52 protein-coding genes (1 of these 52 only partly in view) are annotated in these 57,671 nt (G+C 54.4%); 24 read left to right on the forward strand and 28 right to left on the reverse strand.

Going from position 1 to position 57,671, the window contains the following annotated elements; all coding sequences use genetic code 11:
* The 7 genes from C5Y83_RS17960 to C5Y83_RS17990 form a co-directional block, all read right to left on the reverse strand.
* Positions 1–342: the 5' portion of a DUF1559 domain-containing protein gene (locus C5Y83_RS17960; protein WP_105331137.1), read on the reverse strand. Its footprint begins 441 nt before the window's first position; 342 of the gene's 783 nt are visible here — the first part of the coding sequence; the start codon lies at positions 340–342; its stop codon lies off the left edge, out of view.
* A gap of 3 nt (positions 343–345) precedes the next feature.
* Complete coding sequence (locus tag C5Y83_RS17965) at positions 346–1,128, reverse strand: DUF1559 domain-containing protein (RefSeq protein WP_105331138.1); 783 nt, start codon at positions 1,126–1,128, stop codon at positions 346–348.
* 3 nt (positions 1,129–1,131) lie between these two features.
* Positions 1,132–1,914, reverse strand: a complete 783-nt coding sequence (locus C5Y83_RS17970) for a DUF1559 domain-containing protein (RefSeq protein WP_105331139.1) — start codon at positions 1,912–1,914, stop codon at positions 1,132–1,134.
* Positions 1,911–2,603 (reverse strand): DUF1559 domain-containing protein, encoded by a 693-nt coding sequence (locus tag C5Y83_RS17975; RefSeq protein ID WP_105331140.1) that lies wholly within the window; start codon positions 2,601–2,603, stop codon positions 1,911–1,913. The genes C5Y83_RS17970 and C5Y83_RS17975 overlap by 4 nt, the downstream gene beginning before the upstream one ends.
* Positions 2,600–3,376: a DUF1559 domain-containing protein gene (locus C5Y83_RS17980; protein ID WP_105331141.1), complete on the reverse strand. Its 777-nt coding sequence runs from the start codon at positions 3,374–3,376 to the stop codon at positions 2,600–2,602. The genes C5Y83_RS17975 and C5Y83_RS17980 overlap by 4 nt, the downstream gene beginning before the upstream one ends.
* Before the next feature lie 134 nt (positions 3,377–3,510).
* The gene (locus tag C5Y83_RS17985) at positions 3,511–4,239 is read right to left on the reverse strand and encodes a DUF1559 domain-containing protein (RefSeq protein WP_105331142.1); all 729 of its coding nucleotides are present in this window, start codon (positions 4,237–4,239) and stop codon (positions 3,511–3,513) included.
* An 85-nt stretch (positions 4,240–4,324) separates the two neighbouring features.
* On the reverse strand, positions 4,325–5,029 hold the full coding sequence (locus C5Y83_RS17990; RefSeq protein ID WP_105331143.1) for a DUF1559 domain-containing protein: 705 nt from the start codon (positions 5,027–5,029) through the stop codon (positions 4,325–4,327).
* 769 nt (positions 5,030–5,798) lie between these two features.
* Between C5Y83_RS17990 and C5Y83_RS17995 the strand changes: the two genes are divergently transcribed.
* The gene (locus tag C5Y83_RS17995) at positions 5,799–6,431 is read left to right on the forward strand and encodes an RNA polymerase sigma factor (protein WP_105331144.1); all 633 of its coding nucleotides are present in this window, start codon (positions 5,799–5,801) and stop codon (positions 6,429–6,431) included.
* The gene (locus C5Y83_RS18000) at positions 6,431–7,132 is read left to right on the forward strand and encodes a hypothetical protein (RefSeq protein ID WP_105331145.1); all 702 of its coding nucleotides are present in this window, start codon (positions 6,431–6,433) and stop codon (positions 7,130–7,132) included. Before C5Y83_RS17995 ends, C5Y83_RS18000 begins: the two co-directional genes overlap by 1 nt.
* A 22-nt stretch (positions 7,133–7,154) precedes the next feature.
* On the opposite strand, the gene C5Y83_RS18005 is transcribed toward C5Y83_RS18000, so the two are convergent.
* The 4 genes from C5Y83_RS18005 to C5Y83_RS18020 all read right to left on the reverse strand — a co-directional run bounded on the left by C5Y83_RS18005 (position 7,155) and on the right by C5Y83_RS18020 (position 9,882).
* Positions 7,155–7,547: a hypothetical protein gene (locus tag C5Y83_RS18005; protein ID WP_105331146.1), complete on the reverse strand. Its 393-nt coding sequence runs from the start codon at positions 7,545–7,547 to the stop codon at positions 7,155–7,157.
* Between the two features lie 188 nt (positions 7,548–7,735).
* Positions 7,736–7,990: a hypothetical protein gene (locus C5Y83_RS18010; RefSeq protein ID WP_105331147.1), complete on the reverse strand. Its 255-nt coding sequence runs from the start codon at positions 7,988–7,990 to the stop codon at positions 7,736–7,738.
* 217 nt (positions 7,991–8,207) lie between these two features.
* Positions 8,208–9,239 (reverse strand): hypothetical protein, encoded by a 1,032-nt coding sequence (locus C5Y83_RS18015; protein WP_105331148.1) that lies wholly within the window; start codon positions 9,237–9,239, stop codon positions 8,208–8,210.
* The gene (locus C5Y83_RS18020) at positions 9,223–9,882 is read right to left on the reverse strand and encodes an RNA polymerase sigma factor (protein ID WP_233207274.1); all 660 of its coding nucleotides are present in this window, start codon (positions 9,880–9,882) and stop codon (positions 9,223–9,225) included. Before C5Y83_RS18020 ends, C5Y83_RS18015 begins: the two co-directional genes overlap by 17 nt.
* Positions 9,883–10,123: 241 nt before the next feature.
* On the opposite strand from C5Y83_RS18020, the gene C5Y83_RS18030 reads away from it, so the two are divergent.
* The 5 genes from C5Y83_RS18030 (at position 10,124) to C5Y83_RS18050 (ending at position 15,367) form a co-directional block, all read left to right on the forward strand.
* Positions 10,124–11,995 (forward strand): permease, encoded by a 1,872-nt coding sequence (locus C5Y83_RS18030; RefSeq protein ID WP_199195069.1) that lies wholly within the window; start codon positions 10,124–10,126, stop codon positions 11,993–11,995.
* 42 nt (positions 11,996–12,037) lie between these two features.
* The gene (locus tag C5Y83_RS18035; RefSeq protein WP_105331151.1) at positions 12,038–12,721 is read left to right on the forward strand and encodes a class I SAM-dependent methyltransferase; all 684 of its coding nucleotides are present in this window, start codon (positions 12,038–12,040) and stop codon (positions 12,719–12,721) included.
* A 193-nt stretch (positions 12,722–12,914) separates the two neighbouring features.
* On the forward strand, positions 12,915–14,129 hold the full coding sequence (locus C5Y83_RS18040; protein ID WP_105331152.1) for a GNAT family N-acetyltransferase: 1,215 nt from the start codon (positions 12,915–12,917) through the stop codon (positions 14,127–14,129).
* A 95-nt stretch (positions 14,130–14,224) separates the two neighbouring features.
* On the forward strand, positions 14,225–14,524 hold the full coding sequence (locus C5Y83_RS18045) for a hypothetical protein (RefSeq protein ID WP_105331153.1): 300 nt from the start codon (positions 14,225–14,227) through the stop codon (positions 14,522–14,524).
* A gap of 81 nt (positions 14,525–14,605) precedes the next feature.
* Positions 14,606–15,367, forward strand: coding sequence for a VIT1/CCC1 transporter family protein (locus C5Y83_RS18050; RefSeq protein WP_105331154.1), 762 nt, complete (start codon positions 14,606–14,608; stop codon positions 15,365–15,367).
* Between the two features lie 28 nt (positions 15,368–15,395).
* Here the strand turns inward: C5Y83_RS18050 and C5Y83_RS18055 are convergent, their stop codons facing one another.
* Entirely contained in the window at positions 15,396–16,682 is a 1,287-nt protein-coding gene (locus C5Y83_RS18055; RefSeq protein WP_105331155.1) for a Gfo/Idh/MocA family protein, read from the reverse strand.
* A 261-nt stretch (positions 16,683–16,943) separates the two neighbouring features.
* On the opposite strand from C5Y83_RS18055, the gene C5Y83_RS18060 reads away from it, so the two are divergent.
* The 6 genes from C5Y83_RS18060 (at position 16,944) to C5Y83_RS18085 (ending at position 20,772) form a co-directional block, all read left to right on the forward strand.
* Entirely contained in the window at positions 16,944–17,378 is a 435-nt protein-coding gene (locus C5Y83_RS18060) for a universal stress protein (RefSeq protein ID WP_105331156.1), read from the forward strand.
* A 43-nt stretch (positions 17,379–17,421) separates the two neighbouring features.
* Positions 17,422–17,865, forward strand: a complete 444-nt coding sequence (locus C5Y83_RS18065) for a hemerythrin domain-containing protein (protein ID WP_105331157.1) — start codon at positions 17,422–17,424, stop codon at positions 17,863–17,865.
* 86 nt (positions 17,866–17,951) lie between these two features.
* Positions 17,952–18,389 (forward strand): universal stress protein, encoded by a 438-nt coding sequence (locus C5Y83_RS18070; protein WP_158262403.1) that lies wholly within the window; start codon positions 17,952–17,954, stop codon positions 18,387–18,389.
* A gap of 691 nt (positions 18,390–19,080) precedes the next feature.
* Entirely contained in the window at positions 19,081–19,746 is a 666-nt protein-coding gene (locus C5Y83_RS18075) for a hypothetical protein (RefSeq protein ID WP_105331159.1), read from the forward strand.
* Positions 19,747–19,877: 131 nt separating this feature from the next.
* On the forward strand, positions 19,878–20,099 hold the full coding sequence (locus C5Y83_RS18080) for a hypothetical protein (protein WP_105331160.1): 222 nt from the start codon (positions 19,878–19,880) through the stop codon (positions 20,097–20,099).
* 73 nt (positions 20,100–20,172) lie between these two features.
* Positions 20,173–20,772 carry a hypothetical protein gene (locus C5Y83_RS18085; RefSeq protein WP_105331161.1) on the forward strand — a complete coding sequence of 200 codons (600 nt, stop codon included), beginning with the start codon at positions 20,173–20,175 and terminating at the stop codon, positions 20,770–20,772.
* An 86-nt stretch (positions 20,773–20,858) separates the two neighbouring features.
* Here C5Y83_RS18085 and C5Y83_RS18090 read toward each other — a convergent pair whose 3' ends face one another.
* From C5Y83_RS18090 to sucC, 5 genes are all read right to left on the reverse strand, one after another.
* Entirely contained in the window at positions 20,859–21,071 is a 213-nt protein-coding gene (locus tag C5Y83_RS18090; protein WP_146117821.1) for a hypothetical protein, read from the reverse strand.
* A 155-nt stretch (positions 21,072–21,226) separates the two neighbouring features.
* Positions 21,227–22,996: a phosphoenolpyruvate--protein phosphotransferase gene (gene ptsP, locus C5Y83_RS18095; protein WP_105331163.1), complete on the reverse strand. Its 1,770-nt coding sequence runs from the start codon at positions 22,994–22,996 to the stop codon at positions 21,227–21,229.
* Between the two features lie 588 nt (positions 22,997–23,584).
* Positions 23,585–23,767, reverse strand: coding sequence for a hypothetical protein (locus C5Y83_RS18100; RefSeq protein WP_105331164.1), 183 nt, complete (start codon positions 23,765–23,767; stop codon positions 23,585–23,587).
* 101 nt (positions 23,768–23,868) lie between these two features.
* Complete coding sequence (gene sucD, locus C5Y83_RS18105) at positions 23,869–24,747, reverse strand: succinate--CoA ligase subunit alpha (protein WP_105331165.1); 879 nt, start codon at positions 24,745–24,747, stop codon at positions 23,869–23,871.
* Between the two features lie 51 nt (positions 24,748–24,798).
* Positions 24,799–25,983 (reverse strand): ADP-forming succinate--CoA ligase subunit beta, encoded by a 1,185-nt coding sequence (gene sucC, locus C5Y83_RS18110; RefSeq protein ID WP_105331166.1) that lies wholly within the window; start codon positions 25,981–25,983, stop codon positions 24,799–24,801.
* Positions 25,984–26,372: 389 nt separating this feature from the next.
* Between sucC and C5Y83_RS18115 the strand changes: the two genes are divergently transcribed.
* The gene (locus C5Y83_RS18115) at positions 26,373–27,170 is read left to right on the forward strand and encodes a cyanophycinase (RefSeq protein ID WP_158262404.1); all 798 of its coding nucleotides are present in this window, start codon (positions 26,373–26,375) and stop codon (positions 27,168–27,170) included.
* A 99-nt stretch (positions 27,171–27,269) separates the two neighbouring features.
* Here C5Y83_RS18115 and C5Y83_RS18120 read toward each other — a convergent pair whose 3' ends face one another.
* Positions 27,270–28,655: a sigma-54-dependent transcriptional regulator gene (locus tag C5Y83_RS18120; RefSeq protein WP_105331168.1), complete on the reverse strand. Its 1,386-nt coding sequence runs from the start codon at positions 28,653–28,655 to the stop codon at positions 27,270–27,272.
* Between the two features lie 493 nt (positions 28,656–29,148).
* Between C5Y83_RS18120 and C5Y83_RS18125 the strand changes: the two genes are divergently transcribed.
* Both C5Y83_RS18125 and C5Y83_RS18130 read left to right on the forward strand, forming a co-directional pair.
* Entirely contained in the window at positions 29,149–29,781 is a 633-nt protein-coding gene (locus C5Y83_RS18125; RefSeq protein ID WP_105331169.1) for a response regulator, read from the forward strand.
* A 170-nt stretch (positions 29,782–29,951) separates the two neighbouring features.
* Positions 29,952–31,142 (forward strand): FG-GAP repeat domain-containing protein, encoded by a 1,191-nt coding sequence (locus C5Y83_RS18130; protein ID WP_158262405.1) that lies wholly within the window; start codon positions 29,952–29,954, stop codon positions 31,140–31,142.
* An 11-nt stretch (positions 31,143–31,153) separates the two neighbouring features.
* Here C5Y83_RS18130 and C5Y83_RS18135 read toward each other — a convergent pair whose 3' ends face one another.
* From C5Y83_RS18135 to C5Y83_RS18145, 3 genes are read right to left on the reverse strand one after another with little or no spacing between them, the layout of a single operon-like run.
* Positions 31,154–34,249, reverse strand: coding sequence for a hypothetical protein (locus C5Y83_RS18135; RefSeq protein WP_105331171.1), 3,096 nt, complete (start codon positions 34,247–34,249; stop codon positions 31,154–31,156).
* Between the two features lie 15 nt (positions 34,250–34,264).
* Positions 34,265–34,780, reverse strand: coding sequence for a KdsC family phosphatase (locus C5Y83_RS18140; protein ID WP_105331172.1), 516 nt, complete (start codon positions 34,778–34,780; stop codon positions 34,265–34,267).
* A complete protein-coding gene (locus C5Y83_RS18145; protein ID WP_105331173.1) occupies positions 34,781–35,869 on the reverse strand; it encodes an SIS domain-containing protein in 1,089 nt (362 codons plus the stop codon).
* Positions 35,870–36,256: 387 nt separating this feature from the next.
* Between C5Y83_RS18145 and C5Y83_RS18150 the strand changes: the two genes are divergently transcribed.
* From C5Y83_RS18150 to C5Y83_RS18160, 3 genes are all read left to right on the forward strand, one after another.
* Positions 36,257–38,188: a protein kinase domain-containing protein gene (locus tag C5Y83_RS18150; RefSeq protein WP_105331174.1), complete on the forward strand. Its 1,932-nt coding sequence runs from the start codon at positions 36,257–36,259 to the stop codon at positions 38,186–38,188.
* A 254-nt stretch (positions 38,189–38,442) separates the two neighbouring features.
* Positions 38,443–39,594, forward strand: a complete 1,152-nt coding sequence (locus tag C5Y83_RS18155) for a GNAT family N-acetyltransferase (protein WP_105331175.1) — start codon at positions 38,443–38,445, stop codon at positions 39,592–39,594.
* Between the two features lie 59 nt (positions 39,595–39,653).
* Entirely contained in the window at positions 39,654–40,031 is a 378-nt protein-coding gene (locus tag C5Y83_RS18160; RefSeq protein WP_105331176.1) for a hypothetical protein, read from the forward strand.
* 241 nt (positions 40,032–40,272) lie between these two features.
* On the opposite strand, the gene C5Y83_RS18165 is transcribed toward C5Y83_RS18160, so the two are convergent.
* Positions 40,273–41,544, reverse strand: a complete 1,272-nt coding sequence (locus C5Y83_RS18165) for a DUF1501 domain-containing protein (RefSeq protein ID WP_105331177.1) — start codon at positions 41,542–41,544, stop codon at positions 40,273–40,275.
* An 82-nt stretch (positions 41,545–41,626) separates the two neighbouring features.
* Positions 41,627–43,312, reverse strand: a complete 1,686-nt coding sequence (locus C5Y83_RS18170; protein ID WP_105331902.1) for a DUF1549 and DUF1553 domain-containing protein — start codon at positions 43,310–43,312, stop codon at positions 41,627–41,629.
* A gap of 1,048 nt (positions 43,313–44,360) precedes the next feature.
* Between C5Y83_RS18170 and C5Y83_RS18175 the strand changes: the two genes are divergently transcribed.
* From C5Y83_RS18175 to C5Y83_RS18195, 5 genes are all read left to right on the forward strand, one after another.
* Complete coding sequence (locus C5Y83_RS18175; RefSeq protein WP_105331903.1) at positions 44,361–44,939, forward strand: RNA polymerase sigma factor; 579 nt, start codon at positions 44,361–44,363, stop codon at positions 44,937–44,939.
* A 55-nt stretch (positions 44,940–44,994) separates the two neighbouring features.
* Positions 44,995–45,507 (forward strand): zf-HC2 domain-containing protein, encoded by a 513-nt coding sequence (locus C5Y83_RS18180; RefSeq protein WP_105331178.1) that lies wholly within the window; start codon positions 44,995–44,997, stop codon positions 45,505–45,507.
* Positions 45,497–46,675 carry a hypothetical protein gene (locus tag C5Y83_RS18185; RefSeq protein ID WP_105331179.1) on the forward strand — a complete coding sequence of 393 codons (1,179 nt, stop codon included), beginning with the start codon at positions 45,497–45,499 and terminating at the stop codon, positions 46,673–46,675. Before C5Y83_RS18180 ends, C5Y83_RS18185 begins: the two co-directional genes overlap by 11 nt.
* Positions 46,676–46,815: 140 nt before the next feature.
* Complete coding sequence (locus C5Y83_RS18190) at positions 46,816–47,277, forward strand: GNAT family N-acetyltransferase (protein WP_105331180.1); 462 nt, start codon at positions 46,816–46,818, stop codon at positions 47,275–47,277.
* Between the two features lie 83 nt (positions 47,278–47,360).
* Positions 47,361–48,476, forward strand: a complete 1,116-nt coding sequence (locus tag C5Y83_RS18195; protein ID WP_105331181.1) for an alpha/beta hydrolase family protein — start codon at positions 47,361–47,363, stop codon at positions 48,474–48,476.
* 33 nt (positions 48,477–48,509) lie between these two features.
* On the opposite strand, the gene C5Y83_RS18200 is transcribed toward C5Y83_RS18195, so the two are convergent.
* The 5 genes from C5Y83_RS18200 to C5Y83_RS18220 all read right to left on the reverse strand — a co-directional run bounded on the left by C5Y83_RS18200 (position 48,510) and on the right by C5Y83_RS18220 (position 57,465).
* Positions 48,510–50,237: a mechanosensitive ion channel family protein gene (locus tag C5Y83_RS18200; protein WP_105331182.1), complete on the reverse strand. Its 1,728-nt coding sequence runs from the start codon at positions 50,235–50,237 to the stop codon at positions 48,510–48,512.
* A 230-nt stretch (positions 50,238–50,467) separates the two neighbouring features.
* Entirely contained in the window at positions 50,468–51,223 is a 756-nt protein-coding gene (locus C5Y83_RS18205) for a hypothetical protein (RefSeq protein ID WP_105331183.1), read from the reverse strand.
* A 156-nt stretch (positions 51,224–51,379) separates the two neighbouring features.
* The gene (locus C5Y83_RS18210; protein ID WP_105331184.1) at positions 51,380–55,690 is read right to left on the reverse strand and encodes a discoidin domain-containing protein; all 4,311 of its coding nucleotides are present in this window, start codon (positions 55,688–55,690) and stop codon (positions 51,380–51,382) included.
* Between the two features lie 200 nt (positions 55,691–55,890).
* A complete protein-coding gene (locus C5Y83_RS18215) occupies positions 55,891–56,301 on the reverse strand; it encodes a YidH family protein (RefSeq protein ID WP_199195070.1) in 411 nt (136 codons plus the stop codon).
* Between the two features lie 12 nt (positions 56,302–56,313).
* Positions 56,314–57,465: a fatty acid desaturase family protein gene (locus tag C5Y83_RS18220; RefSeq protein WP_105331185.1), complete on the reverse strand. Its 1,152-nt coding sequence runs from the start codon at positions 57,463–57,465 to the stop codon at positions 56,314–56,316.
* Positions 57,466–57,671 lie beyond the last annotated feature (206 nt).

The raw sequence follows: 57,671 nt of genomic DNA on the forward strand, positions 1-57,671 counted from the left end.
GGTGTCTTCCTGCTCCAGGTAGGGCAGGATCAAGACACGCCACGAATAAAGTGGCTGGCCCTGTTCATCGGTCACATAGGCTGGCGGGAACGCACCGTGCACGTCGTGGTAATTGTGAAGTGCCAGTCCGACCTGCTTCAAGTGATTGCTAAAATTCAATACCGTATAGTCTCCACGCGACTGGCGAACATTGGGCAACATTAATGCGATCAAGACTGCGATAATCGCGGCGATGACCAAGTACTCCACCAAGGTCAGCTTCCACCATGGCTTATCGGGAGTGGTGGCAGACGCGACTTCTTTGCACTCGGTCTGCGGACTGTCGTAAGGGTTAACTTCCATCGCTCACCGAACCTTTCCGATGCGACCATCGTCGCAGAAAGCCGCCGGTACTAGGTTATGTTCTACTTCTTCTTGGCCACGAAAAACGACTCCGTTGGCCATTAGCAGGAGCACAGTATCAGGCGAGTCGTCGTCAGGCGTCCAACCGGCGGACGCCGCTATGAAGTCGAGTGGATCGATATCGGTGGGCGCCGTCCACACGACAAACTTTTCTGGATGGCTAACCACCATCGCACTGGCCTCGGCGCCATCGGGGATTTCGCTCAGCGTACGTGCGTTGTCCGGCCGAAGAACCGTCTTGCCGTGTTTTTTATCGACCAATGCCAAATAGCTCGTCTCCCCAATGACTTCCTTGCCAGGTGCCCATGGATTGGCATAACACTCCGGCATTTCTTGAACGAGCGGCAAGTTCGCTTTGCTATCCCAGGCCTGGGAAAGATCGAATCGGTCGAACAGATCTTTTTCATCCAGGTAGGGCAACACGAGGACACGCCAAGAGTAAAGCGGCTGACCCGTGTCGTCGGTGACATACGTCGGAGGTAACGTCCCATGCTCGTCGCAATAATAATGGAGAGCCACGCCGATCGCCTTCAGGCGCATTACCGACCGGAAAGTTGGGGCTCTTCGGGGATGCGACGTCGTTGCCGGGATTAAAAGACCAATCAAAATGAGAATAATGAAGCCAACTACCAAGCAATCGACAACGGTCGGCTTCCACCTTGGCTTATCGGGGGCTACCGGTTCCTGAGTTTCGGTGCGTGGACTGTCGAAGGGGTTGGTTTCCATTGCCTACGGCTCCTTCTCGGGATCGACGTTTGAGTAGGCCCAATCCGTGACTCGCCCCCAATCACGACTTTCAATTCGCTTCACGCTGCCATCCCCAAAGAGCAGATAAACGCCACTCTCGACAGGTCCTGGCCAGTCGAAATCTTTCTGTTGAGCCAATTCACGCGGGCTCACATCGCTTGGCTCGGACCATGTGCAGGAAAGATTCGGATGATCGATTGCCAACACCCATTGGCCAAGTTGGTCATGATAGTCGCCGAGCAAACGCCCCTGATCGGGAAGAAGCAACGTGCGTCCGTCCGTCTCATCAACCAGGGCCAATAATCGAGTTTGACCACCGGTTGCCGTCTCGGGATCTTCATGGTTGCGATAAGCCTGGGGCGTGCGTTCGATCAACGTTTGGTTGTGCCCCTCGTTCCAGGCCTTGTCGAGTTCAAACTCGGAGTAAAGTTGTTCTTCACCGACGTAGGGAAGAATGAGCACTCGCCAAGAATAAAGCCGCTTGCCGTGCTCGTCGGTAACGTAGGCCGGGGGCAATTCGCCATAGATGTCGTGATAGTTATGCAACGCCAGACCGATCTGGCGTAAGCAGTTGTTATTCGACATTCGCGAGGCTTGCATTTCGCGGGCCGACTGAACCGCAGGCAGCAACACGGCGATCAAGATCGTAATAATTCCAATAACGACTATCGCTTCGACCAAACGGTTTGGCTGTTGTTTCTTCATGACGGGCTCTTGCGACTCGGCATGAGGACTATCGAACGGATTCAAATCGCTGCCTATCACTTGGGTACCTTTCCATCGTTGGCGTACAGAAGTGGCAGCAGTTTTGTTCGCGTCGGGTTCTCGATTTCACTTGTACTGGTATCGCAGGTCACCAAGGCTACCCAGGGTGTAATTGACTCGTCGGTTGGTAAGTTATCGAGGAACTGTTCAGGCGAAACATCTTGCGGTTGCGACCAAATGACCGGGTGTGAGCGATCTTCCACAACGATTGCGGTGGCTGCTAACCCATCGTCTGCAGCGATATCGGCCAACGCTTGACTGGTTTCACGCAATATGGCCGTACGTCGTTCGTCGGTCGAGACCAATGCCACGAACGCAGTCTCCCCTTGCGAATAGTCAAGATGCCAACAGATGTAGCAAGTGGGGATTTTGCTGGAGAGTGAAAGGTTCGCCGGAGAATCCCAGGCCTGGTCCAGATCAAACTCTTCGTACAGATTATGTTGTTCCAAGTAAGGTAATAACAAAACCCGCCAAGAATAAAGTGAATTCCGTTCCGCATCACTGACAACAGCCGGCGGGAGCGTACCGTGCTCCGCCTCATAGTAACTCAACGCCAAGCCAATCCTCTTCAAATCCATCATGACCTGCATTCGCCGAGATTGTGTTCGCGGCGTATCGAGGTTCGGCATGAACACCACCAGGAGTGCGAGTCCGAGCAAAACCGTCAGGCAACCGATGGTTACTTTCATCGCGGCGGCACCTTTCCATCGTTGGCATACATCGCAGCTGGCAGAACGGTACGCAGGTCGTCAGTCAGTCCTTGAACCGATCCGTCTCCGTAAGCAATCGCGACTTCATGTTCGTAGTCGCCTGGTCGGAAGCGGCGTAAAAACTTGGCCGGGTCGGTGTCGTTGGGTTCCGTCCAGAAGATTGGGGCGTTGAAGTTGGCAATCAGCATTGCCGTATTACTGGTTCCGTCGCCAATCGTATCGAAGGTTCGTCCTGCGGTACGTTTGATCATCGTCCGCGAGCCTGACTCGTCGACGAGTGCTTGATAAGGCGTTCGTCCGGCATCGTTTTCATGGTAAGGCGAGTGAAAGCAGTCCGGCATTTGGCGGACCAAGAGTAAATTGTTCGGCGAATCCCAAGGCTCACTTAGATCGAACTGCTTGTGCAGGGCCCCTTCGCCGATCATTGGCAGAATTAGTACCCGCCACGAATAGAGCGGCTTTCCGTCGGTGTCGGCGACGTAGGCCGGCGGAAACTGCCCGTGCGTGTCGTAATAGTTATGCAGGCCAAGGGCAATGACTTTGAGCTGGTTTCGGTTATGGTGCAGGACCGCCTCGGGACGTGGGTTTCTGATAAAAGACCACAAACAAAATAATAGGAAGAGGCCTACCGCTCCGATCAGCACTAGGGTGAAGATGCCATCGCGCCGGTAGTGTGGATTGGGCCCGCTGGTAAGCGCCGAATCGCTGGCGTCATTGTGCGGACTATCAAACGGGTTCGGCGTATCGACCATGAGCCCACCGATTTTGCGAAGAGAAGCGTACTGAGAAGTACCATTTATTCTCTTCGATTGGGGGGAAGCGTGCAATCAATTGGCAGGAAACGCCGGCGCGTGGAATCAAGTTAGCAGCTTGAATCTCGCCGACGCTACATCGTTCGGCCCTCGAAGCTGATCGTTTGGCCATCGTTACGCACGGCCAGATTCTCAAGATCTTTTGGCGCGATCTTCGAAATGCGAACCATGCCTGCATGAACCAAGGCGACGTAAAGCGGCTTTTGATCCGTTACCTGAGAAGAGTAACGCTTCAAGAAATCCTCTAGCGAGAGATCTCTAGGTTCGCTCCAGGGGACTGGGTTTTCCAGGTCCGCGATCAGCAACAAGGTGTTTTCTCGACCATCTTTGCATTCGCGAATATCCAATTGCTGATCGGCGGGAAACATCGTGTTCGGACCGACGACCACCACAAACGGAGTCTTTCCATCGCTGCAATCACACTGCGGAGATCGAAAAGCCTCAGGCGTTTCGTCCGCAAAACGCAGGTTGTCTGGGCTGTCCCATGGCTGCTGGCGATCGTATTGCTTGAACAAATCGCTTTCGTCGATGTAGCTAATCATCGCCCGCCACGAGCAGAACGGCTTCCCTTCCTCATCCTGAAACGCCGCCTGCGGGAACATTTGATGGGTATCGTGGTAGTTATGCATTCCTATCGCGATCACCTTCATCCGGTTGATTGTGATCTGTTCTTGAGCCGCATCCCACATCGGTTTGCCAACAAAAACCCCAAATAACAGCGAACCGACCAATGCTAAGCCAACAACGGCCAGCACAATAAAAAGCGGAAATGGCTTTTTGGCGGGCGAGTTCGTGTCGTTCATGGTTCTTTGAGTCGGCAAATATGAGAGCGGCTAACGGAAGAGCCAAATCATACCCACCGCCCGATCGCCGCGAAAGTATTTGCAGCTACCAAGCGGTCAAGCCGCCGCCGAGCTGCAAAACCTCTGCAAGCAGGTGACGATTCTCGTTGGTGAATTGCCAAGTACGACCGTTGGCCAGACCAACATTCAGATAGGGTGAATCGTCGCTATCCGAGGACTGCCAGGCCAAAACGTCTTCGGGTGATAGATCAACCGGCTGGGACCAAATCACCGGCTGAGCAAGGTTCTCGACAATCAGTGCCTCGCTGGCCAGTTCCTCCGGCAACGTTGATTCGCCAAAAACGCCACAACGACTCGGCAACTTTTCTTCGAGCACGATGCCTACGAACGATGTCATACCTGGCTCGGCATCTTTTAGAAATGGGTCGAAGTAGGGTGTCGGAGTTTTCTGAGACCACGCCACGTTCGCCGGACTATCCCACGGTTGCGATTGATCGTACTCGGCGTAGATTGCATGATGTCCCAACTGCGGCAGGATCAATACTCGCCAGGACGTGAGTGGCTGACCCTTTTCGTCTCTGGTGTACGCAGGAGGCAACGTACCGAACTCGTCGTTGTAGGCTCGAAGGGCTTGTACGATGTTGGTCATTCGCTTGCGCCGAATGCTTTCAGGGGAAATTTTTTCCGGCGGTCGCGCACAGCAGACATCGGGAAGTGTGACGTAGTCGCGACATCCAAATGCCAACACGGAGACGAAAACGGCAATCAATACCGGTATGACAAATCGCATCACAGGTTCGTCCTTCACAGATCTGCGTGCATGCACGCGAAAATTATCCAAGTCGGTCGACCTCACTGATCCCGACCGACTTGGTAAATGCCTTGAACGTTTTTGGTGAATGTTGATCGTGATGTCGGTTGCCAAACGAGCCGCGTTCTTGCCAATCGCCCTCACAACCGTCAAAGCCGGCGCAAGCGTGCCGACTGCGACAAGAAATCTAATTGGCAAAGCAATGCCAATCAAATCAATACACTCGAAGCCCGATAACTATTACACCTAGGCAAGATGGGGATCTTCCTGGGTGGTTAAGGTTTGCGAACGATCCGAGTGAACAAGACGCATGTTCACGAACGATAGTTCAGTTGAAAGTCCGACTCTCTTACCAAAGTAAACCGCACGACGAGATTCCAGGGAAAGCTTCTCCCTTGGACCGGGATCAAGTTCTGGTGATCCTTTCTTGTCTGACCGGTGGCTCTTGGTAAGAGAGACGGACTTTCAGCGTTTCTTGATTCTTGTTTTTCCTAGAAATGTTTTGACTACGGATTCTCCAGGATAGGCACCGTTTCGAGTGAACACGTTGCCAACAGCGAATCTAAGCGCTTCCGTTAGTTTGCAGTGATCCGTTGATTACGACGCTGGTTGGTTAATTTACGTGTCGCGCTCGGCCGGAAACCTAGGGATTGCTTCACTTTAGGGCGAAAGTATCTCTTCTTGCCGAAGGGCGCTATAATGAAAGGAACCGGTCAATCCCTCCCGAAATTGCCCTCCGGCAGCTTGTATGGCTTCTGAAAACAACGCATCTCACGCCCCAGGTGCCGATCAGGCGACCGATGGGGAGATTCTCGCGGCCGTTTTGGCTGGCGATGCGGATCAGTATGCCGTAATCGTTCGGCGTTACCGTCGGGCTTTGCAGAACCTGGCGTTCAGTTACTTGGGAGATTCTCAGTTGGCGGAGGACGCCGTTCAGGAAGCCTTTCTGAACAGCTTCCGGTGGCTTCACACCTACGACTCGCGATACAGTTTTCGAACTTGGTTGTGGCGAATCTTGCTGAATGTGTGTCACCGAATACGGGAGAAAGCCAAGCGTCAGCCGGTGACTACAACCACGCTGACCGCTGGGGCAGCTCCTTCCTCACCGTCGCTATTGGAAAGCGAAGTCCCCTGCGAGGCCCTTTCGCGACTGATCAGCGGCGAGCGGAAAGAAAGCGTACTCAAACTGCTCGACCGATTGAGCCCGATTCAAGCGGAAGCGATCCGGCTTCGCTTCTTTGGCGAAATGAAGTTTCAGGAGATCGCCGACGCCCAAGGCATTGGCTTGCCTGCCGCCAAGGCTCGCGTTCGCAATGGATTGTTGCAGATGGCCAAACTCATTCAGAATACCTGCCAGGAACTGGCCGAGGACCACGCCTGATGATCCAGTCCCATCACCTTCCGACATGTGACGACGTGTTCGACGTGCTGACGCGAGGCCCATTTCCAACCGGTCAGCACGAAACCGATTTCCCTGTGGAACGCCATCTGACGGTGTGTCACAGTTGTCGCGAACTAGCAGAAGCATTGCGGCCAGTGACGGCAGTGCTAGCCGAGGGGCAGCAATCAGCTGGCGAGCAAGAAACACAGCTCCCTGTCTTTTTGTCAGAAGAACAAGCAAAGTGTCGCTGTTGCGTGACCGACCAAACTGAGGTGAAAACCACCGACCCCATTCGCGAACTGCGCGTGCCACTGATCGGCTTGGCACTCAGCTTGATGATCGTGCTAGCGGTAAGCGGAAGCTGGTTTTCCGGTGAGCGACGTCCAACGAGCGGCGCGATGCTGCCGACGGGTTCGCTGATGGCGGATTCGCCGGCGCCGGGAGCCAACGTACTGGAAGCTGGCTTTGGCTTGGCGAACTGCTCGCTGCTGGCAGTCGACAACTTTCAAAAGGGGACGACGAACGCCACCCAGCAACTAGCGGAATCGGCGACTCAGAAATTCTCAGCCGTACATTGCTGTAGCCAATGTCATCATGCCGGCAAACCATCGCAGACCGCGAGTAGCAAATCGCTGGGCCCGAAGAAGGGGCTTCAGGTAACGGCGTTGGTAACTCGCTGTAGCGTCTGCCACACCGATTAGAACGATCAAACGTCGCGATTCTCTACTGTGACGCCTTTTGTCGCTGAGCGACGAAGCCAAGCACACTGACGCTAATTAGCAGCGTAGTGACACTGCCCAGGACGAGTGCTCCTCTTAGTGGCAACGTCATCCAGCTGAAGATCAGCCAGCATCCCAGAAATGCGGCGGCACTCAGATCGATGGCAATCGCCCCGCCAAGACCTAAGCCAGATCGCTCGTTTGCGCTCCGCCTGCACTCGTAAACTAGGGCGATTGCAATTCCAATGACGACGGCCCCGAGCAAGCGTGGGTAGAAAGTCGTTTCTGTCGCCGGGAGCCCAAGCAAATCGATAAATGACTTCGGGAAAACCGCGAGTACAGCACCTAAAACGAAGCTGATTAGCGCATCGAAAATCAGCACAGAGGAGCGATTCACCAAGGTCTCCTCACAAGAGGGACAGAGAATTTAGGCGACTTCCAAGGTTGACGGTAGTTCAACCAAATCGATCGTCGTAACTTCTTTCATCTTACGGGCGAATTGCGTTTAATCCAGCTTCGGCACCGACTCGGACAGAGAATTGGAGCGCAGAGGTTCAATCCTACTTCAAATGAGTTAGGACTGCTTTACGGCGCCGATCGATAAGCCGGCGCTGGTTTCATGCGGCGGGCCAAGTAGCCGTAGGCAGTGCCACCCAGAACACCTAAGACCGATCCGACCAACAACCCGCCTGATTGCCAAACCAAATTGCTTCCCAGCAGGATCGAAACCGCAGAGCCTGCGGCAAGCCCAACGCCAGCCCCGATGTAAAAACCGAGCTGGATGGCTTCTTTGATTGCGGTGGTTGGGTTTGAAATGCTAGTTGAAGAAATATCGTTCACGAAGAAAGATCAGCCTAATCAACAAAGTCTGTTCCAAGGGGGGTTCGAATAATCGTCTCCGAAATCTAGCAGTTCGGATAGTGGGGATCAAACCAGAAACCGCTACTCCATGATTATTTCTTGCCAAGAAAAAGAAAAACACCGAGTCCTTTTTGGTGGACCACGGTGCTTCGATTGAAATCGTTTCAACGATTATTCGCTTTGTCCAGCGAGATACCTAAGGAACGAGTTTCTGTTGGGGCAGTTGAATCGGATGCGCCATCCCGTTGGCGACAACCGCGTCGTCCTCGTTCAGGCCCGCTGCGAGCTGGCCTTCGTCGTTCAAAAAGTACTGCCGCAGCGAATCGGGGATCTCTTCCACGGCCATGTACTCGACATGCCCATCGTCGAACAAGATATTGGCTCGTCCATCAGCATGGGCTTGAGGGACGATCTTGTCCCCTTCCAGTAAGACGACATCTGACGAGACGGGGAAGTTGGCTCGCCCCTTCATCACGGGAGCCAACAACTTACCGTTCACCAAGCTACCCATGTTGTAGTTGAATACCTCACTGAGGCTTTGCTGTAGCTTCTCGACCTCTTCCCGGGGAGCATTTTGGAGTTGTTGGACGGTAGGAATTGACTGCGTGGCAAGTTCATCCTTCCTCGCAGCACAGCGGACGGTTTGGGTGTGGTTGATGAGCCCGGCATCCATCAGCTTCGGAGCGAAAACACCTGCTCTGGACATCGGGCCGTCCATCGAAATCGCTGGGTAGCGGTGTTCTGGGCTGTTGCCCGCGAATTGCTGCAAAGCCAGACTGACCTGATGCAGGTTGTTTTCACACTGCAGCCGGGTTGCCAGTAAACGCGAACTCGCCAATGCGGGAAAGAAGATCGCTACGGCCGCGACACACGCACCTAGAGCGACCAGCATGTCCATCATGGTAAAGGAGTTGCGACCTCCGCCGATCGATTCAAACGCTTCTCGCTGCCGGGACTGCGGGGCGTTCTCGTCGGCGGGTGCCGAAGTATCGAGAACTTCGGCGTAAAGATCGGGATTATCGAGAATGGCACAAGTTCGTGAGGCGAGTCCGGCTGGCGGAGCGGCCTCGTCCAGGCCATCGGAAAGCAAATCGAGGTGGGATCGAAGTTGGTCTAATTGTTCCGCGGCGCGAGGGTCGTCGGCAATATGCTGCTCGACCAAATCTCGCTCGTTTTCATCCAGGGCTCCCATGAGGAAGCCTACCCAGTGCTCACGCGTCATCGTCATCAGTGGTATAAACTTGATTCCAGGCTTCGGTAAGTTTCTGCACAGCGGTGTGCAGGCGGCTTTTAACCGTTCCGACCGGAATCCCCAAGATGTCTGCCGCTTCGCGGTACTTCAGACCTTGGTAGTAAACCAACACAATTGCGGTTTTCAACGATTCCGGGAGTTCTTGAACGGCATCACGCATCACGCGTTGTCGTTCCAGATCGTCCATCTGCGACATTGGCCCAGCTTCGGAGCTCACAAGCAAGTCGACCAGCGAACCAGTCTCTTGATTCTCGCTCGAGCTGCCGGCTCGATCCAAACTGACCATCTTATGGCGTTTGGTCTTGCGCTGTGCATCGATCGCTTGATTCGTTGCAATCGTGTACAGCCAAGGCCGGAAACGACGTCCTTGCTCGAAAGTATCGCACTTCAGATGCACTTGTAAAAATGCGGCCTGAAATACGTCCTCCGCCATTTCAGGATCGCCCAGGTAACGACGCAAGTAGTTGTACAACTCACGTTCGTAACGTTGGACCAACTTGGCGAAGTACTCTCGATTACCGGAGTCCCTATACGCCAACAGCAAGTCCTCATCGGACTTGGGTTGAACGAGCGAAGGATCCGAGTAACTCGACGTCATTTCAAGTGTGGCAGTTGTCATTTTCTACGAAGTATCCCAGCAATGGTTCGAAATCCGTTTCCTGTTGGGAGCAATCTTTTCCAAATTCCTCGTTTTCGAGGGTGGAACAAGATGCTTCGACCATCGCCGCGATCCGTATTCTATCACGCTTGCACTCTCGGTCAGAGACGAACGTGAGGAGATGGTCGAGAATTGACAGCCCCATGACAGGCTCCTAAACTCGATCTACCCATTATGCAACGCCCGTGCCGAAAGCAAGAAAATGAATGAAACCAAATACAAATGGGCCGTTGCAGGCGACGTTAACGCCTTCTTTGGCTTGATGTTAGATAACATTGCCGATCTTCTGCTAACTATTGGCTTGCTAGCAGCGGTCTTTAACTTTCCTACAACGTTCGCCATCGGACACATGGTCCCGGGGACGGCTTTAGGTGTGCTCGTAGGCGACCTAATCTTCTTCTGGATGGCGCTCCGCCTGGCGAAGAGGACTGGTCGTAACGACGTAACTGCCATGCCTTTAGGGCTAGATACGCCCAGCACATTCGGCATGGTATTCTTCGTCTTGGGACCAGCGTTCAGCTATGGTGTCCAAGAATTACAGATGACAGCAGAAGAGTCTGCTATCCGTACGTGGCACATTGGCATTTGGTCCATTGTGATGTCCGGAATTTTCAAAACTGCTTGCGCCTTCGGTTCTAGCTGGATTCGTAAGATCATCCCTCGCGCTGGCTTGCTAGGATCGCTAGCAGCGATTGCTCTTGTCTTGATTAGCTTCCTCCCGTTCGTCGAGGCGCTCCATTTCCCAATCGTCGGGATGACGGCTCTTTCGATTATTTTGGTGACCTTGGTTGCCCATATCGGTTTGCCTTGGAAAATCCCTGGGGCGCTCGCTGCGTTGATCGTTTCTGGAACGATTTACTACGTGATGTACGGTTTAGGAATCTTAGGTGCCACGCCGGAAGCAATGGACTTCAATCCGAATGATGCGTTGCTGCCGACCGATTGGTTGGCCGTATTCCGCTTCGAGTGGCTGAACTGGGCGACGTTCCAAGACGCCGCGGTCTACCTGCCGATTGTGATCCCGTTTGCGTTGGCAACCGTGATCGGCGGGATCGATTGTGTCGAAAGTGCGGCGGCGGCTGGCGATGAATACGACACCAACCGGATCATCGGGGCTGAAGCAATCGCCACGTTGGTGGCCGGTTTCTGCGGCGGCGTGATCCAGACGACGCCCTACATCGGACATCCCGCGTATAAGACGATGGGAGGCCGTGCAGCATACACATTGGCAACCGCACTGTTCGTCGGTGGTGCTGGCGTGCTGGGTTACTTCGGTTTTCTGTACTGGGCGATTCCCAAACCGACCGTGTTTCCAATCCTGGTTTTCATCGGACTCGAGATTACAGCTCAAAGCTTTAAGGCAACGCCGATTCGGCATTACCCAGCGGTTTCGATCGCGTGCATTCCCGCCCTCGCCGCGCTGGTGCTAATCTTCACCGGCGATCTTCAAGGTCAATACACCGGGCTTTTCTTTCAGATGAAGCACCAAGCTACTGTGCAAGTTGACAACGAATTGGTCGAGCATCGTAAAGAACTTGCTGCGTTAGCCGAGGCTGGCCATATCGATGAAGAAGCTTTGATAAAACTAAACGAGCGGCTTGATAAGCTGGACGAAGGTTCCCAAGCCCTCGGTGCCAGTGTCGATCAATTGCAGAAGTACACGCAAGGTGATATTCAAAGTCCGCCCGACGAAGAGGGTCACACCCACCCCAACGGAACGGCCGTGAAGTTGCAAACGTTACAGATGTTGGCTGGCGGATTTATTGTCACCAGCATGCTGTGGGCGGCGATCTTGGCGTACATCATCGATCGCCGATTGTACGTCGCGGCGGCGTTCAGCCTGGCTTGTGCCGCCCTAAGCGTCTTTGGGGTTATTCACTCACCTTATCCCAGTGGTAAGCTGGTATTGGGTTGGAGCGCACCTCCCGACATGCCGGTCGCCTCGGCGGGGCAGGGGCCTATCTTCATGATGTGGGCCTACATCTGCATGGCCATCGTCCTGGTTATCTGTGGTGCCTGGCAAGCCTCGAACCCCGATGCCCTCGCCGATGAGTCCGCCCAGAGCGAGACCTAAGCGAGTCACACCTCACCTAAGTTGCCCGAAAGAGATTATCTGATGATCGAGCGCATTCTCGAACCCGAAGTCATGGACACGCCAGAGGAAGCGATGGACTACGACGACATGGACCATCATGCCGTCAATAAGTTGTTCGTCGACGACTTAATTGCGTTCCTCGGTGTCGAGCCCGATCACGAGGCCGAGATGATTGATATTCTTGACCTGGGCACTGGTACGGCTCGCATTCCCATCATCTTGGCAGATCGCATCCCACAATGCCGCATCATGGGTGCGGATGCGTCGATCGCCATGTTGGATGTTGCACGGATCAATATCGACATCGCCGGCATGCTCGATCGGATTCAATTAATGAAAGTCGATGCTAAGCAGATCGCCCACGAAGACGGCTTTTTCTCCGGCGTGATGTCGAACAGCATTGTCCATCACATTCCCGAACCACTCTCGGTGCTGCAAGAGAGTGTTCGCATGGTTGAAGCAGGAGGGTGGCTCTTCTTCCGCGATCTTTTGCGGCCTGATTCGGTCGAGCAGCTTAACGAGCTCGTCGAAACCTATTGTGGTCAAGAGATCGAATCGTCGAAAAAGATGTTCGCCGAGTCGCTGCACGCAGCCCTTTCACTGGACGAAATTCAGCAGTTGGTGGTCTCGCTGGGATTCCCCGCAGAGTCGGTACGGCAAACGTCCGATCGCCATTGGACGTGGGCAGCCCGGAAGGCGACATAATCGCTACATCCGACAAGCTGGACGGTCATCGATAAAATCTTGCGCTTCTTAGGAGCGAGAAGGCTCGCGAAACGATTTGCCACTACTACGATGCATTTAGTAGTGCGTGGTTTCAGCGATCATCGTTAGTGGGTACCAGCGGGAAGTCCCAGATGGTCGACATGCGCCTTTCCCATGAAATGAACCCTCGAAAATGGCCACCGATTGCCCGTCCAGCAATGCCTTATTTGCTACGGACAAAGTTTCTTCGTTCCAGGCAGCCGATTGGTGTGTCGAGCAAGTCACCGATCTGAATACCTCGGATTCCCTCTGGTCCGAGTGGGAACAACTCGCCGGTTCGCGGTTGTTTCTCGGTCCTCGTTGGTTGATGCCGTGGTGGCGTGCCTATCGCGCTCCAGGTAGCCAACTATTGGTACTCACGGTACGTAACTTCCAAGGGGAACTGGTCGGTCTTGCGCCTTGGTTTTTGCAGCGAACTTGGTTGAGTGGCCAACAGATTCAATCGCTCGGCTGCGGACGCGCTTGCAGCGATTACATGTCGATCCTGGCCAAGCCGCAAACGGAAGAAGCCGTGCTAACCGCGATCGCGGACTTTGTGCATCATCAGCTTCCGCAGGTCGATCATATCGTGCTGGAAGGGATCGAAGCGGATAACCTAACGATCCGCCGCTTCGCACAGATCATGGCCACGCAGTACGGATACCAAGCGAATGATCTGGAATGTCTCGATTGCTTTCGACTGGCACTGCCCAGCGATTGGGAAACATGGATCATGCAGCTTTCACGGTCGCGACGTCGCCGCGTGCGACAGTTGTGGCGTGATCAGTTTGAATCAGGCCACGCCGCGGTACGAGTGGCCTACGATGAAGCGACACTTGCCGAAGGATTTGAGATTCTGGTCGATCTGCATCAACGACGCCAGAACGCACTGGGACATGCCGGATCGTTCTCGTCGAAGCGATTCCGCGACTTCCTTTACGAAGCCGCCCAACTGCATCTCGCTGCCGGACAACTACGCCTGCAATGGGTTGAACTGGAAGGGAAACCGGTTGCGGCGCAACTGGACCTGCAAGACGGGGAAATCCTCCTCGACTACTGTTCCGGAATCGCTATCGATTGCGAATTTGCTCGACCAGGCTGGTTGGGCGTAACCGCCGCCATTCGTGCTGCGATTGAAAATGGTCGAACAACGTTTGACTTCCTGCGTGGTGACGAAAGCTACAAAAGCCACTGGCGTGCCGAACCGGTTAAGATGTTTCACCTGGAATTGATACCACGCACGACCAAAGCGCGCACACTGGCGAAACTTCGTGCTTCACTTGCTCATGCCAAGTCACTTGCCAAGCGGCTTCTCGGACGATCGGCAAAACCCGCACAAGCAGAAGCGGGCAGCGAAGACGATTCGTAAGCAAGCTCAACAAGGCTGCCATGACCGACCGATGAAAGGAACAGCGACGCCAGCTAGCGGCGATTCTCTGTTCCCCCGTCGGTACTGAAACAGCCATGAAACAAAAGGCCTGGGCGATCCATTTCATCTACGCCGGTATTATCCTCCTGCTTGCCGGGGGACAGATGTACGCGGTCGAGTCGTATCAGCTGACTCCCTCGGCTACCAAATTCCTGGCCCACAACGTTGGCCCTGGTCCTGAGACAACACGCGGGGCCATCAATCATTTCGTGGTCAACAGTGGCGCCCAAGTGCGCGAAACGATCTCCCTCCCCAATTGGGTTTCCTGGGCTTCGCTGAGTGCCGGTGTTATCTTAGCCGTACATGGCGGGCTACTCGTTGCCCGACGAAAGTAAGCCCGCAAATCGACTCGGCGTGTTGTCTTCTTTAACTGAGCCTACCTTTTCGGCAACTCGGACGAGAACGGATCCCTGACGATGAAGATCACGCCTGAACAGTTGGCCGAGCAACACACCGACGAGGCAATCGCTGCCCGCATCGCTGGCCCTTCCGCTGACGACTACGCCGGTGACTTCGTCTTGGGAGGCGTCGACGGCGCGGTCACTACGTTCGCCATCGTCGCTGGTGTGGCCGGAGCGAGCTATGGAGTCGCCGTGGCAATCGTGCTGGGAATTGCCAACCTGCTTGCTGATGGGTTCAGCATGGCCATCAGCAATTATCTCAAGGCCCGCAGCGATCAGATGCAACTGAAGAAATATCGCTCCTTGGAAACGATGCACATTCAGCGGGTGCCTGAACGCGAACGAGAAGAAATCCGCCAAATCTTTGCCGCGAAAGGGTTCGAGGGAGAACTACTCGAAAGCGTTGTCGATACGATCTGCGAAGACAAACGGCGGTGGGTCGATACCATGCTGGTCGAAGAGTGGGGACTGCGTCTGCAACCTCCTACACCCTGGAAAGCTGGCCTGGTGACGTTCACTGGCTTCTGCCTAGCCGGATCGATTCCACTACTTCCGCTTCCTTTGGTGCAACTAGGCTGGTCGCCGAACACGATCTTTCTGACCAGCGCGCTACTAACCGGTGCGGCGTTTATTCTGATTGGGATCTTCCGCGCAAAGGTCGAGCAAGAAGGGCAACTGACTGCCGTCACCGAAACGCTCGTCACCGGAGGATGTGCAGCGGCAATCGCATACGGCGTGGGCGTTGGACTGCACAGTTTGTTTGGAACAACACTTTAACGCCGTAGATTCGACACGTCTCCACGAATTAAACCTTAGGTTCGAACGCCGGATTGTAGTCGCGTCCCCAGAGGTTTTGCGCGGCCTGATTGTTTTGGATGTGGCCGTTGGCAGGGTCGATTTCCAGCACGCTGCTGGTGCGATGCGCGATGTTGCCAAGTTGACAGAGCAGCGTACTCTTGTGGGCTTCTTCGATCGTGGCGTTCGGCTTCTGGTTGGTGCGAATGCACTCCAGGAAGTTGCTCAGGTGAGCCGAGTCACTCACCGCGCCGCTGACCTCTTCGACCAGCTTATTATGCATGTCGTAAATTTTGTAGCCACCTCCATCGATGACAAGCGATCCTTCGGTACCGTGAAACGAAATCCCGAACATCGAATCTTCACGACCGCGCGGCTGCCAGCTGATTCCCTCCCAAGTAATCATCTTATTGCCGGGAAAGTGAAACGTTGCCATCTGCGTATCAGGCGTTTCTTGATCATCCTCGTAGCGGGCTCGCGTGCCGGTAGAAGCAACCTTGGTAGGGTAGTCGACCCCTAAACCCCAGCGACAAATATCAACGGCATGGACACCGTTGTTGCCGATCTCGCCCGTTCCCCAGTTCCAGAACCAGTGCCAGTTGTAGTGCACGATGTTGTCCCGATAGTCTTCCTTCGGGGCGGGACCTTGCCACAGTTGGTAATTCAGCCAACTCGGCACCGGGACGGCCTTGCCTGTTCCGATCGGACCGCGGCGATTGTTGTACCAGCCGCGTGAGTACAGCACTTCTCCCAGTTCCCCCTTTTTCATGCGAGCGATCGCTTCTTGAATCTTTGGTGCGCTGCGGCGTTGCGTTCCAATGTCCACCACGCGATCGTTTTTTTGCGATGCAGCAATGGCCATTTCCCCTTCGGCTGGGTTATGACTGGCTGGCTTCTCACAATAGACATGCTTTCCAGCGTCACATGCGAATACCGTCGCAGGGGCATGCCAATGATCTGGGGCGGCGATCACAATCGCGTCAATCGACTGATTGTCCAACATCCGTCGAAAGTCTTCGACCAATAGGGGCTTCTCCGATTGTGATTGCCCAACCGTGGCTGCTGTCTTTTCGAGAGCGCGCGAATCGACGTCACAAACGGCACCAACCCGACAATTTGATTGGCTGGCGAAACCTTTAGCGAGGGCATTACCGCGATTGTTGGTTCCCATGATGCCCACAACGATCGTTTCGTTGGGTGATTCCGATTTTCCTGTCCGAGTTGTCAGAAGCGTGCCAGCGACACCAGCGGCACCCGTTTTCAAAAAAGCACGTCGTGGCGAGGAATATGTTGCCATTGGGTGGGCCTCTGTGGACAATGGAACTAGTAGGAAGGTTAAGGGAGGAACCTGAGAATATAGCAGTATCGCTGGCTCATCTCCAGAAATTCTGAATGTTCTGATTCCATCCAATACTCCTCCTAATTTGCTTTGATTACGGCTTGAATTCCCTCGATTTCTAAGAACACGGAGTTCGTGCAATTCGTAACAAAGTAGAGAGACTTAAGAGGTTCGATTAACAACAACGCTACGACAACAGATGGATTAAGGAGTCGAGCCATGAACTTCAAACGCATACTCTTCCCGACCGATTTTTCGCATTGCGGAGACGCCGCATTGCATCTCGCCACAGCTCTGGCACGCGACAGTGGAGGGACGATAATCATTGCCCACGTCGAAGAGCCACCTACCGTTTATGGTACAGGCGAAATGTATTACGGAATGCTCGATCCTTCCCCCGAGGATCTGAAGAGCATGCTACACGAGATCAAACCGGACGACCCAGCGGTCCCGGTGGAATATCACTTGGTCACCGGCGATCCTTCGACTGCCGTCGTTCGTTTGGCAGACGAAGTGAAAGCCGACCTGATTGTGCTAGGCACCCACGGCCGAACAGGCCTGTTACATATGCTGATTGGCAGTACTGCCGAATCGATCGTACGTCACGCAAAGTGCCCCGTACTGACATTCAAGCAGCCGCCTGATTCAGCATGACCCCCCCATCATTTTCTCCCTGAAAAAGGGAAGGAGGTGTGCGATGTCTGATAGTTATTTGAATGAAGGTAGTCGTCCCTTCTACTCGCATTTTACTTGCGAACACGAAGCAGTAGACAGTGCGATCCATGACCTGCAAAACGATTTGAATGATCGGGACAATCCGCTTCCGACGTCGCAAATCGCCCGACGACTGATCCAGCTCCGCGAATTGATGTCGCGACACTTCCTGGAAGAAGAAGAAGGTTGCTTCGACGAAATTTGTGCCCGGCAACCCCATATGTGCACCGAAACGAAACAGTTGGAGCAGGCCCATCGGATGCTGCTCGAAGTTTTGGACGAACTGATTCTCGACGTCGACAACGCCAACGTAGGAACGGCTTGGCAGACACGATTCGATCGCTTTGAGAAAACCGTGATGTCGCACGAAAAGGACGAACGTACGTTGGTTCGCCGGGGATTGATGATTTCGGAGGACGATGCCTGACTGTTCCTGCACGGATCGCTTCGGTAACATGAGGCTAGCACCTCTGAAGATTCGACAACTCACGAATTGCCGAAAGGGAGTTTACCGTGTCCTGGATATCCACATCGCCGATCGTTGTGCCGTTTGATTTCTCTGCCGATTCGCGTGAAGCGGTCGACAAGGCGATTGCCCTGGTAGGCAGTGGCGAGGGAATCTACGTGATTCATGTGCTGGGAGAGCTCTCGCCTGCCGATCCAGGAGAAGTCTGGCATACCGTCGACGAAAACACACGTACTCAGCACGCCACGCAGGCGATTCGTAAAGAGCTCGCCGACGAGAAGTACAAGGATGTGAAGATCAACATCACCTTCGGCGACCCTGGCGAGAAGATCTGCCAATTCGCCGAGAAGATCAACGCGGGCTCCATCATCATCTCGTCTCACGGTCGCTCGTCGATCATGAGGGTGCTGCTGGGCTCGGTCGCTGATCGTGTGGTCCGCCTGGCCGATCGCCCGGTAATCGTGCTGAAGAAACCACGCGACTAAACGGTCGGGAAAAACTGGGCCTAGGTAGATGCCAGATTCGCCGACAGATAATCCTTATCGATCTCCAGCCCAGACGTCACAGAAAGATCCCGCACCGATTCAACCGAACGTGCGGGAAAGGCGGATCTTCTTCGGACTGGGATTCGCCGTCGTCTTTGCGACTGCGCTCGTTGTCCCCGTCGAGAACCGCCATTCCGGCATTCGCCCAGTAAGCACATTCGTGTCTCTGGGAAGATACTATGTAGAAACGCTTCGCGAGGTCATCCATCGAGCACCCTCCGCCCAAAGTAGCAATAGCGTGTTCATCTTCTATTCTCGCTTCTACTTTCACCTGTCCGCTTCTCTCGTTGGCGGGCTACTGATGGGCATACCAGTCCATCGGGGACTCGATCGCCTTGGATTCCTGGAACGGCTTCGTACTCTTCACTACTTCAAGGCATGAACTCGCACTGAGACACCGCGTTGTCATTGTGATAACATGCAGGCACTTCCCGCATTGCTTCGCTAGCTGGTACTTTTTATTGCAATACGCATAACACGTTTAACAGAAGTCACTTGCGCCTTATTGCGAGCATTTCTTTCCCGGTTTGGCACTCCTGCTGCTTTTTCTACTAGCGTTGCCAGCGAATCAACGATGGCACGTCAAACAGAAGCAAAGAAGGTTTAGTTCATTCTCTGGGGGAGATAGAAGATGTTGGTTAAATCACTCATTTGGACAGGTATGTTGGGCATTGCGATGGTTTCGTTGAGCTCGACTGCCAAGGCCGATCACTTCACCCACGAAGGTCGATTGGTCCGTGACATCGAAGTGCTGCATCACGCAGTGGACGATTTTTATCACGAGGTCGACCATCACCGTCGCTACTCGGATCTAGCTCGGGAAGCTCGAGCGCTGTTGCGAGAAGTGGATCACTTCTGCGACACAGCTCAGCGTCGTGGCGGGCTCGGCCACCTGAAAGCCGATTTCCGCGGCGTCTCGCGTGAGATGCGTCATGTCCAACAAGACTTGTACCGATGCTGGAATCACTATCACGACCACCACGGTGAAAGCCACATCCTAAGCTCCTGGGCACGTGTCGAACGAGCGTTCGATCGAGTTTACTACGATCTGTACGAATCGCACTGTGGATACATCCAGTATCACTGCTCGATCGGGAATGGTTACGGTCATGGACATGGTCACGGCCATCACAACGGTTACCAGGGTAACGGCCCGTTCGTCCCTGGCAACGCAAGCAGTCCGTTCTACGGCAACCAAGGCGGAGTGAGCTTCGGTCACTCCAACGGTAAGTTCCAAGTCCGTGTCGGCGGCAACGCCCCTGGCTGGGCTCACCTGCTCAAGGCTGCCATCAAATAGTCGAGGGGTATGACTCGACGAGAAAGCGTGCGTCTGCCTGCCGCACGCTTTTCTTTTTTTCTTGGAATCGCACTCGTCTCAGGTATGCTTTCTAGCTCACCAAGACCAATTCGGTACCAGGGAGCGATGCGTTGGAAGAAAGAGAATACCTAATCGATTTTCCCGGTGAATATAACGGGACAAAAATCGCGTCGTGGCTGACATTCTGGCTGGCTGCTTTCTTATTTTGGTTGGCTTTCTTCGCCGGAGGTGGTATTCAGTTCCTGATTGCCAGTTTGCTGGCCTATATCGCTTCAATCATGCTTTACGATCGCTATTTGAGACAACTTAAACCGGATGATGACTTGTCTTAGTTTTTCTTGGCCCCCATCCGCCAGCGTCCTTAGAATGAAAGCATCGACTCACTTCGCTCTGGAGGTCTTGCCCATGTTTCGACGGACGTCACTGCTGAGCTTACTTGCCGGCCTGTTAATGATTGGTTCGTTCTCCGCATCGGCCTCGGCACAAAGCATATTCATTCAGCGTGGAAACATGGCCGCCGATGCACTTTCGCTGGAGCATTCGGTCAAGAAACTTGCCGCGCATGATACGGGGATGCAAACGCTCAACTCGACCTTGCAAGAGATGGCCAACTACTCAGAGAAGTACACCCGCTTGGCACAGCGTCAGGGAAGTTACTACGCCCTCCAGCGTGGCTTCGATCCGATGATCGCTTACTACAAGCAAGCGCGGAATATCATCGAGAATGCTTCGGACTGGAAGCAGGGCAATCCGCGACGACAAGACTGGCGGAATGTCGAGGACAACCTCGATCGCGTTTATAACGACCTATACGGCTACGACTTGTTGGATCCCTACTTCGGACGCCATCCCGACTTCGCTGCCGTGCCGATCCGTCCTCAGATTCCGCCTCAAGTACTTCATCCTGGCTGGGATTATCGTGAACGTGTGATCGAGCGACCTTATGTGATCGCTCCCCCCAAGACCACCACCTATCGACTCGGTGGCGATCCGCAGCAGTTCTAAGTCGAAGGTCAAGAAACGCCAAGATGGCCAACGTCGGACTCGACGTGGCCATCTTACGTGTGATCGGTGCTTAATCTCGGGCCGGTTTAGCGGCCGTGTCGCCAGTGGTGCACGCGGCGAACATTGTTGCCGTAGAAGTGACCAGGACGGTTGGGGCGTTCCAGCAGTGGCATCGAGCGAACGTGCGAACGATAGGCAGCTCGAGTCATTCCATTCAAGTTGGTCGCTTGGAAACCAAACAAAAACGCACCAACAAGGGCCAAGCTGCACAGGACATTCATGCGGGAGGAAGGAGTCATGGGGAAACCTTTCTATCTATTTTCAGTACCAAAGGACGCGAAAGTATAGCTCTCCAGTCGCGTCAGGCCGCCCCAGCCGACAAATTTCCTCAAACTCGCCAAGCAGCCCAGTACCCCCATTCAGCAAAATCGATACCAAAACACCTACTTGGTGGCTATTCCGTATCGAGACGGGCGATATCAGGCGAGATCGCCTCCAATTCCATGCGAAGATAGCGCTTCACTTGGTTGGTCGTCTTCATCTCCATCACTTTTTCGACCACCCTTTCGGCGTGCTCGACCGTGGCTTGATTGGCCAACTCCTTGATGGTGGGGATGAACGCCGGGCTCATACTGAAACTGCGGAGTCCCATTCCCAGAAGCAGGAGGAACGCCCGCGGCTGACCGGCCATCTCGCCGCATAACGTGACCGGAATGTTGGCCTGATTGCAAGCCTCGATCACGTGCTTCAACGTGATCACCACAGCGGGCGAAAGAGGTTGGCAGAGGCCGCTGACCTTGGGATTATCGCGATCGGCCGCCGTCAGATACTGAACCAGGTCGTTCGAACCGATCGAAACGAAGTCAACCAGTTCCAGCAGGTGATGGATCGCCACCGCCGCGGCAGGCACTTCCAGCATCATACCGACCTTCACTTCCCCGCGCGGAATACCACGCTCGTCGAGCGATTTCTCGGCCTTGCGAACCAAGTGCCGAGCTTTGCGCATCTCTTCGACGTTGGTGATCATCGGGAACAGCATGTTCACCTCACCCGGTTCGCCTGACTTCAGTTCGGCAGCGCAGCGCATGATCGCGCGGATCTGCGACATGAAGAACTCAGGGTGCTCGAACGATAGACGAATGCTCCGCCAGCCCATGAACGGATTGGCCTCGTTGTGGTTGTGCCCGAGATACGCAACCGTCTTGTCGCCGCCAATATCAAGCGTGCGGATCGTCACGTAATGACGAGGCGACTTCTGTAAAATCTCGCGATAAACGGCGAACTGCTCGTTTTCGTCCGGGACATTTTCGTGCGTCAGATAAAGGTACTCGGTACGGTAAAGGCCGACTCCCTGGGCCCCCATCGCCACAGCCGACTCGACATCCTTAGCGTTGTTGATGTTGGCCAACAACTTCAGCTCGGTTCCGTCGCGCGTGACGGCTGGTTGATCGCGATTAGCGGCGAGCTGATCCTTTAAATCGAAGAACTCCCGTTCCAGCTTGCGGTACGCGGCCAGCTCTTCCGATTCGGGATTGATCGAAACAATCCCCTCGCTGCCGTTCACCACGACAGTGTCACCCGTCTTCACTTTGCTCAGCAAGCCGGAAACGCCGCTGACAGCCGGTATACCGCGACTTCGTGCGATCAATGCCGCATGACTCGTCTGGCTGCCTGCTTGCGTGACAATGCCGTGTACGTCCGCCTCGCCCAAGGCGACTGCCTGAGAAGGCAACAGTTCGTCGGCGATGACAATCAGCGGACCACTGAGGCCCGATTCTTCCTTGTCGTTTAAGACGTCCGACAGATACGCGCTGAGCCGGACCACGACGTCGCGAATGTCGTTTAACCGTTCCTGAAGATACTCGTCCCCCGTCTTCGAGAAGATCGAGGTGTACTCTTCCAACAAGCGATGTAGCGCTCCGGCAGCGGTCACGCGTTCCTCGACAATCCAGTGACGCACCTTATTGGTGAACGCCGGATCGCGGAGGATCGTTTGATGCACGGCAAAGATGGCGGCTTCGTTCTTGCCAATCTGCTCTTCCACTTTGGCTTGCAGTGCCGCCAGATCGACCGCCGTCCGTTCGCGAGCCTGTTCGTAGCGCGCAAGCTCCTTGTTCACTTCGTGCTCTTCCAGACGTTTCCGATCCGGATTCACGAAGATCTCAAGAATGCAGTACGCCACCCCAATCGCAATGCCTGGGGAGACTGCTAGTCCTTTTTCCATTCCCGACACAATGGTCTCGCTTAAACAGATGCCGCAGGGAAGGTCCGCCTATCACCGCATTATAGCAGTCTTCTTCCCACAATGTGCCACGTGCGGCTACTTAGCCACAATCTAAAGGGGCCATTTCCGCCACAGCCCCGATAATTCGTTTCGACATCGACCTCAATACAATGGATACGCCACTGGGGTACTCTAGGTCGCAGATATTGTGTCACATCCCAATGGGGGATGGGAAGACGAGAGATCGTCTCAAAGCTGTTCGAGTTGCTCCAATCATCGCAGCGGAATCGGCTTAGGGAAGTACCACAAGCTACGTTCCTGCCGGAGCAAACTGCTTGCAGACCCTGCCCCGTCGATCGACACGGCTTCCGAATCTTCCTTAATTCCTCGTTTCCCCCAAAACACCCAAGACTGCCGCCGCCAGGCGCCCTCTCTTTGGTTTCTTGTTCTCTTCTTTTCTTTCCTCTTCTCTTCTCTTCTTTAGGTCAACAATGCGTCGCCTTGCATGGCGACAAGTTGGCGACAGTTAACTGGCTAAGGAATTTGCCCCTCCCGCTCCTGCTGCAGTTGCTCCCTTCGGAGCACGTCTCACTGCAACAGTCCGGCACAAGTTCCCATCAGCGAGGCCAGATAAGTGACCAGGGCGAAAGTCCAGATCATGGGGAAACGGCGCGTTCCGAGATTCGCCGTGGGACAAATCACCAGAAACAGCACGATCGCCAAGGTGGTCGTCACGCTGAGGGAAATCAGAATGCCCAGAGGCCAGTTCATGAAGGTTCACCGGCAGAATGGACGTTGCGGCGCAGCCACAAAAAAGAGTGGCCACAGACAAGTCCGTGGCCACTCTTGAGAAACTCGCTTTGGTGAGCGATTTATTTCTTGTTGTCGATGGCTCGCTTCAGGGCCGTACCCATGTCCGCTGGGCTCTCCGCGATTTCGACGCCAGCGTCACGCAGGGCAGCGAACTTTTCGTCAGCCGTTCCCTTACCACCACTGATGATCGCGCCAGCGTGACCCATTCGCTTACCAGGAGGGGCCGTGCGACCCGCGATGAACGCAGCAACCGGCTTGTCGACGTTGGCTTTGATGTAAGCTGCCGCTTCTTCTTCGGCCGTACCACCGATTTCGCCCATCATCATGATCGCTTCGGTAGCACCATCGTTTTGATACATTTCGAGCAAATCGATGAACGAGGTACCGACGATCGGGTCACCACCCAAACCGACACAGGTCGATTGACCCAGGCCGAGATTGGTCAGCTGCCAGACCGCTTCATAGGTGAGAGTACCGCTGCGGCTCATCACACCAACGGGGCCCTTCTTGTGAATGTAGCCCGGCATGATGCCGATCTTGCATTCTTCTGGTGTAATCACGCCAGGGCAGTTCGGACCGATAAGGACCGACTTGCTCTTTTTGACGATGTCGTAGACAGGAACCATGTCGAGGACCGGCACCCCTTCGGTGATCGCGCAGATCACTTCGATCCCGGCGTCGACTGCTTCCAGAATGGCGTCGGCGGTGAAGGGTGGAGGCACGAAGATCATCGTGGCGTTCGCCCCAGTTTCCTTCACGGCTTCTTCCACCGTGTCGAACACTGGCAAACCTTCGACGGTCTGGCCACCTTTGCCCGGCGTAACACCGCCGACCATCTTGGTGCCGTATTCCTTACACCCCTTGGTGTGGAACTCGCCGACCTTGCCGGTGATGCCCTGACAAATGACCTTGGTGTCTTTGTTGACGAGAATGCTCATAGCAAGTTTTCAGTGTTCAGTTTTCAATGTTCAGTGAAGACGCCCAAGGAACTAGGCAACGGTGGCAACAACCTTCTTCGCCGCGTCGGTCAGACCGTCGGCGATGATGATGTCGATGCCCGAATCGGCCAGCAATTGGCGGCCTTGTTCCACTTCAGTACCTTCCAGCCGTACGACCAGAGGCACATTGAAGTCGAGCTTCTTGTAAGCTTCCAAGAGAGCATTGGCGATGGTCGTGCAACGCATGATGCCGCCAAAGATGTTGACCAGCACGGCCTTCACGTTCTTGTCGTCCAACAAAATGCTGAACGCTTCGGTGACCTGATCGACATTGGCACCGCCGCCGACGTCCAGGAAGTTGGCTGGTTCGCCGCCGTGTAGCTTGATGATGTCCATGGTGCTCATCGCCAGGCCGGCACCGTTGACCAGGCAGCCAATGTTACCGTCGAGCTTCACGTAGCTGAGACCCGTATTGCCGGCACGAACTTCGGCTGGCTCTTCTTCGCTCAAGTCACGCAGTTCGGCGATATCCTTGTGACGGAACATCGCGTTCTCGTCGAAGGTCATCTTGCAGTCCAGGGCGATCATACCCCCATCGCCGGTGATGACCAGCGGGTTGATTTCGGCCAAGGCACAGTCGGTTTCGACGTAGACCTTGCACAAACCCTTGATGAACTTTTCGGCACTGCGAGCGGCTGGCCCCGAGATTTCGAGCTTCTTGCAAAGCTTGCGAATCTGGTAGCTTTGCGGGCCGAGAGCCGGATTGAAGTGTTCTTTGAAGATCTTTTCTGGCGTGTGGGCGGCGACCTCTTCGATCTCGGTGCCACCTTCGCTCGACATCATCAGAACTGGCAGCTTAGCTGCACGATCGAGCACGATACCGAGGTATAGCTCGCGTTTGATGTCGCAGCCTTCTTCCACTAAGACTTGGTTGACAACTTTGCCTTCCGGACCGGTCTGAATGGTGACCAGTTCTTTACCCAGCAGGCCTTTAGCAACGGCGGCGGCTTCGTCGGCCGATTTCACCAATTGCACACCGCGCTGGTCGGCGTTGTCTTTCACGGTCCCTTTACCGCGACCACCGGCGTGGATTTGAGCCTTCACCACGGCGATGCTACCACCCAGCTCGGTATAGGCGGCACTTGCTTCTTCGGGGGTCTTAGCAACGATGCTGCGAGGTACGGCGACCCCGGCTTGGCGAAGGATTTCCTTCGCCTGGAACTCATGAATCTTCATCGACTACTTCCAACGACAATGGGATACGTCGAGGCAGGAAAAGCCGGATTATACGACTGCGGGAAAAAGAGGGTCAACCAGAGGAGGGTACGGAAAACGCCGAGAACCGCTGCGCTCGTTTGTCGGCCCGCGTTTGCAAGCGTCCGTAATTAAGGGAAGAAAAGAGCTTACGTTCGCTTAGCCGGAAATTCGTGAATGATCTCGGAATTTATCGAGACTTCTTGCTTCCATGCGCGCCGCTGGCTCGCCAAATGAACAGTTTGCGCGGTCTACCACTTTACTGAGACGAATTTAATAGCCCCCTGCGTCTCAACTTGCTATAGGTGAGGTCACGATTAGACCTGCCTGTCTCTTCAATGAAGACCAAAACCCTCTTTCGAGCCTGCCTCATGCGCCCCTTTCTCGTTATTTTTGCCTGGACGCTTTGCTGTTCGTCATTTGTCCCAATGGACGTTCGCGCCGCTGAAAACATGCGTCCGGGGACGTTGATAGTCGTAGGAGGAGGTGGTCTACCGGATGCGATCAGCAATCGATTCGTGGAGCTTGGAGGAGGTAAGGAGTCGCGCCTAGTCATTATTCCCACGGCGGCAGATAACCCGAAACCGGACAACGAACTGGCAGCGATGTGGAAGAAACGAGGCATCCAGGAAATCGCCATTCTGCATACCACCGATCGGGAGGTCGCCGACAGCGCGACGTTTGTGGCCCCTTTAAAAGAAGCGACCGCGGTCTGGATTGGTGGTGGCCAGCAGTCGCGTCTGGCCGCAGCCTATCAAGGGACCGCGGTCGAGCGAGAACTTATTGCTTTGCTTGAACGAGGCGGCGTGATCGGCGGAACGTCAGCAGGAGCGGCGATTCAATCGCAAGTGATGATCGCCAGCGGCAATCCCATCCCAGAAATCAAACAAGGCTTCGACCTGGTTCCCGATGCGATTATCGATCAGCATTTCTTGAAACGGAACCGCATCAACCGCTTGCTAACCGCCGTCAGCCAACATCCAGAGCGTTGCGGAGTCGGAATCGACGAAGCCACAGCTATTGAAGTGAACGGTCGCGAGTGTCGCGTGCTGGGAGACTCGTTCGTGATCGTCGTCCAGGCTCAAACGGACGGCAAGATGCCTAACATTCAGACGTTTGATCAGGGAAAGAAATTCGCTCTATCGCCACGGCAATCGGTCGCTAATTGAAATCAAACGTAGCGGCAAACCGAATTTAGACCGTCAGCCCCATAATCGTCTCAGTGACGATGAGGTATCACTCAGCCGGGCAAGGCACCTCGATCTCATTCAGGTTGCTTGATGATGCCCGGCAACTTCTTCTAGCCCCAATCGCTTCATCTTCTTATATAGCGTTGTGCGATTGATGCCGAGTTGATCGGCAGTTTCGTTACGATTCCAGCCGTTTGATTCCAGCACTTCGCGAATGATCTGACGCTCTGGTCCTTCGAGCGCTTCCTTGAGTGTGGTGCCGGTGCGACGCGAGACACTCACCGGTGCCCCCGATGCAATCGAAGCAGGCATATCGTCCGGCGTAATTTCTTCGTTCTTACTGAGCAGCACGGCTCGCTCGACCACGTTTTGCAGTTCACGCACGTTGCCCGGCCAGCGGTAACGCTGCATCGCCGCAATGGCTTCCGCCGAGAAACCCTGCACGCGGCGACCGGTGTCTTGGCAAACTTCGGCCAGGAAGTGATCCGCCAAACGCGGAATGTCGGAGATTCGCTCGCGAAGTGGAGGAAGCTCGAGATTAATGACGTTCACACGGTAATAAAGGTCTTGGCGGAAGTCGCCCCGTTCGACCGAGTTGGCCAGGTCTTCGTTGGTGGCCAGCACCACCCGCGTATCGACTGTTTCGGTCTCGGTGCTTCCGACCGGCTCGAACTGAAGCTCCTGCAGAACGCGAAGTAGCTTCACTTGCATGGCCAACGGTGCGGTACCGATTTCGTCGAGGAAGATCGTGCCTTTATCCGCGGCTTTGAACTTACCGACTTTGTTTCCGGTTGCTCCAGTGAACGAACCAGCAACGTGACCAAATAGTTCGCTTTCGAGCAGTGCTTCCGGAAGCGCGCCACAAGCCACTTCAATGAACGGTTGGTCGCGACGATTGCTGCGACGATGGATTGCACGAGCCAAGAGCGACTTACCCGTTCCGCTCTCACCGGTAATCAAAACCGTTGCTCGCGTGTCCGCAACACTGTCCACCATGTCGAAAATGCGCAACATTCGGTGGTCGTGGCCAATAATATTTTCGAGGCCAAATCGCAGATCGAGCTGCTGCTTTAATTGTTGGTTTTCCTGCATTACCTTCCGTTGAGACAACGCACGCTCGATGGCCATTTCGAGCTCTTCGTCGATCAACGGTTTTGTCAGCAAATCGTACGCACCTGCCCTTAGCGCTTCGATCCCGGTCTCAACGGTACCATAACCGGTAATCATGATGACGGTTGTGCCAGGGCAATGGGTGTGGCAATAACGCAACACATCAAACCCGTCATCCGGGCCTAAGCGAACGTCGACCAGCGCGAGGTCGTAACGGTTGGCATCCAGCAAGGCAACTGCCTGGCCGCGATCGGCAGCGAGGTCAACGGCGTAACCGATTTCGCGCAGCCAACTTCCCATCGATTCCAATACATGGCGGTCGTCGTCGACAAGTAGCAGTTGGGCTTGATTCATAGCCAGTCAGTCCAGCAGATGCTCAGGTTTAATATCACACAACTTGGGGGAGCGGATTTAAGATGCACAAACAACGCATGCACTTCGTTCCCACAGGTTTATCTAGGTCACGTATTTACCCAAGTCAACGTAGTGTGGCATTTCTAGGACACCTCTTCAGCAGGGCACACACCCTACCACTGCGGTAACCCGCAGCTTCGGTTTGGCGGCAGAATTCCCCTTAGTTTGGTTTAAAACCTGCAGAATTACTCCGTGTAGCGGGTGCGGAACAACGCAAAAAGAGCGGCGATTCGGGGCACCGCACTGGAAAACCTTCTTGAGACAGTTAATATGTCGAGTAAGCGATTAACGATGACGCAAAGTTATCGCCGATAGGCAGTTAGAGAGATTACCCACATTTTGGAAAAATGATGGGGGTCTCGATAGGGTAGGGGGATGCTGCTTAGGCACGCTTTTAACAACATCCATGCCTGATTCAACTCGAGAGGTTCCTATGTCCATTAATGTTTTGGTCGTCGACGATCATGAGGTCGTCCGTAGCGGACTGGCCTGCCTGTTTCGTGGCACCGAAATTAACGTTGTTGGCGAAGCTGTCGATGGTAACGATGCCATCGAAAAGACTTTGCAACACAAGCCTGACGTTGTCCTGATGGACATCCGTATGCCGGAAATGGATGGCTTGGCCGCACTGGAAAAGCTTCAATCGGACGCACCTGGTACACCAGTCGTCATGCTGAGCACCTACGACAACCCCACCTACGTCGCACGTGGTGTCGCTTTGGGCGCTGTTGATTACGTTTTGAAAGGTTCGCCTCGCGAACAAATCGTCGAAGCGATTCAGCATGCGGCCACTGGTGGTAAGCAAATCGAAGGCGGCATCATGGCGCGTGTTAAAGGCACCATGGCCAAGCGTCACGATGCCAAGAACAGCGAATTCCCACTGACCAATCGCGAAATGCAAGTGCTTCGTCACTTGGCGTTGGGTCTGAGCAATCGCGAAATCGGTCGCTCGCTAAGCATCAGCATCGAAACGGTCAAAGAGCATGTTCAAAACATCCTCCGCAAGATCGACGTGACCGATCGCACCCAAGCCGCTGTCTGGGCAGTTCGCAAGGGTTTGGTCTAGTCACCATCTGAGTCAAAACCGCGCTTCAAACCGATTCAATATCCCCGCGTGATTCATGTGGGGATTTTTTATGCGCGGACGGAATTGCTAGACCGACGCGACTGGCTCGGTTACCGTTCAGGTGGTTCATGATGTCCCAATTTGCTCTCCCGTTCGCGAGTAATCTGAGCATGCCTCGGCTTCGTACTTTGTTGTTGCTCCTACTCCTTCCAGTGCACACGCTTTTCGCCCAGCAGCCATGGGTTCGCCACACGATCGATGACTCGTCGCAGGGAGCCGACGGCGTGCGTCCCGCTGATGTCAATGGCGATGGTCGACTTGATTTATGTGTCGGCTGGGAAGAAGGGAGCGTTGTCCGCGTTTATCTTCATCCTGGTCCTGGCCAAGTCACTTCCCCTTGGCCGGCCGTCACGGTGGGCAAAGTGAAAAGCCCCGAGGATGCGGTCTTTGTTGACGTGAATGACGATGGAGCGATCGACGTGGTTTCGGCGTGCGAAGGAAAGCAGCGAACGGTCTTCATGCACCTCGCCCCTTCCGATCCAAGTGCTTACCTCGATCCGCAAGCATGGCAAACCCAACCCCTGACATCATCCAAACAGCAAGCCCAATGGATGTTCGTTCTACCATGGCTTGGTGATGAAGGAGAAAAGCTGCGCTTGATCGCAGGTTCCAAAGGACCAGACGCTGCGATCGGCCAGTTCGCTCGACCATCTGACGCCCCAGCGACGTCAAACTTTGTTTGGACTAAGTTGGCAGACGCAGGCTGGATCATGTCGTTAATCGCCGAAGACATCGACAGTGATGGTCAGAAGGATTTGCTTTATAGCGATCGCAAAGGATCACGACGCGGAGTTTATTGGCTGAACCTGACAAGCCACGAAACAGGCGAAGCACGATTGATCGGCGGCAGCGACCGCGAGGTGATGTTCGCCGATGTTGCCGATATCGATGGAGACAACCGCCGCGATGTTATGGCCGCGACGCGGGACGGCGGTTTGCTAGTCTTTCGCCGAACCGGCGAGGCACCCAAGTTCGAAACAATCGAGATCCCTTTGCCAGAACGAACCGGCACTGGCAAATCGGTGAAGGGAGCGGATATTGATCTCGATGGTTCGATCGACCTCGTGTTCAGCTGCGAGAACTCCCAGAAGAAGCATGGCGTGATGTGGCTTAGTCGCCGACCAGGACAATCGTTGGAGAACAGTGTTTGGTCATCGCACCCGATTAGCGGCTACAAGGAAGGAATTAAGTTCGATCTGTTGCAACTGATCGATCTGGATGAGGATGGCGACCTCGATGTGCTAACCTGCGAAGAGCGCGATAACCTGGGCGTCATCTGGTATGAGAACCCGACGCGATAAAGGGTCGTCGGCTATCGTAAGCCTGGAATTTTGGGGATGTTCAGATCGTTCGCCGGGATGCCGGAAACACCAATCTCTTTTCCATCGAACAGCTCGAACTGACGTGTCTTGGGCCAGTACTGAATCTTGCCAGCCGTGGCGGTCGAACGCGTTCCACCAATTCGCTGCTGATAGGTTAGCTGCACGGCGTTGCGACCGTTACCGCTCATCGTGAGCATCTCTTTCGCCGTCGCATAGCTAATACGATCGGCCCAGGCACTGAACATGCTTCCTTGGACTTCGCCATTGCCCAATGCCAAGATCTCCGCACCCTTCATGTCCGAGTTTTGCGGATGCTGGACGATCGTTAGCTGATCGCAGCGGAGCGAAACAGTTGATGGATTCATCGCCGCTACGTTCTTCCGATCGATCTCTTCTTCCCACGACATAACCGGGCCGTAAACTGCTTGGTCGACCTTGTGGAAGGTGATCTCTTTGCGATGCATGTTACCACTGACGTGGCTCACGAAGTCGACCCGCACGTAGGTCAGGCCTTTTTCGGTTTGCGCAGCAGCAGGAGCTTGCTGCCCACCTGGCAACTGATTCGAGAAGTTGCCCACCATCACCGATTTGGCAACTCCCGGCCCTTGAGCACGTATGTCGCCGCTAACCTGATTGATCGACAACGTCTTTCCCTCAAACTCGTCGACCGAATGCAAAATGCCTTCCTCGACGTTGCGATTGTAAAGCTGGACGCCACCGGTGCACTCGACGAATTTGGCGCTTAGTTCCTTGTTCGGTGCCGCATCGGTGAAGCTGATTGGTCGGTTGAGAGTGATCGTCAGCTTGGCAGTCGTTAGCTGGCTTTGCCGGCCCTTGATTCGCACGGCACGATTGAAGGTGATTTGATCGTTCTGTGCTTCGAGGTTACCTTGCCACTGCACATTGAAGTACTCCGGCACGGCCAGTTTGCGACCTTGGAAATCACGATCCAGTGGGAAGATCAATTCCCCCGGACCTTCCGTCCAGACGCGTCCCTGGCGCTGATTGACGCGTAGCTGTCCGCTGAAAAGTTGCAAGCCACGTCCAGAAACAACCGCCGGCTGGCCGGTCACGTGGATCTCGGCGTTGTTGTCCGAGGCGTGTAGCAATTGCACCACGTTGCCGCGGACCATGAACGGATCGATCAGCTGGTCTCCTTCCGGCATCTCGGCCAACTGGACCTGACCTGTTACGGTGGCGTTTTCGAGATGCGACTTTTTTCCGTCGAAACGAACCACTAGCTGAATCAGTTCTCCGGAAAGTCGGAATCGTGTGGGATCTTCTTCCTCGGCCGTTTGCGTTGCTGGAGCCTGACCGATTGGCGCTCGCTGCTGAGGTGCCGTAGCGACAGAATCACGCGGGGCAGGGGGCGCCGGTTGAGCCGTCCCTTGGGCAACCGGAATCGCACTCGGCTGAACAACCGTTGACTGCGCGGCAGCGGGCAACCGGCCAGGTTCGTTGCCCAGCGGGGCTTGTGCTGGCGGTGATTGTGGTTCGTCGAACTCGAACCACGTTTTGATTTCGTTGGTCCGACCTACTAACTGCGGCGTATCGATCGCAATATGACCGATCCCGTGCAAGCGATGCGGAACCAGCTTCTGCTTCTTCGAATCTGGTGGCGTCACGTCTTGCAGGTAGACGAACAACTGGTCGCCATCGATCTGCCCCTTACCGTCCATCGAGACGCTAGCTCCTCCGTCGATGGCCACGGCATATTCACCGTTTTGTGGTTCGATACGGAACTCTTTTTGCCAGCTCAGCCGGCTCGTCTCTTGCGGGTTCGATTGATTTAGGTTGCCGGTGAATACGCCCGGCCCGGCCGACCAAACGCGTCCCAAATGCGAAGGGGTTTGCCCCAGTTCGTATTGAAGCCGAGGCGATTCGACTCGGTATTGATCTTTCGTCAGCACGGCCAGCGGCGAGCCAACAACTTCGATTCGCTTTTGAATCAAATCGTAGATCAGTTGTTTTCCCTTGGCCGTGGCCGAAACGCTGGTCGCGGTTAAGTTGAACGGACTGCCGACGGCGACCAAACGCTGCATCTTCAGCTTGCGCATCCCTTCCTTGCCCGAGGCGGCAGCCTCAGCAGCTGCGGGTGAATCAGAAGCTTCGTCCTGCTGAAAGTAGACCTCGAGAAGATCGGCTGTCAGTAAATCAGGTACGCCGGAGGCGACGAGGCGACGAACGTTCACTTGATCACGGAAAGTTGCCACGCGATGCGTACCATCGAAGACGAAAGGTCCGCTGCAACTAATCTCGACCGGAGCCGAAGCGTACATTTTGCTGGGCGTCTGCCGTTGGCCAGGGATCGCGGCGTCGTCTCCTAACAAGCCACGTCCTTCTGTCGAAAGCAAGATGCGGTCGACGTGAACCAGTTCCAATACCGAAAGACCGGAAATGTTTGGCCCTTTCGCCCCTGACTGTTTGGGACCTTCTTCAAACTGAGCGATCAAATGACGACCACTTCCTTGATGCTTACCCATTAAGAACTGGACATCCTTCTTCGTTTCAATCCGGTCAGTTGCCAGAAGCACATCGGACGTGATGATATCAAGTGGCTCGTGATTACCGTCGAGGCTTTTTCGCGTGATGGTCACGTTGTCTTGCAGTTGCCCACCGACCAGGTCACCAAACTTGGCAAACGCCAGATTCAGTTCCGAGAATTGCAGCAACGCCGAATCCGCATTCAGCACCACGACAGGCTTTTTCCAACGATCTTCTTCGTCTTCGTTCTCGAAGGCGATGATCGTGAGAGGCTTGAGTTCCAGACGGTTGTTGCCGACCTCACGGAAGTCTTTCATCAAGAGCATGATATTGTTGCTCTCGAGTACTTTGGTCCGACCAAGCTGCCAGCTGTTGGCGGGAAAGAACTGCGTCAGCTTTTGCTTCTGCTGATTTAGAAAGTCGCCGGTGATTAGTGTCGTCTTGGTGTCGTCCTCCAGAATCACTGGTTCCATCAACGGCACAACAACGGCTTGATAAGACGCGGTGATTGCCACCATCACACCAAACACCGCCGCCACGCGGATCGCTTGGGCGGTGAATGTGGGTGGTTGCCAGTTATCTTCCTGAACTGCGGTGGCCAACGTATGCTTCCGAGCTTAGTAGGTTTGAATGATGTCGTTCCAGACTTTCTTTGCCTTCAGGATCAATTCGACCACTTCGCGAATCGCTCCCTTGCCGCCGGGCGTTTTGGTAGTGTAGTCGGCAGCTGCTTTCACTTCGTCCGCCGCATCGGCGACGGCGATGCCCAGCCCCGCCAGGCGAATCACTCCCAAGTCGATCAAGTCATCACCGACGTAGGCAAGTTGTTTTGGCTGCAAGTTAAACTTTTGCAGCAACTCTTCCGCCACGGTCGCTTTGTCTTGGATCCCTTGTCGGACGATGTCCATCCCGAGTTCTTGGGCTCGCAGCCGCACGACTTGCGAATTCCGGCCGGTGATCACACCACATTTGAAGCCAGCCTGACGCCACAATCGAAGACCAAATCCGTCGCGAATGTGGAACTGTTTCGACTCGACCCCTTCATTGTTCAATATCACACCACCGTCGGTTAACACACCGTCGACATCGGTGATCAACAGTTCGATGGCTTGGCATTTCTGTTCCAGGTTCATTTACGCCCCTTGCTCGTCTTGGTTCGGAAAACGGATTTTTAAAGTCGGCGGTCCGACCGGTTCGTCCTGCGTGTCGGTATCGGCCGGCACGTGCCCCACCATATCCGTTACATCCAACATACCAAGCGGTCGCCCTTCGTGATCGATGACAGGGAGCTCGCTGATTTTGTCATCTGCCAGCCGGTTGAGGGCCGCTTGAAAACGCGTTCCGATTGTGGTCGTCTTCGGACGACGTGTCATTACGCTGGCAATTGGGCGTTCGATATCGACCGGTTCGTCCTGCTCGAACAATCGAGCCAGATCGCTATCGGTGAAGATTCCGGACAGTCGTCCTTCGCTATCGGTCAACATCACGGCGCCTGTTCGGCGACCAGTAACGCGGACCGTACGAAAGACTTCGCGAATGGTAAGCTGATCGGAAGCCACGCGGCACTGAGCCAAGGGACGCATCTTTTCTTCCACAAATGCCAACCGCCGTCCCAAACTGCCGCCAGGATGATAGCGAGCGAAGTCTTCTGGACGGAAACCGCGATGCTGACTCACCGTGATCGCCAACGCATCCCCCATCGCCAGCATGGCCGCAGTGCTTGCCGTCGGGGCGAGGTTCAAAGGACAAGCTTCGATAATACCGCCCAGTTCGAGGACGACCTTTGCGGCCTGACCAAGTCTGTTTTGAGCCGAGGAAGTGATCGCAATGATTGGGGCGCCGAGACCTTGGATCATCGGCAACAACCGGACGATCTCTTCCGTTTCCCCACTTTGCGAAAGCATGAGTACGATATCTCGATCGCCGACACGTCCCAGGTCGCCATGAATGGCCTCGGCGGGATGCAGGAAATGGCTCCGTGTTCCCGTGGATGCCAAGGTCGCAGCCAGCTTGGTGCCGACATGCCCTGCCTTACCAATGCCGCATACCACGATGTCGCCCTGGCAATTGAGCATCATCTCGACCGCATGGGCGAAACGCTCGTCAAGGGTCTCGGCCACGCGCAGCATCACCTCGGCTTCATGCCGGATAGTCGATTGCCCTTGGGCAATCCAATGCGTTGATGATGGGGTGATCTCTTGCTGACGAATGGGAGAATTCATGACGCTCGTCTTCCTTGACTTGGCCACTTCAATGGGGGGCCTGCTCGATATTTGCAGACCCAAGCGGAGCGATTCTACGAGTTTTCGCCAATCACCTCAACAGAAACCGCACTGGATCAAAATGATTCATTTTGAGACAAGAGTTCTCAGATCGACATATAACGTTGGAAGAAAGTCAAGCTAGGTAAAGAGTTTCTTGCGGCAAGAAGTCGTTTGAAAACAACGGGTTATATCAATTAACGGGAAGATCTTGGGATTTTATTCGAATCTGGCTTGGGGTTTGCTTTGTTTAATCTTTTGGCGGAAGAGGCGAACGAACCGAACAGAGCGCGCGTCACAATAGTAGGCGAAACCCTCGCTAGCCATACCGATTTGAGGGACCGATCGATGACAGAGTTATCCAAACTGGGTCCGTTTGCCCTAGAGAACCGTCTCGGGAACGACCAGAATAGCCACGTGTTTCATGGCTTCCATTTGAAACAAAAGCGACAGGCAGTCGTTTGCATCCTGCCAGAACGTTACGCAGAAAACCCCCGTGCTCGCCGCCGTTTAGAGAAACGAAGCCGGCAGCTGCAGAAGATGAATCACCCTAACATCGTCCGGTACCATGGTGCTGGAATTGATCAGGGAATCCCCTTCTTCGCACTCGACTACGTCGACGGCATCAGCTTGCAGCAATATCTGAAGCAGCATGGTCCCCTCCCTTGGGAAACCGTGGTGGAGATTGGCTTGCAAGTTTGTGCCGCACTGAGTGCTGCCCACCATCTGAACATTCACCACCTAGACGTCCGACCAGCACATATCTTGCTCTCCGGAGAGGGTTTGAAAGATCCTCGCCAACCGTTGAAAGTACAGATTACCAGTTTCTGGGCAGATCCACGCTGGCGACGCTCTTCGCTGTTGTTGTTCCCCAAAGATCGCCAGCAGTACCTCTCGCCAGAACAATTCGAAGATCCGCAATACGTCGACGACGCGAGCGATATCTTCTCGCTGGGCTGCGTCCTGTACGAGATGATCACCGGCAAGCTTCCTTTCGATCCACTCGCCACCGGCGAGCAGCGGTGGAAGTTGCCAGAGCGACCAGCTTCGCTCGAGCTTGATTGCCCCGTTTGGCTCGATCGAGTTGTGATGAGGATGATCGAAGTTATGCCTGACCGTCGTCCAGCTGACATCGATTCTGTTGCAGCTGGTCTGCAAGAGTCTCAGGACGCGGTTGCCCGTGGCATGAGCGCTTTAGAACATGCGTTGGCCGGTAACAACGGCCGAGAAAGCATCATCGACATCGGTATCGATCGTACAGAAGCCGAAAAGCTGATGCATAAGCCGAAGTATTACGAACCGAGCATGCTGCTAAATAGCCGGATCTGGATTGGACTGGCAGTGATCGTTGTCGTAGCTCTGCTGGTCTTGGCATTCCGCCCACTGTCGGACGAAGAGCTCTACGCCAAAGCTCAGCCGCTGGTCGACTCACGTGAAAGCCTCAACTGGCGGATCGCCGAGAAGGATTACTTGCAACCTCTGGTAGATCGCTATCCCGAAAGTCCCTATGCCGCCAAGGCACAGAACGACATCGATATGATCCAGATGGCTCGTGCGGAAGCTCGTTTGGAGAACAGCTTGATTAAGCGACAGTTCGACAACGAGGCCGAACACCACTTGGCCAATGCTCGGGCCTTGGAGGCCAATGGCAATCATTTGGGAGCTTGGTATCAGTTCGACAAGATGGTGCAGGAGCTTCCGGAAACGACCGAGAATCGTCCTTATCGTTTGATCGCTCTACGCGAAATCGAACGACTTGAAAACCTGCGGCTTCACAAAGGCGTGAATAAGGTGCAGTCGGTATCTGTTGATGAGTTCATATCGCAAGCCCAAGACATGATTCTGTCCGGCAAGGAGAAGGAAGGCCGTGAGATTTATCAACGCGTGATTTCGCTGTACCAGTCTTACCCGGATCAAAAGGGTGCGGTCGATGCGGCAACGCAAGCGTTGGCTCAACCGGTCGCCATCGCTAAGAACAAGGATAGCGCGGCGAAATCGAAAACCGCACATGCCCCCGAGGTTCAAGAGGTTCGTAAGCAGCCAATCGCTGAATCGACCGAATCGTCGCCTGCTGCGAGCGAGGCGGCCGATGACGCTGCTGCAAACGTATCTTCCACTGAAGACACCAAGTCGGATGCGATAACGGAAGAGGGTGAATCGACCACCGAGGAAGCTTCCGCCCAGGCAACATCAAGCGAAGGGGATCAGCCGGACGCGACCCGACCTCCGCTGTTCCCCGATGCCCCGGTCTTACCGGGCGATAAATCAGGGCAACGATGAGTCCGTATTGCCGCAGTTACTTAACAATCCAATTTCCAGGAAGAGCTCGCCAACCAAACAGGTTGGCGGGCTCTTTTTTTGGTCATTGCCGACGGTAACGATTCTAACGGCAGTAATCCACCACTGCGGCGGTAATTGCGTCCACCATTTGACGACCAAGTTGCCATTTACGGCATAGGTTTTTAGTAGGTCCAAGCCTCGCGCACTTGAGCCTGCCTAAACCGCCCTCAATCTCTTCGGAACGCATTCTCGTTATGCTACGCGTATTGGAAATCAACGAACCGGAGGCTTTGTCCCATGTGCGAGGCAACTGGCAGCGCCTTTGGGAAGCCACCCAAGATGCAACCTTCTTTCAAACGCTTGAGTGGTTGCAGATCTACTGGAAACACTTCCGCGAAGACAAAAAACTGCGTGTACTGCTGGTCCTGGATGATCAACGCTTGGTAGGTGTTGTACCGCTGGTGGTGGTCAACGAATCGACTCGCTTGGGCAACATGCGTGTGCTGACTTATCCGCTTTCAGACTGGGGCACTCATTTCAGCTTGTTGGCTGCGGATCCTCAAGTGACGCTGCGGCGTGCACTTCAGCATATTCAAGAGACGCCGCGCGATTGGGACATGCTCGACTTTCGCTGGTTAGCGGAATCCGATTTGGAGCTGAACCTAACGGCTGGGGCGATGGCCGATGCCGGCTATTCCGCCGATCAAGGGGTTTGGAACGAAACAGTCCTGATTGATTTCGAGGGAACTTGGGACGAATACCTGCGAGCGCGAAGCCCAAAGCTTCGTTCCGATATTCGCCGCAACTTAAAGCGTTTCGAGCAAACAAATCGAGTCACATTGGAACGATACCGTCCGCAAGGTAAGTTGGTCGGCGATTGCGATCCACGTTGGGATTTGTTTCGCCAAGCGACCAGGATTGCCGAGCAAAGTTGGCAAGGCCATTCGACGACGGGGACGACGATCTCGCATCGCGCGATTCGCTCTTACATCAAAGATTGCCACATCGCCGCAACGGAACTGGGCATGCTTGATCTGGCGATTCTTTATTTCGAGGATCGACCGGTGGGCTTTTGCTATAACTACGTCTCCGATGGTCGCGTGTTTGGCCTGCGTCGCGGCGATGCGCCGGAGGCCCGTCATCATGGCCTTGGCACGGTTCTGACAGCGATGCTAATCCGTGACAGCTTTGATCGAAGCGACAAGCATCTCGACATGGGACCAGGCTCGTTCGAAGCAAAACGCCGCTGGATGACGCGGATTGCGACAGTCGGCCGAATGACGCACTACCCGTTGGTCGCACCGCGAGTACAACTGTTGCGGTTGAAGCATTGGTGGAAAGCGTGCTGCGATCGAAAATCTGGTCGCCTGCAAGCGGTCGCTAGTTCTAAGAGCACCGTTTCGTAGATTCCGGGCAAGTCCTACCAAGAAGAGCATATTGTTGCCTGAGGTGGAAACGAGAGCGAATGACACTTTCGGCCGCTGAGGTAATCGAACGGATCGAAGCGACCTACCCGCAGCTATCGAGCGTTTTGCATGATGAAATTGTCGAGGGACTGACGCATCTACAAATCGCGGAATTCAGTCGACTTACTCAACAGCAAATCGACGAGCACGATTGTGATGGTTTCCAGCGCACGTGCCGACTGTTCATCGAACTGTGGGACAACGCCGTGCCAGCAGTTATCAATGCGCTCAATGTTTCATTCCTTGAGCATCTCGTGTTTGAAGACGAAACGATCTTACGCCGCTGGGCTTATGACGGGATGCCAGAGCGAATGCGAGTTGCCTACGAAGAAATGCAGCTTCACAACCGACGGATTCACGGCCAAGAGAATGCGTGAATTGATCAACGTTTGTTGACCTCTCAAGAAACGAAACACGGCCGAAAGTCTTTACTACCACGAGGTAATCAGGGGCTTTCGACCGTCGCGCTTCGTTGGTTTGTATGCCTGATCTTTTCGCATCGATCAGGCTTGATCCCGCAGAAAGAATGTTTCCTTGGGTCTTACTTCATTTGCTTATTAGTAGTTTCGTTCTTACGCGAGAAAGTTATTCCCACAGGACAAAACTTTTTGAGGTTTCTTAAGCGAGCAAATCCTTAATCACCTTACCACCGTTGGCGATCTTCATCGGACGACCGCTCTTGCTGGTGAACGTGGTATCAAGTGAGATGCCCATCGCACGAATCACGGTGGCCATCAAGTCTTCCGAACTGTATGGTTCGGTTTCGACTGCGGTACCATCGGAGCTGGTCGCACCAATTGCTTGACCACCCTTGATACCACCACCGCCGACAACCGTGCTCCAACTACGAGCCCAGTGATCACGACCGGTGTTACCGTTGATGCGTGGCGTACGACTGAACTCGCCCATCCACACAATCGTGGTGCTTTCCAACAGACCACGCTGCTTAAGGTCGGTGACCAGAGCAGACATCGCCCGGTCGAGAACCGGCAGCTTGTTGTCGGACAAAGTGTTAAAGATGTTTTGATGGTTATCCCAACCACCCAAGTCAACTTCAACGAAAGGAACGCCAGCTTCAACCAGGCGGCGAGCCAGTAAGCAACCACGACCGAAGCCATCGTTGCCGTACATTTCCTTCATCTCTTCTGGTTCTTCGTTAACTCGGAAGGCCTTCATTTGTTCGCTCTTCATCAGCTTGACGGTCTTGTCGAGGATCTTGGCGTGATCCACGGCAGCCGGACCGCGATTTTGGCTGACGAAACCGCTTTCGATCATCTGTAGCATGCCCAAGCGGCTGGTCAACGTATCGTTGCCCCAGCTCTTTAAACCGCCAAGGTTACGAACTTGCCCGTTGCTGCTGACGGTGAACGGAGCCCACGACATTCCGAGGAAGCCAGGACCAACGCTACCACCACCAACCGAAACGAACGGCGGAATTTCGAGCTCGCTGCGTTCGGTTGCCATTTCGTGGGCGATCACCGAGCCGTAGCTAGGATGTTCGATGTTGGGATTCGGAACGTAACCGGTGTGCATGTAATAGCGACCGCGGCCATGATCCGCTTCGCGAGTACTCATCGAGCGAACGATCGAAAGTTCGTCCATCACTTGGGCGACCTTCGGCAAATGTTCGCTGATCTGCATATCGCCCTTGGTGCTGATTGGGCGGAAAGGACCACCGGTGTTCATCCCAGGCTTCAAGTCCCACAAGTCCATCGTGCTCGGACCACCACCCATCCACAGCATGATGCAGCTCTTACCGCGTTTCTGCAGTTCCTGGGCGTTCGCTTGGATGGCGTTCCCCATCATCAACGATGGAGCAACCATGGCGGAGGCACCCGCCAAGTGAGACATGAAGTGACGTCGGGTCATCCCTTCGGGCAGCAGACTCATAGATAAGTTCCTTTGTATCAAGGTGCCCGACGACTCGGGCCAGTGTTCTGGGTGATTACTGGGTTGGAGTTCGTCGTTACTCTTAGTGATTCAGGATAAACTCGTTACTATTCAACAGGGCCCAGAAGACATCTTGCAGTGCCTTCGCCGTGTTCCCTTTATGAATACCAATCAAGTAGTTCGCAGCTTCCAACTCCTTGCGAGTCGGTCTACGTGCGATGGTGGCCATGTAGAGGTGATTGATCGCCTCTTTTCCATCCTGGCCCTCGGCTGCCATCGAGTAAATGAAGCTTCCTGGCTTGGTGCTGACTGCATCCATCACCAAGTCGCCGTTAAACATCATTAACGCTTGTGGAATGGTTCCGTTGAACGTCGTTGCTTCGTCCCCTTCGTCCGTACCAAAGGCAGTAACGAATTGCTGCATCCACTCGCTCTTCTTCTTCTCCTGCTCTTCGTAATTGCCCCGCGTCTTGTGGGCCTGGGTTGCGATGAGCAGCGATTCGTACAGCTGTTCAGCCTGCATCTGTCGCAAATAGAAGTGACTGAACTTCGGCGGCTCGCCTACGGTCGGATCATCCAGAGCGTTACTCTTGGTGATCTTGCTGGACAAGCTATACGCTTCGCTCAGTGCGATCCAACGAATCAGTTGCTTAAGGTCGAAGCTGTTTTCACGCAATTCCTGACCGAGGTAGGTCAGCAATTCTGAGTGAGTCGGACGATTGTGCGGCCCCATGTCGTCGACCGGCTTGGTGAAGCCGTAGCCGAGGAAGTGCCCCCAGTAGCGATTCACAATCGCTTCCTGCAGGTTATCCGATTCGGTGATGAACTTGGCTAGTTCTTCACGACGATTGACCTGCGAGATACGACCACTGGTCGGAATTTTCTGGCCGTCCAGGAATTCCGGGTAAGCGACCTTCAAGAGACCATTACGCAGTTCGTAGTAAATCTCAGCGTTGTCGATATTACGACCTTCGCCCATGAAGTCGACGTTGTTCAGCGTCATCGCCCGCATGCCATTGTTGGCGTTGCCAGGCATCTGGCCCCGCATGGCGCGAGTTTGTCGGAAGAAGGCGTTCATGTTCCAGAACTTCTCTTGCTTCCACTCGTTGAACGGGTGATTGTGGCACTGAGTACATTGGACTTGCAGACCCAGGAAGATCTGAGCGGTCTTGGCAGTTGCCTGAACACCATCTTCGTCTAGCTTGTCCATGTAGAAGTTCACAGCACCGTTAAAGCCAGGCATGCCAGGGGTGTTGGCACCGGTAGCACTGACCAGCTCTTCGACCATTTTGTCGTAGTGCGTGTTGCGTGCGAACGTGTCACGCAGATACTTCTGCATCCCAGGACGACTAATCTGCGAGTTGTTGTCCGTTCCGCCATTGCGACCAATCAGGACATTCGTCCAGACCGTAGTCCAATTACGGGCGTATTCTTCGGTGTATTTGTCATCAAATAAGAGGCGATCGACCAGATTCTTCTTTTTGTCCCGCGAACGATCGCGAGCGAACTCATTCAGTTCGTCGACCGAAGGCACCCGTCCCAAAACATCGAGGAACAACCGACGAGCCCAAACGGTGTCGATTTCTTCCGGAGATGGGGAGATTCCATAATCTTCCCAGCCGAGACGGATCTTCTCGTTGATCGTGGCGACTTGAGGTATGCCGTAATCCTCAGACCGATCTGCCGCAAATGCTCCTGCAGCCAACACAAAGGTCAGCGCCAAAGCAACCGGGCTGGATGTGACGGGAGAGAATTGCCATCGTGACATAAGGAATACCTCTTCAACTTCATTCATGGACGGCGAAAAGCTTTCGCTTGGCACCTGGAGTTCCGAGCGAAATCAGTAAGTCCATCGTGAGTTACAAAAGGGACAAGACATTGTTAGAATGTCGTAACTCACCTGGATAAACGGTGATGTACTTTGAATGTACTCAGGGGATTTTCTGATTCGGGCAGATTTCTGCCACTTTTCTTCTCATGACGAAAAGTGACGCCCCGTTACCCCTATATTCCGCATGAAACGCGAAGATTATTGCTTCTTTTCCACCGACTGAATTTTTCATTCATTTTCAGATTTTCGGTTTGGTATCGCGATTCGCATCACACGACCCCCCATGCGGAGCGTAGCAAAAAAGCACACTGTATCGTTTCGCAACGCGCAAAATAAAACAGGCGAGTCATTTTTGAGAAATGAACTCGCCTGTTCTATTCGGGATGGAAGGGGGAGATCCTTCCAACACTAGCCTCTTATCATCCTTTCGGAGCGACCTTAACCCAATGCCTCTAAAGGATTAAGGCCTAAAACCGGTGTGCCTCTTCTTTTTACCGGCCCCTGTTATCCAGGATCCTCTTCTCTGTCACGACCCTGTCAAAGTTTCCGTTAGGACGCTAGACATATATGCAACAGCCGTGCCAAAAAAAATGACTTACCAATAATTGGCAGGCTAATGGTCGTCTGATCTCGTGATTTGTCGATACCCCACCAACAAACCACCCATTTAGGCGGAATAATCAACTTTGACAATTCAAATCGTCCAACAGAGCTTCCACAGAAACTTAACAACCAATTTGGGGTTTCTAATAAGGTTGCCCAATGATGTCGCTACCGATGCATATCGATAGCTCGCCCTGGGGACCACAACGAGTGGTGGCTCCCAAGGGCGGGCTGCTAGTTTTTGCCGACATGAGTCCCTAGACTGAAATCAGCGATTGCACCTTATTGTCTCTGGTAACTGTCGGCTCGCGGAGAAGATGCTTTGTCGATTTCGGAATCGACTGCTCGAAGATACGAATTGCAAGATCCGGATGTCCGGCTCATGCTCCTGGTGCGCGATGACGACGCCGCAGCGTTCGAGGAACTGATGCTGCGATATCAACGCCGTGTCGTAACCGTATTGGAACATCTAGTCGGCAAACGAGATCTCGCCGAAGACTTGGCGCAGGACGTGTTCATGCGCGTTTACCGCTCGCGCAAGACGTATGTGCCAGGCTCACGATTCTCGACGTGGCTGTTCACCATCGTGAATAACGTGGCGAGCAATGCGCGGCGGAGCTTAGCGCGACGGAAAGAAGTCCAAATCATCAATTCGGCTGATCAGTCGGGCTCGCAGCCGGCCGATCCGCTGGAACGCATGGCGACCGCGGCCAGCGGGCTGATGCCGACACGACAACTTGATAAGACCGAAATGGGCAGCATCGTTCGCCAAGCCGTCCAGTCACTTAACGAGCGACAACGCATGGCCGTGCTGCTCTCGAAATTTGAAGATATGAGCTACAACGACATTGCCGAAACTATGGGAATGTCGGTCCAAGCCATCAAGTCCCTACTATCCCGGGCCCGAGCTAACTTGAAGGAAGCTCTAGCGCCCTACCTTCAGGAAGGAACCGTTCCCTAAGAACGGGACGCAAGTCCCTTCGTTATGGATCGCCTTGTAATCTAGCGACGTAGCCATGATCGATCCCACTGCCCATCCCGATGAACAAACCGAGACCGACGAGCTTTTGGCCGCGTATCTCGATAACGAACTTTCCGAGACGGAGAGGGCGTTAGTCGAAACGCGCCTTGCCGATGACGACGCGTTTCGCCAACGCTTGGACGAACTCGATCGTACGTGGGATATGCTCGACTCGCTTCCCAAGGTCGATCTTGATGACGAGAAGTTCGTGCGCACCACGGTCGAGATGATTACCGTGCAAGCATCGCAAGAGGTGAAGCAATTCGAAGAGAGCAAGCGACGCACGGCGACGGCGCGCAAGGTGGGTATCGCCCTAGCTTTGGTCGCCCTGGTAATCGTCGGTTATCTGGTTACCGAGTGGCAATTGAACAGACCGGATCGGACGCTCGTCGAGAATTTGACGGTGATCGAGAACGTTGACGAACTCGAACTGGTTGAGGACATCGAGTTCTTGGAAGCCCTCAAGAACGAAGGGCTGTTCACCGGGGAGAGCAACGATGAATCGTAGTGCCGTTGTAGCCGGCTTTGCGTCGCTCGTTTTATTGACCGCGCTTATCGGTCACGCCCAAGAAACCAAATCGGAGCGAGCCGCACGAATTGCCGCGATGTCGGATGCCGAGAAGTTGGCGTTGCGCAATAAGCTGGAACGTTTCGATCGCCTTCCGGCCGACGAACGTCAGCGACTATTCAATCTGAATGCCCAGCTAGAAGAACGATCCGATGGCGAAGAACTGCGGCAGGTGATGCACCGTTATTACGACTGGCTGAAGACGCTCAATTCTGGCCAGCGGCTTGAGTTGCAAGAATTGCCCATTCAAGAACGAATCGTCAAAATCAAAGAGTTGATGGCCGAGGAGGAACGGAGTCGCTTCTTCAACATCATGAAAGACATCATGAAAGGGGTCAAAGCGGAAGAGTTCGATGCGATTCACAAATGGATCATCGATGAATGGCTCGTGCGTGAAAAAGAACGCGTGCTGGCCAGTGAAGACGAACTTTACCGACATAAGCATTGGCTACGAGAAGGTCTCTCGGACCCATCGCTTTCCGAGAATCGCAAAGTTTACATCCTGTGGTTCAACATGTTTGGCGTTGAAGGCATCCGCGATGTGATGCCGAACGAATCGGACTTCGCCGAACTCAAGTCTCGGCTCGATGCAGAAACCCAGAAGAAGCTGGATGCTGAGCCAGACCGCCAACAAGATCTGCTTGCGGCGTTGATGCGTGCTACCGTTTTCTCGCAGTTCCGCAACCATGTCGACGACGACAAACTGAAAGAGTTTTACGCTCAGCTCCCTGAAAAAGAAAAAGCTCGCTTCGCTGGTTACTCGCCGGAACGATTCGATTACGAGCTTCGCAAGCTGTATCGTCAAGAGAATGGCAAACGGTTCGCGGGCAACCGTCCACCTGGCCCACCTCCCGGGCTTCGGGGCGATGGACGAGGACGCGGTGGTGATGGTCGAGGAGACGGCGGCCGGGGGCAAGGTCCCGATCACCGTGGCGATCAAGACCGTGGGAGCCGTGGTGGTCCTGATCGCCGAGGTCGCGATGGCGGCCCAGGAAACGGTGGACCTGGCATGCGAGGCGAACGTGGACCACGTCCGCCTATGCCTGCTGAAGAAACACCACCGCCGAAACCGGAAGAAGAACCGGTAACCTCTGATACGAACGACTAGTTTCTGGGAAGAAGCGACCTGTTTAGCGGTCGTTTTTCTGCTCCATCCGAAGCGAACCGCATACTCAGCGACAGTGTCCGACGAGGAACCAACTTTTCGTTGTCGAACGCCCGTCGACTCACGTATGCGGAGAATTCTCGATGACTGATGGGGAAACTCCTTTCTCAATAACAGCATCTCATACGCTTCAATCGCCAGAGCAGGTCCAAATCTGTACTTGGCTTCGTGAATACAACTGGCAAGCGAATCACTCGTTTATGGATCGGGCCGCGAACGAGTCCCAGTTCGAAACGCCGCTGCTTTTGCTCGCGCGAAGGGAAGACGCCGTCGTAGGTGGACTGATCGCCAACAAGCGACTGACGTGGCTGCGAATCTCGATTATGGCGGTTGATCCGAAACTGCGAGGGCAGGGGATTGGTAGTCAGCTGATTGCCGAGGCCGAACGCTGGGGCAAAGAGCATTCGTGCTGCTACCTTTACATCGACACAATGCAATACCAATCGCCCGAGTTTTACCGCCAAGCTGGATTCAATGTCGTTGGCGAACTGCCTGATTGGGATTCGCACGGGCACACGAAGTTTTTTCTCATGAAATCGATTTGATTCGCCATAGTCGGTACGACTTCGGTAAGATGGCAGTCCACCCTCGATCCCCTGCCTGACTTTCTGCACGCCGAGTTTTCCCAATGCGTATTGCAATCCCGATTACCTTATTCTTGCTAACTCTTGTCCCGCATATCATCAGCGCCGACGATAACGTTGCCCCGAACCGATTACCGCGTGAAAATCTGCTGATCTATCGCGATGCAGGCAATTACCTACAACCAGTTCGAACAAAGGACGATTGGCAGAAGCGCCGGTCGGAGATTTTGGCCGGCATGCAAAAGGTAATGGGCACACTTCCCGGTGACGAGAAACGTTGTCCTCTCGAAGTTAAAGTGCACGAAGAAGTCGACTGCGGCAAGTACGTGCGACGTCTGATCAGTTACCAATCGGAGCCAGGATCGCGAGTTCCCGCATATCTTTGTATTCCCAAAGGCGCCTTAGAGGAGGGCGCGGTCCCCGTTTCGGCGGCACTTTGCTTACATGGCACCGACAACACGATTGGGCACGGGACCGTGGTTGGACTTGGCCGCCCCAATCGGAATTACGCCGGCGAACTTGCCGAACGTGGTTGGGTGACGCTCGCCCCCAATTACCCGCAACTCGCGAAATACCAGCCGAACCTTGAAAAGCTTGGCTGGGAAAGCGGGACCTTAAAAGCGGTGTGGGACAACATTCGTGGACTCGATCTTCTCGATACGTTGCCGTACGTGAAGCATGAAAAGTATGCCGCAATCGGTCATTCGCTGGGTGGGCACAATTCCGTCTACACCGCCGTCTTTGAACCTCGAATCGCCGCAGTAGTCACCAGCTGTGGTCTCGATTCTTACCTCGATTATTACGAGGGAAAGCCGGAGGTCTGGCAGCCCGGTCGCGGCTGGACTCAGGATCGCTATATGGCCAAGCTAGCCGATTATCGCAATCGCCTCGACGAGATTCCGTTCGACTTTCATGAAATGGTCGGCGCGATTGCGCCTCGATCAGTACTGATTATTGCTCCCCTGAAGGACAGTAACTTCCGTTACGAAAGCGTCGATAAAGTTGCAGCGGCGGCCCGACAAATCTATCAGCTTTACAAGCAGCCTCAGCAGTTGCAGGTATTGCATCCAGATGTTGAGCATGACTTCCCGCCAGAAATGCGTGCGGCTGCTTACGCGTTCCTCGAAGGCTCGCTTGTTGACAACTCGGTCGAGCAATAGCCACGGCCGAATGCAAGTGGGGACGACGTTCGCTTAGAGGACGCTGCCGTTCTGCTGCGTGCTGCGGTTGGTCATGCGAATCCGTTCGCGTGGTAGATACTCGCCACTTTCCAACTCTTGGACATACGCAATCAACTTTTCACGCATTTCACAGTGCAAGTCCCAGGCATCGCCCGGGTTCTTGGCGTGACAGAGTGCGCGAATCTCCATCGCTTCCTCGGAACAACCGGTCACTTGCACGGTCGGTTCGCTCTGTTCATCCCATAGTTCGTGCTGAGTTGCCATATCCTCGAACTTCTCCCGAATCTTTTGCACGTCGGTTGTGTAATCGACGTAAACCTTGATTGGTCGGGTCAGGTCGGGACTAATCTTGGTCCAGTTTTCAACCGGCTGCGACACCAAGTACTGAAGAGGAACGATCAAGCGTCGTTTGTCCCACGTTCGGATCGTGAGGTAGGTGAACTTGATATCCTCAACGTGCCCCCAATTCCCCTCGAAGAGAACGCTATCGCCAATTCGAACTGGTTGGGTCAACGCGATCTGAAGGCCAGCAAACAGGTTGCCAAGAATGGGCTGAGCAGCAATCCCGAGAATCACAGTTGAGACGCCAGCCGACGCCAATAGGCCATAGCCGACCGCGTCAAACACATTTAGCTGTACCAATAGGACCCCCAACACCGCGAAGGCTGCAATCATGGTAACCAAGCGACGTGCAACACTAATCTTGGTCAGCAGCCCTTTCTGAGCACCTTCGACATCGTCGTCGAATGTATTGACGTAGCGATCCATGGTGAAGCTGGTTGCTACTTCCAATCCACGTAAAATCAACCAAGCAATCGAGCCGACGACGGTCAACAGCATGATCGGATTGAGTACCGTGTTCACCGGTGCCGTAAGGGAAAGAAATGATTCTTTAAGTGCATAAATCGCAAACGCCGCGCTCGCAAATGACAGCGGAAGTCGAACCGCCTCAATCAGTCGTTCAAACCACATCCTTTCTTTCTTTTGACGGTGCAGAATGATGTAACTGGTCGCATGCTGTGTGAGGTAGCCAATGGCGGCTCCCAGCATGATGAAGAGCAGCAAAGCAACCCACTCCCAAACCGGCACTTTCCCGGCGAGGCGTGTCTTCGCCCAGCTGGGGATAAAACCTTCGATCCAGCTAGGCCCGAACTCTTCGTAGAGCATCGAAATCTTTTCGACCGTCTGGGGCGAGAACAACCAGACTGGTTCCTGTCCGGCTACCTTAACCCGCTGAATCCGCACACGAACTTGTTTCCAGTCATCTATATCGATCGCTCCCAAACGGATACTGCGTCGTGGCTTGCCGGCCATGGGACTATCGTTGCCGATGCGATTGGTCATCTGACCATCGGGCCGATCAGGCAAATCTTCGATATCAATCCAGAGCCGCTGATTCAAGGCATAGTAGAACTTGCGGGCCAATTCGCCTGCCTGATTGCGTTGCGTTTCGGGGATCAGCTCGAAATTCAACGATTGCGCCGCGTGCTCGTAGTCTTGATCGCGGCAAGCAAAGATGAAGTTCTCGACGGTCGCCAGCGGTGTGCTGAGATCAACTGGCTGAGAACTCTCTGGCACGCCCTCATTTAAGGCTTCAACAACATAATAGTCACCAGCTGCCTGCTTCGATTTCTCGCTCGAAGAATTGCTTTTCTGCTGGCTACCGCTTTCTTGGGCAAGCGCTGGAGCGGCGATAAGAGAAACAACCAGCAGACTACTAAACAATCGATTCCACACCATTCGGCTTTCTCTGGTTTGGGTTCGTTCAAATCGAGAAGGCCGCTACGACCTTTGTCTCCAATTCGAAAAAATGGGAGCAACTGCGCGAACAAGCCTGTCGTAGGCTACGAAGTCAATCGCTCAGGACTTGCTGCCCTCTCGGTGCAAATGAAATGCCACCATCCGAGAAAGTTCCGTCTGCTTACTGCAGATCGACTTGTCGATATAACGAGAGTTGGAAAAAGGACGTTCTACGATTCGCGTCGATCTGAGTGAAGTTTGCAGCGAATCGTGTTCCAGCACGCGTGCCGAACATCGGGACGGAGGTACTTGAGCCAAGTCGGCTTATGTTCTTGGCGTGCCAGTGCGTATAGCCCCAATGCATAGCCGTACATGTTCATGGACAGATAGCCGTTACGCGACATATTCCAACCGCCGTAGGCTCCATTGCTCCAGCTACCTTCCTGGATGACCGAGTTCGAAGTGCAGATCCCTAGTCCCATAAAGACAGTCAGCAAGTCAGTCAACGGTTCGTGATCGTGTTCCTCGCGCGAAACGCGATCTTCCCCAAGCAAGCGGACATGGCCGATCTCATGAGCAAGCGTCGCCACGACGCTCATCGGATCGTTGAGTCCCTCCACGTTCAACTGGATTCGATAGTAGGCCCCATCTTCGACCTCACTGTAAAGCCCGTTGGTCGACTCCCAGGAAAAGACAGGCTGACTACCGCGGGCTCCGTCTTGGTAGAAACTTAACCACAGACAATCGGGATCGACCTCCATGTACTTCGCAACGGTCACCAGCAAATAATGGATCTCATCCTCAGTGGCATGGTAGTGCCCAGGAAAGAACTCGGTTGTCGGCAACACGGTGACCGCACTGCGGAGACGAGCCATTCCGAATTCTTCGATTAACCACGCGAAGCGATCGTCGATCCATTCCCGCTGTTCTTCATTCACGGGACAGATCGGTGGCGAGGCGAAGAAGTCACGGATCCATTTCAACATGGCGAGAATTCAGCTTGGCGAAGCTAGAGAAGAAAAACGAGAGATCATTCAGGATGCGTCATTATGCATCGTGATGCCGTCTCAAGCCAATGAATTGCGCCGTCGGATCCGATCGATGCCCACACCAAGCGGTGGGCATCGTTTTTCTGAGTGGTTCTACTTCGTGCCGGCCTTCGAAGCCAGGCTTTCCAGGTACGTGACCAAGTCGGCAAGTTCCTGAACGGTGACATCGTTCGCCAAGCCAACGGGCATGATCGAGACGTTGTCTTTCTTCTGACCTTCGATTTCGTCTGGGTTTAGCGTGATCTCATTCCCTTGATTATCGCGGATGACGATCTTCTCGGGACCTTCAAAGGTGATGAAGCCCGACAAAAGTCGGCCGTCATCCATCTGGAAGATGTTGGTCACGAACCCTTGCGCGAGCGACTTGCTTGGCAAGACGATCGATTCCGTCAGCTGATCCCGCTTGTAGGTCTTAGCGACCTGAGGCAAGTAGGGTCCACGTGGCGTTTCGTTCGGATCGACGGTGTGACACTTATTACAGGTCAGCTTCGCGAACAACGATTCACCACGCGAGGCGTCTCCCTTGGTACCGACGACGAGCTTAATGACTTCTTCCGGATCGATCGTGCTCACTTTCGGCCCAGTCGGCTTCGTCATTTGCGTCTTTAGCTTCCAAGCTGCGGCCACCTTTCCGGCAGCTGTGGCGACATCGGCATTTGAGCTATTGAGCAGTCCTAGAACTTTCTCGTCTAGCTTACGATCGTTGATGATCATCGCCGCTTCCAGCAGATGCGGTTGGCGGGCTGGATTGTCCCAGCCTGCGTCGAGCGATGACTTCACCGTGCTGGCAACCTCTGGCGACAGCTTGTCTTGTCCGGATAACGTCAAGAGTCCGGCCTCGCCCCAAACAGCCACCGGGGACGATGGTGCTTTGGCCAGCGAATCGAGAATCCCAACCTGTCGGCTTAGCTGGTTCTTGTTTTGGTACGCACTGAGAGCGCTCTTGAATTCGCCTTCTTGCCCATCGGCATGTCGCAGCTTCGACATGCCGCTAAGGGCGGCCACGACGACATCCTTCTCCGTGCTACGGAGCAGGGCAGTGACAGCTTGGGCACGAACCGCAGGATCGGTTCCTTCGGCAGTTGCAGCCGAGGTCAGCAAACCAACAGCTTCGCTAGGAAGCTCGTTCGATTCTGCCACCAGGCTAATCGCGCCCGCAGCAAACGCAGGATCGCTCTTCGCTTTATCGAGAGCCATCTGCAAAGCGCCGTCGAGCTCGACACGATTGCGGCGTAGTTCTTTCAGCAGGAACGCCGACTCATCCGACGCGGCCGAAGCAAGCGTTGCTTTGAGCACAGCACCGATCTTGTCCGATTGCTCCCACTTTTCTGGTTGGTAGTAAGGGCCGCGCGTATCAGGCCGCGTTCCCCAGCTGTTACCTTTCCAAGTACCGTCAATGTTGTAAAGACGGCTAAGGGCAACTAAGAGTCCCTGACGATGGTCCGGCGAAGTGGTTCCCTTCAAGCGTTCGATCAAACCGTCGACCACTTCCGGCTTGTGAATCCGCTCAAGAGCAAACAAAGCGAACTGACGCTTACGCGGGCTGGCCTGATCATCATCAATCACAGTGAACAAGGCATCCGCCGCTTCTAACTTGGCGAGTGCACGATAAGCCGTGTGACGGATGACCGGGTCGTCGCTATCGAGGTGGGGCAGTATCTCGGAGATGTGCCCCATGCTTCCGGTTCGAGCGATCGCAACAATCGACTCAAGTTGGATTCGAGCATTGTCAGATGTTGCCCCGGCAGCAACCGTCATGTCGAGAAGCGTACTGGCGATTGAATTCTCTGGATTCAGCACCACCATATCCGCGACGGCACGAATCAAATTGGCGCTGACATCGGGATCCGTTGCCACCGCGTCGGACACATTCAGCGTCAGATCGGTTTTGGCGTTCTTACTACCCAGTCCTTGCAGAAGCAAATAATAGGTAGCCACCATAGCCTCAGGCTTTTCAATCTTTTGGGCCTGAATCTTGGCCAGTGTCGCATCATCCAATCCTCGGGCCAGCAGTTCACGCTGGGCAGCAAGACGGCGACGGTGGCTGTCGGACTGCATCAAACCGAGCAGTGTGTCCGTGTCTGCTTCCTTCAAGTTTGGCATTGGGTCAGCCTGGTAACCCTTCGGGGAAACCCGCACCAGGTAGCCGACGTCTTCACCGTTATAGGTGAACGTGGCTCCCTTCCAACTGGCCGCGTAGATGTGGCTGTCGGCATCGACGTCCAGGTCGGTCACGCGGGGGATGCCAAGGAATTCTTCCTGGTTGGCCTCGAAGGTGGCTCCCTTTCGCTTGGGGTTGTGGCGATAGATCCAACTGCGTCCCCAGTCGGCTGTGTACAACGCGTTGCCGTAACCTTCAGGGAAGCCGGGTTCATCCATATACAACGCCCCACAACCAGAACCACCACCGTAGTCGGCTAGCGGCTGAATGATCTCTTCGCCGAAGTTCATGTACAGCCGCGGATAGCCGTGATCTTCCAGCCCGCTGAAGTGATGCAGGCGAATATCCCAGCCGCCACCGTCATTCGTGTTGTCGCGGGTGAACCCGTTCATCAGCGGATCGATGGCGACTTCCAGAATGTTACGTGTGCCGTAGCTGTAAACTTCCATGTTTGATCCATCGGGACGAACACGCAGCACGCCGCCGCCTCGCATTTGCAGCTTGCGACCGTCGGCTCCTTCTGCCTCCATGAAACCAAAGTCACCGATCGCCAGGTACAACCAACCATCGATGCCGAGCGTCACGCCGTTCGAGGTATGATCGGCTGGGCGATCCTTGAAGGTAAACGCCAGGTTCTTGATCAAGATCTCTTGCTTGTCGCTGCGGCCGTCGCCATCTTCGTCGATAAACGCACTCAGATGAGGAGGATGCAACACGTACAATCGATCTCGATCCCACACCAAGCCACGTGGAGAATCGACGTCAGGCACGAACAGCTTCACTTCGTCCGCCTTACCGTCGCCGTCGGTATCACGCAGGCGGTGGATTGCACCCCGCTTCAATTCGCGGTCGAGCGAGCCGTTCTTATCCACCGAGACGTAGACGTCTCCTTCAGGAGATGCGGCAACGAAGACGGGATAATTGACCGCCGGTGGGCCGGCGAAATAGGTCTTTTCAAAGCCATCGGGAATCTTCACTTCCGCCAGATCTTGAGCGTTCTCTTCGTCCTTCGTCGCGATCGGGTCGACCTTGACCAGTTCCTTACCAAGCAGGCGAAGCTCACGTACCGAGGCCCAGCCACCTTGCTTGCAAGCGAGAACATTCAAACGAACGTAGCGAAAACCTCCAGCGACAAATTCGTAATCGTAGTTGTTTCCCTTGTTCGCACTTTGGTCGACGATCGTCTTCCAACTCTTGCCGTCGGCACTGCCATCGAGGGTGAATTGATAAACGCTGTTGGCCGATTCCCAATCGATCTGTGCACCGCGAAGTTCTTTCGCTTCGCCCAGGTCGACTTCAAGCCACTGCGGATAGTTACCGCCACTGGCACACCAGCGAGTCCCTTTGTTGCCATCGAAAGCCAACTTAGCGAAGTTGCTCTTGCCGCTCTCTTCGCTGGAAGCCTTGGCAGGCTTTTCCAAGGCCAGGTTCTCAGGAACCATTTGTGGCCCGCCACTGGCCGAGGATGGCTTGAGGTATTCGTCATTCAGCTTGTCGCAAGCCCAGAGCGTCCCGCGAGTCAGCAGCGAGAGAAACTTGTCGTCTTCAACGGTTTCGTTGTGGTGTCCCAGCGTGGTCCCGAAGATACGAGCGTCGCCATATTGGTTGGTCCAAACACATGGCTGTTCGGTCCCCTCGTTCTTCTCCTTAGACGCGCCCAACACATGAGCCGTGTCCCACACCTTGGCAATGTGATAGAGCTCGCCTTGTGGGTTGTACCAAGCTGGACCGAAGTCGGCCATGATTGGATGGTTCGCATCGTAGTTGTATACGGCATGGGGGTAATGGGCACCGTGCTTGTGGGAAGTCACACCACAAAAACGAAACCATTGGTCGGTTCCATCACGGTAGCAATGCATCGCACAGTGAATCACCACACCAGGCAAGCCTTGTTGATGTGGCTTCAAAACGCGTTCAGTCCAGGCAGGATCTTTCACGCCGGCGAAACATTCGTCGTGCAAGACGATGTCGTACCCATCGGCCCAGTTCGGATCTTGATACAGCGGAATCTTTGTATCCGTGGTCGAACCACCTTGTTGCACGACGGTGACTTCGATGTGCGCCCGAGCTTCGAGCCCTTCTTTGATCAAGTTCTTCTGCGTGGTGTAGTCGTGGCAACAGCCACCGGTGACCAGCAAAGCCTTGATGGGTTTCGGTGCGTCGGCGGCGAATAGAGAAGCCGGCAAAACACTGATTAAAGATAAGACGAGCAAGCGGGCGAAAAGCAAGCGAGGGGGTGTCATTAAGGAAAACCTGTTTTGACGAAAGTTTTCGGGGGGAAGGAATACAGGGTGGAGTCGTTTCTACTATAGTTCATTCGAAACCGAACAGCACCCATCTTCTCCTCTGCCAGAGGGGAGCCGATGTCAAGAATCACCCGTTTTCGGGCAATATTTGGGGCACTTTGCACCGGCAGCAGTCGCTTCGCCCACTAGCGGGACGATTAGGAAGGCGAACCATTCGCGCCCGCGGGGACAACGCCCTCGAACACGCTCAACAGCAGATACATGGCCAGCGCTAATCCAAGCAAGGCCACGAAGGCAGAGATGACGATGGCAAAGCGAGTGCTGTAGGCCTGAGGCAGTTGCTGAAATACCATCCCACGAATAAAGCGTGCGTGCTGCCAAGCCGAGACACCGATCAGTGTGGCCCCTAGCAGTACGAATCCGATTCCGATGAGCGAGGAAGCGAGGGGAGGAGAGATATCAGCTCCGGGATGTCGAAGCATTCTTAAGAACAGACCAAACCGCGCGACGAGAAATCCAATCCCGATCACCGCCAAGCCAGTTCGCAGCCAAGCGAGCATGGTGCGTTCGGCCGCGAAGAACACGCGGGGATCTGATTCATCTGACACGAAGTCTATCCCTTAGGCCGATTTGGCCATCTTGCTGGATACCGATTCGGGACTGGCAACTTTCGTTTCGTTGGCTTCGTTGCTCCCTGGTGCATCTGACTTTTGCCCGCACCGAACCCAAAGGTCGGCGAATGCATGCGTGAAAGAATACTCGTTGGTTTGATGATAGGGTGAGCCTTCCGGCAAGGCCTTCATCAATCGCTTGTGTGCTTCCGGCATTGCGTGATACGGAAGTGAAGGGAACATGTGATGCAATGCATGGAAACGCGTTCCGATCGGAGCCCACAGCTCGGTAAGGAGCATCTTGCTTGGGAAGTTAATCGAGTCCAGCAATTGCTCGAGGAAAGTCATTTCCCCTTCATGATTGTGCCAACGATGAGCGACTAGCGTTCGCACGGCATTGACCGTGAGGACGAACACCCCCGTACAGTAACCTTGAATGAGCAACGGGTACGGATACTCGCCAACGGTCAACGTTCCGATGAGCAAACCTAAACACCACAAAAAACAAAGACCTTCTTGAATGCGAATCATGCGCATTGCGTCTTTGGTAGGCAATGGGCGGATGTACTTCGGATCGATCACCATGGACGAGGCGTGCTGAAACGCCCAATCACGGAATGCGGGGCTAACCCAAGTTAGCGGGGTGAGCACGAGGAAACGAAACACCGCCAAAAACGGAACCACAAACCCGGAAGCCAGGAAAGCGAAGATCTGCCAACGACCTTCATGTTCGATTGGCAAGTACTCGCCGTCTTTGTCGGTGCCGTAATGCTTGCGGCGATGATGATCCAAATGCGTGTAGTAGACAAACGACGGCATCAGGAATGGTACACCGACCAACAAGTTCCACACGACGCGGAATGCAGTCATCGTGCCGGTACGCAGGTGAACCAATTCGTGAATGAACATCGCCAAGCGGTAGAACAGCAAGCTACTGACGACAAAGCAGGCGATCTGCTGCCAGCTGAAAAGTTCGCTCTGGCGCACCAGACGGAAGCAGACGATCGCCACACTGAAGCTCATCAGAAAGTCGGTCCAGTAGACCCACGGCTTCGGCTTAAACAGATCGCCGATCGTCTTGCGAGCCTCGGCCATTGAAAAATCGTCGCTCTTGTTGCAGTGCAGCGGAGCCGGGCTGGATTTTGCTGAAATATCGCTCATAGGAGTACTTCAGGTCGAAATTGCGGAACCTGGTGCGAAATGGTTTGATAACCATCCATGGATCGAAATATTTCCTATGCGTCAGAATCGGCAGAACCAGTAGGCATGATTCCGCGAATTCTTGGCGGAGGCGGGGTTTCTGAAGGAAACTAGGGGGTTTATAGCGGTTGCTTCATCCTCACCGACGAAGCTCACTTTAGAATAAA

This window comes from Blastopirellula marina (assembly GCF_002967765.1).
In the GTDB taxonomy this organism is placed as follows: Bacteria; Planctomycetota; Planctomycetia; order Pirellulales; family Pirellulaceae; genus Bremerella; species Bremerella marina_A.

Coding starts and splice junctions, on each gene's coding strand:
- C5Y83_RS18050 (WP_105331154.1), top strand. CDS start 14,606: ATGAAGATCACGCCTGAACAGTTGGCCGAGCAACACACCGACGAGGCA.
- C5Y83_RS18060 (WP_105331156.1), top strand. CDS start 16,944: ATGAACTTCAAACGCATACTCTTCCCGACCGATTTTTCGCATTGCGGA.
- C5Y83_RS18205 (WP_105331183.1), bottom strand. CDS start 51,223: ATGTTGAAATGGATCCGTGACTTCTTCGCCTCGCCACCGATCTGTCCC.
- C5Y83_RS18125 (WP_105331169.1), top strand. CDS start 29,149: ATGTCCATTAATGTTTTGGTCGTCGACGATCATGAGGTCGTCCGTAGC.
- C5Y83_RS18090 (WP_146117821.1), bottom strand. CDS start 21,071: ATGACTCCTTCCTCCCGCATGAATGTCCTGTGCAGCTTGGCCCTTGTT.
- C5Y83_RS18155 (WP_105331175.1), top strand. CDS start 38,443: ATGCTACGCGTATTGGAAATCAACGAACCGGAGGCTTTGTCCCATGTG.
- C5Y83_RS18130 (WP_158262405.1), top strand. CDS start 29,952: ATGCCTCGGCTTCGTACTTTGTTGTTGCTCCTACTCCTTCCAGTGCAC.
- C5Y83_RS17980 (WP_105331141.1), bottom strand. CDS start 3,376: ATGGTCGATACGCCGAACCCGTTTGATAGTCCGCACAATGACGCCAGC.
- C5Y83_RS18200 (WP_105331182.1), bottom strand. CDS start 50,237: ATGGTGTGGAATCGATTGTTTAGTAGTCTGCTGGTTGTTTCTCTTATC.
- sucC (WP_105331166.1), bottom strand. CDS start 25,983: ATGAAGATTCATGAGTTCCAGGCGAAGGAAATCCTTCGCCAAGCCGGG.
- C5Y83_RS18180 (WP_105331178.1), top strand. CDS start 44,995: ATGATCGATCCCACTGCCCATCCCGATGAACAAACCGAGACCGACGAG.
- C5Y83_RS18170 (WP_105331902.1), bottom strand. CDS start 43,312: ATGTCACGATGGCAATTCTCTCCCGTCACATCCAGCCCGGTTGCTTTG.
- ptsP (WP_105331163.1), bottom strand. CDS start 22,996: ATGGAAAAAGGACTAGCAGTCTCCCCAGGCATTGCGATTGGGGTGGCG.
- C5Y83_RS18140 (WP_105331172.1), bottom strand. CDS start 34,780: ATGAACCTGGAACAGAAATGCCAAGCCATCGAACTGTTGATCACCGAT.
- C5Y83_RS18150 (WP_105331174.1), top strand. CDS start 36,257: ATGACAGAGTTATCCAAACTGGGTCCGTTTGCCCTAGAGAACCGTCTC.
- C5Y83_RS18085 (WP_105331161.1), top strand. CDS start 20,173: ATGTTTCGACGGACGTCACTGCTGAGCTTACTTGCCGGCCTGTTAATG.
- C5Y83_RS18065 (WP_105331157.1), top strand. CDS start 17,422: ATGTCTGATAGTTATTTGAATGAAGGTAGTCGTCCCTTCTACTCGCAT.
- C5Y83_RS18040 (WP_105331152.1), top strand. CDS start 12,915: ATGGCCACCGATTGCCCGTCCAGCAATGCCTTATTTGCTACGGACAAA.
- C5Y83_RS18115 (WP_158262404.1), top strand. CDS start 26,373: ATGCGCCCCTTTCTCGTTATTTTTGCCTGGACGCTTTGCTGTTCGTCA.
- C5Y83_RS18020 (WP_233207274.1), bottom strand. CDS start 9,882: ATGACAACTGCCACACTTGAAATGACGTCGAGTTACTCGGATCCTTCG.
- C5Y83_RS18210 (WP_105331184.1), bottom strand. CDS start 55,690: ATGACACCCCCTCGCTTGCTTTTCGCCCGCTTGCTCGTCTTATCTTTA.
- C5Y83_RS18035 (WP_105331151.1), top strand. CDS start 12,038: ATGATCGAGCGCATTCTCGAACCCGAAGTCATGGACACGCCAGAGGAA.
- C5Y83_RS18045 (WP_105331153.1), top strand. CDS start 14,225: ATGAAACAAAAGGCCTGGGCGATCCATTTCATCTACGCCGGTATTATC.
- C5Y83_RS18000 (WP_105331145.1), top strand. CDS start 6,431: ATGATCCAGTCCCATCACCTTCCGACATGTGACGACGTGTTCGACGTG.
- C5Y83_RS18165 (WP_105331177.1), bottom strand. CDS start 41,544: ATGAGTCTGCTGCCCGAAGGGATGACCCGACGTCACTTCATGTCTCAC.
- C5Y83_RS17995 (WP_105331144.1), top strand. CDS start 5,799: ATGGCTTCTGAAAACAACGCATCTCACGCCCCAGGTGCCGATCAGGCG.
- C5Y83_RS18160 (WP_105331176.1), top strand. CDS start 39,654: ATGACACTTTCGGCCGCTGAGGTAATCGAACGGATCGAAGCGACCTAC.
- C5Y83_RS17990 (WP_105331143.1), bottom strand. CDS start 5,029: ATGCGATTTGTCATACCGGTATTGATTGCCGTTTTCGTCTCCGTGTTG.
- C5Y83_RS18175 (WP_105331903.1), top strand. CDS start 44,361: ATGCTCCTGGTGCGCGATGACGACGCCGCAGCGTTCGAGGAACTGATG.
- C5Y83_RS17975 (WP_105331140.1), bottom strand. CDS start 2,603: ATGAAAGTAACCATCGGTTGCCTGACGGTTTTGCTCGGACTCGCACTC.
- C5Y83_RS17965 (WP_105331138.1), bottom strand. CDS start 1,128: ATGGAAACCAACCCCTTCGACAGTCCACGCACCGAAACTCAGGAACCG.
- C5Y83_RS18195 (WP_105331181.1), top strand. CDS start 47,361: ATGCGTATTGCAATCCCGATTACCTTATTCTTGCTAACTCTTGTCCCG.
- C5Y83_RS18030 (WP_199195069.1), top strand. CDS start 10,124: ATGAATGAAACCAAATACAAATGGGCCGTTGCAGGCGACGTTAACGCC.
- C5Y83_RS18190 (WP_105331180.1), top strand. CDS start 46,816: ATGACTGATGGGGAAACTCCTTTCTCAATAACAGCATCTCATACGCTT.
- C5Y83_RS18100 (WP_105331164.1), bottom strand. CDS start 23,767: ATGAACTGGCCTCTGGGCATTCTGATTTCCCTCAGCGTGACGACCACC.
- C5Y83_RS18145 (WP_105331173.1), bottom strand. CDS start 35,869: ATGAATTCTCCCATTCGTCAGCAAGAGATCACCCCATCATCAACGCAT.
- C5Y83_RS18120 (WP_105331168.1), bottom strand. CDS start 28,655: ATGAATCAAGCCCAACTGCTACTTGTCGACGACGACCGCCATGTATTG.
- C5Y83_RS18185 (WP_105331179.1), top strand. CDS start 45,497: ATGAATCGTAGTGCCGTTGTAGCCGGCTTTGCGTCGCTCGTTTTATTG.
- sucD (WP_105331165.1), bottom strand. CDS start 24,747: ATGAGCATTCTCGTCAACAAAGACACCAAGGTCATTTGTCAGGGCATC.
- C5Y83_RS18015 (WP_105331148.1), bottom strand. CDS start 9,239: ATGACGATGACGCGTGAGCACTGGGTAGGCTTCCTCATGGGAGCCCTG.
- C5Y83_RS18220 (WP_105331185.1), bottom strand. CDS start 57,465: ATGAGCGATATTTCAGCAAAATCCAGCCCGGCTCCGCTGCACTGCAAC.
- C5Y83_RS18075 (WP_105331159.1), top strand. CDS start 19,081: ATGTTGGTTAAATCACTCATTTGGACAGGTATGTTGGGCATTGCGATG.
- C5Y83_RS18055 (WP_105331155.1), bottom strand. CDS start 16,682: ATGGCAACATATTCCTCGCCACGACGTGCTTTTTTGAAAACGGGTGCC.
- C5Y83_RS17985 (WP_105331142.1), bottom strand. CDS start 4,239: ATGAACGACACGAACTCGCCCGCCAAAAAGCCATTTCCGCTTTTTATT.